The following is a 56,113-nucleotide window of genomic DNA, read 5'->3' on the forward strand; positions in this document are numbered from 1 at the left end:
GCCCGTGCCAACCCGATCCTCGGCGCGGTGGTCGAGGCGGAAATCGTGCTGCGCGCCGATGCGGAGACCGACCGCGCGGAACTGAAGAGGGCGATCCTCGCCCATTGCCGCCCGCGCCTGGCCGCCCACAAGGTGCCGGCCAGCGTGAAGTTCGTGGACGCACTGCCGATCACCTCCGGCGGCAAGCTGGTGCGGAGGGGCGCATGAGCGAGGATTTCAAGAGCGGACGCCTCGTCGTCGTCAGCGGCGCGAGCCGCGGACTCGGCCTCGCCATGGCCGCGACGCTGGCCGCCGAGGGGTTTCGCGTGGTCGCCCTGGCCCGCCGCCCGAGCGAGGCGCTGGAGGCCGCGCAGGAGGCCGCCGGCCCCGGCCGGATCGCCTTCGTGGCCGCCGATCTCGGCGCGATCGACGGGCTCCAGCCGCTCTGCCAGAGGATCCGGGCGGAGCACGGGCCGGTCTACGGCCTCGTCAACAACGCCGCGCTCGGCACACCCGGCCTGCTCACGACCATGCCCGCGAGCAAAATCGCCGAACTCGTCCACCTCAACACGCTCGCGCCGATGGTGCTGACCAAGTACCTCGCCCGCGGCATGATGACGGCCGGCGCCGGCCGGATCGTCAACGTCAGCTCGATCATCGCCTTCACCGGCTACAACGCGCTCTCCGTCTACGCCGCCACCAAGGCCTCGATGATCGGCTTCACCAAGTCGCTCGCCCGCGAGGTCGGACGGCTCGGCGTCACGGTCAACGCGGTCGCGCCGGGCTTCATCGAGACGGCGCTGACGGAAGACATGGACGCGGCCGAGCGGGGGCGCGTGGCCAACCGCAGCGCGCTCAAGCGGCTGGCCGAGCCGCAGGATGTCGCCGACGCCGTCGCCTACCTGATGTCGGACAAGGCCCGCAACGTCACCGGCACGGTGCTGACCATCGACGCCGGCAGCACCGCCTGAGTGTCTCTCACAAAACTCCCGCTGCGCTGTCGTCTCCAGAGCGAGAACGGCAGGTGATCGGGAGTTTTGTGAGGCACTTTAGGGCCGTCGGCGGAAGGCCGGAGAGGGCATTCGAGCGAGGGCGGGCGATTGCCGATCCGGCAAGTGCCGATCCGGCACGCACCGCCCGGCACCGTTCTCGCACCTCTCACGATCGCGTCCCGAATGGGGACGGCACGGGGTCCGCCCGCCGCCTCGATGCTCGTCGCCGGCGGTGAGAGGGCGGGGCAGGCCGAAGGGGGCTTCGATGAGCGGGTTGCAGGCTGACGTGGAGGACGGTCCGCCCGTCGCGGTCGTGGAGACCGGGGCGGGCCGGCCGAAGGTCCGCTGCCGAGTCATCGAGGAGGACGACCTCGGCACCGTGGTGCGGCTGCTGCGGATCGGCTTCCCGGACCGCTCGGAGGCCTATTGGCGGACGGGCCTGGAGCGCCACCGCACCCAGCCGCTCCCCGACGACGTGCCGCGCTACGGCTACGTGCTGGATCGGGACGGCACAATCGTCGGCGTGCTGCTCGCCCTCTACCGCGTCGTGACGGACGAGGCCGGCACGCATCTGCGCTGCAACCTGTCGAGCTGGTACGTGCTGCCGGAATTCCGCGCGCTCGGCACCCTGCTCGACGGCTTCGCCATGCGCGACCGGCGGGTGACCTACACCAACGTCTCGCCCGCCCCGCAGACCTGGAAGATGCATCGGGCGCGGGGCTTCAAGCCGGTCTGCTCGGGCCAGATGCTCGTGCTGCCGATGCTGGGCTCCCCCGGTTGGGGCCGCCGGGTGCGCACGGCCGATGCCGGGAGCCTGCGCCTGCTGCCCGAGCCGGAGGCGCGGCTGGTGGCCGACCACGTCGCCTACGGCTGCATCGGGCTCGTCTGCTCGGACGGCGGGAAGGCCGGCGCGCTGGTCTTCCAGCGCCGCGGGCTGAAGCTCAGGGCCGGCTCGGAACGCTGGCCGCGCCTGCCCTGCCTCCAGCTCGTCTACCGCTCGACCGACCTCGACCTGCCCGCCTTCCTCGGCGCGATCGGCCGGCATCTGCTCATGCGCCAAGCCATGCCGTGGTTCGTCCTCGACGCGGTGGGCCGGCTGCCGGGCCTTGCCGGACACTACTTCGAGGGCCGCGCCCCGAAATACGCCCGCGGCCCCAACCCGCCGCCGACCGGGGACCTCGCCTATACCGAGGTCGTGCTGTTCGGCACCTGATCCCGGTCGCCGGACGAGGTGCCGCCCGCCCGCGGGAGGGTGCGGCATAACAACAGCTCGGGCCGTACCCGCGGAAAATCCGGTGCGGCGCGGCTCCGGAGCCTGAAAGGCGCCATAAACCAAGATTTCACGGAGTGTTGGACCGCGCGGGATCGGCGCGGTTCCAGATCCGCTCCTGTCCCGTTCAACGAAGGCTGAGGGATCACCTCAAGGAACCCGCCGGAATGCTCAGCCTCCTCGTGGCCGCGGCCGTCGTGATCTGGTTCGTGCTGCTCTACCCGCTGGCGCGCCACAACCTCGCGACGGAGACGGGACCGCTGAACGCGCCCATCACCGTCCCCATCGTCCTGGTCGCGGCCTTCGCGCTGATGCCGCTCGTCTTCAACGTGCCGCGCGAGGACGGCAACGCCGTGCTGGAGGAGGGGCTGACCGCCTCCAACATCGTCACCCTCGTCATGACGGGGCTGATGGGTCTCTATCTCGCCATGCGGATCGCGGTGGACCGGCGCATCCTGCTGGTGCCCTTCTCGATGCCCTACCTGCCGTTCACGCTGATGATCGGCGTGAACATCGCCAGCACCGCCTGGTCGATCGTGCCGATGTACACGGCCTACCGCTCGGTCGAACTGACCATCTTCTACCTCGCGGTGATCCTGATCTTCGACCGGGAGGACATCGAGCGGCGGCTGGCCGGGCTGTTCGCGCTGTTCACGATCGCCTGGCTCGTGGCGGTCGCGCCGATCATGCTGGGGAATTTCGCGAGCGGGATCGTGTTCTCGGCGGCCAAGCACAACATCGTGCCCCATCTCTGCGCCACCTACGCCTTCCTCGTGATCTTCGACGACCGCATCCGGCATCGTCGCGCGCATCTGCTCCTCGCCCTCGTCGGCTTCGTCATCGCGGGCTCGGCCTCCAGCACCGGCTCGCTCGTCGCGGTGGCGCCCGCCCTGATGGTGGCGAGCCGGAGCCGCCGGGTGCGCATCCTCGGCTACGTCGCCTTCGCCCTCGTCTACGCGCTGTTCGTGGTGCTGATGCTGGGCCTGTCGGCCTTCCCGGCCCTGCTCGATCTCCTCTCGGTCGTCCTGCAGAAGCCGGCGGAGGAACTGGCCGGCGCCACCGGGCGAGGCACCTTCTGGCCGATCTTCATCGAGGGAACCAAGGACCACATGGTCGGCTCGGGCTTCTCCGCGGCGGACCGGTTCATCCAGCTCCTCGTGCCGCCGGCCTTCTACACCGACACCCTGGGCAAGGACGGCATGGCCATCCAGAGCTCGCACAACATGCTGCTGAGCGCCTGGGCGGGCACGGGCCTGATCGGGCTCGGCTTCGGCGCGCTCGTGCTGGCGAGCGCCGTGCAATGGGGGCTGAAGCTCGACGGGGCCGGGCGCCGCTTCGTCGCGACCTGCGTGTTCTTCATCATCCTCAACGGGATGACGACGCCGGGCATCTTCCAGGACTGGAATCTCCACGTCCTGTCCTTCGTGGCGATGCTGGCCTATGCCCGCATCGGCGCGCTGCGAGCGGAGGCGCCGGGCCGCGAACGGGCGGGCGCGGGCGCCGCGCGGCCGGTCGAACCCGCGTTGCGCGCACGCCCGTCCCCGGCTTGGCGCGCGTCTTGAAGCGTGTCGCCCGAACCACCCTTCGGCCCGCCGCCGATGTCCCGAAACGGGAAGGATCACGCTCCGGACGCGCCGTTCCGGGACGGCCCGTCCCTCCCGGATCGATCGCGGCGGACCGGCAGCGCCCGCCCTAACCCTTTGTCGAGAGACCTGCGATGTCGATGGTCGAGCGGATGCCTTCGAGGATCTTCGTCGGCACCGGACCGAGCAAGTCCGAGGTGACGCCCGAGCCGTGGTTCCTCGATCCGCGGGAGGTGCTGCGGGTGTTGCGCCCGCGCTGGCCGCTCGTGCTCGCCCCGGCCATCCTGCTGGTGGCGGCGGCCGCAGCCTGGCTCGTCCTCGTGCCTCCGCGCTACGCCGCCGTGACGCAGATCCTGATCGACCCGCGCGGCATCCAGGTCGTCAAGGACGGCGTGACGCCCTCCGATCAGGCGAGCGACGCGAGCCTGCTGCTCGTCGACAGCCAGATCCGCGTGCTGATCTCCGATGATGTCCTGCGGAAGGTCGTGGACCGGTTCGGCCTCGACCACGATCCCGAATTCGTGCAGCCCGGCTCCCTCCTCGACACGCTGAAGGGCCGTCTCTCCTCCCTGCTCGGCGCCTCCGGCGGCGGCGCGTCGGACGACAAGCTCACGGCCCTGCGCGTGCTGCGCGAGCGCGCCGGCGCCCGCCGCCTGGAGCGCAGCTTCGTGGTCGAACTCTCCGTCACCAGCGAGAGCCGCCAGAAGGCCGCCGACCTCTCCCAGGCCATCGCCGAGACCTACCTCGCCACCGTCTCCGAGGCCCAGGCGCAGATCACCCGGAAGGCCGGCGTGGCCCTCTCGGGTCGGCTGGGCGAATTGCAGGACAACCTGCGTCAGGCGGAGGACAAGGCGCAGCAGTTCCGCGCCGCCAACAACCTCGTCGGCACCCGCGGCCAGCTCGTCAGCGAGCAGGCGCTGACACAGCTCAACCAGCAGCTCGGCGCCGCGCGGGCCCGGGCCGGCGAACTGCGCGGACGCCTCGCCCAGATCGAGGCGCTGGCGAACGGCCGGGTCGATCTCAACGCGGTGACCGAGGTGGTGCAGTCGGCGACGATCGCGCAGCTCCGCTCGCAGCTCGCGCAGGTGGAAGCCGCCCGGGCCGACACGGTGGCCAATCTCGGCCCCCGCCACCCGACCCTGCGCACCAGCGAGCTTCAGGTGCAGAGCCTGCGCAGCCAGATCGAGGCCGAGATCCGGCGGATCGCGGCCGCCGCCCGCAACGACTACAAGTCGGCGCAGGCCAACGAGGCCTCGCTCGCCGCCACCCTGGAGAGCCGCAAGAAGGAGGCGCTCTCCGTCGACAAGAGCTTCGTGCGCCTGCGCGAGCTGGAGCGTCAGGTCGAGGCGAGCCGCGCCGTCTACGAATCCTTCCTGGTGCGCGCCCGCGAGCTTCAGGAGCAGCAGCGCCTCGACACCTCGTCCTCGCGCATCATCTCGCCCGCCTCGCTGCCGGCGCGCCGCCTCGGACCGCCGATTCCGGTGATCTTCGGCGCCGCCCTCGCGGCCGGGCTCGGCCTCGGCGTGATGCTCGCCCTGCTCGCGGTGCCGGCCGCCGGCCGGATCGGCTCGGCCCGTCGGCTCCAGCAGGCCGCGGGCCTGCCGGTGATCGCCGCCCTGCCCGAGCGGGCCAGAGGCAAGGGGGCTGCGGCCGTCGGCGGCGCGCTGCGCGCCGGGAGCGAGGCCGCGCACGACACCGCCTACGACGTGGCCGTGGCCCGCCTCGGCAGCCGCCTCCAGCGCGATTTCGGCTCCACCCGGCCGACCATCGTGCTCATCACCTCGGCCGACGACCGGGCCGGCAAGGCGGAGCTGGCGCGCAGCCTCGCCGCCTCGGCCACCCTGGACGGCCAGCGGGTGCTCCTCGTCGATGCCGACCCCGAAGCCCTTCTCTCGGGAGATCTGCGGGCGAAGGCCAAGCGCGGCGTCGCCGACGTGCTGCGAAGCCAGAGCGGCTTTGCCGACGCGCTGGTGGAAGGGGCCGGCGGCTACAAGGTGCTTCCCTTCGACGGCGCGGCCCTGCGCCTCGGCACCGCAGCCTATGCGGGCGCGATCCTGACGGCCGCCACCGCCTTCGACACGGTCTTCGTCGATATCGGCGTCATCGGCGCCGACATCGCCGCCGAGCGGCTCGCGCAGGACCACCGCTTCCCCGCGCTGCTGCTGACGGCGAGCGCGAGCCGCAGCAGCCTCGCGCAGGTGAAGCGCGCGCTCGACGCCATCGGGCGCGAGTCGCGGGTCCATCTCGTCATGACCGACGCCAAGGCCGAGGCGTGAGGTTCCGGCTCGCGCGGGCCGGGGCCGCGATCCTCGTCGGCCTGCTCGCCCTCGTCCCGACCCCGGATGTGCGTGCGGAACCATCCGTGCTGCTGCGGGTCGCCCCCACCGGGGCGATCGCGGGCGGCAAGGACCGCTTCGCGGACCTGCCGCAGGCGCTGGCCCGCGTCGCGGCCCTGCGGCGGCAGGGCGAGACCCGGCCCGTCGTGGTGGAACTGGAGCCCGGCACCCACCGGGTCGCGGCCGCCGTGCGGATCGGTCCCGAACATGCGGGTGCCGGTGCGGCGCTGACCCTGCGCGGGGCGCCGGACGGGACGAGCCGGCTCGTCGGCAGCGTGCCGCTCCCGCAGGTGACGCTGCCCGCGCCGCTGCGGGCGCGCCTGCCCGAGGCGGCCCGCGCGTCGGTGCGCGCCTACCGCCTGCCCGAGAGCCTGCGCCGGGAGCCCGCCTTCCGCGAACCGCGCCGCCTGCGCGACGCGGCCCCCCGGATCACCGAGATCTTCGATCGCCGCGGCGCCCTGCGGCCGGCGCAGTGGCCGAATTCCGGCTACGCCGCGACCGGCAAGGCCGAGCCGGGCCCTCGCCCGCTCTTCACGCTCAAGGACGGGTCCGCCCGCCTGCCGGACCCCAAGGTCGAGACGGAGCTGTGGGCGGAGGGCTTCTGGCGCTGGGACTGGCTCGAGGAGACGATTCCGCTCGCGGGCGTCGAGGCGCGCGGCCGCCGGTTCGAACTGGCGACGATGCCCTACGAGGGCATCCTGGCGGGCGCCCGGGTCCGGCTGGTCCACCTGCTCGGCGAGCTGGACGAGCCGGGCGAGTGGTGGCGCGACCGGGAGAGCGGGCTGCTGCTGGCCTGGCCCGCGGCCGACGCGCCCGAGCTGGAGGCCGGGCTCGCCGAGACGCTGATCCTCGCCGAGGACGCGCGGAACCTGCGCATCGAGCGGCTGCGGTTCGAGCGCGCCCGCGGCGACCTGATCGTCGTGCGCGGCGGGGCGGATGTCGAGATTCGGAGCAGCGAACTGGCCTGGGCGGCCGGGCGCGCCGCCGTGTTCGAGGGCGTGACCGGGGGCGGCGTCTCGGCCAGCACGATCCACGATATCGGCGCGGCCGGAATCCGCCTCGTCGGCGGCGACCGCGCCACGCTCCGGCGCGGCGATCTCTTCGTGCGCGATTGCCGCTTCACCCGCTTCGCCCGGCTGACCCGCACCCAGAACGCGGCGGTCGATCTCGACGGCGTCGGCGCGGAGGTCAGCGGCAACCTGTTCACCGATGCGATCGGCTACGCGGTGTATCTGCGCGGCAACGACCACGTCTTCCGCCGCAACGAGGTCGCGCGCCTCATCCACGGACTGAGCGATACCGGCGCGATCTATGCCGGGCGCGACTTCACCGCCCGGGGCTCGGTGATCGAGGACAACTACATCCACGACATCCGCCCGGCGCCGGGCATGGAGGTGAAGGGCGTCTATCTCGACGACATGGCGAGCGGCTTCACCATCCGGCGCAACCTGTTCGTCGGCGTGCAGCGCCCGGTCTTCATCGGTGGCGGCAACGACAACAGCGTCACCCGCAACGTCTTCGTCTCGTCGAGCCCGGCCATCCTCCTCGATTCCCGCGGCCTGACCTGGATGAAGCCGTCCCTCACCGAGGCGGATTCGGAGTTCCGTGCCGCCTTCGCCGCCGTCCCGCTCGATTCGGAGCCCTGGCGGATGCGCTATCCCCGGCTCGCCGAGGCGCTCTCCGACGAACCGGGGGTCGCGCGCAACAACCAGATCCTGGACAACCTCGTGATCGACGGCGAGACCCTCGAACTCTACGAGAAGGCCGATCCGGGCCGGCAGATCCTGCTGTTCAACACCCGTCTCGAAGGCCCGGCGCCCGAACCCGGCGACCTCGGCGCGCTCGTTCGCTTCGCCGCCGACCGAGGCGTGCCGCTCGGGCTCGACCCCGCCGCCCTGCGCCGCGACGGGCTGCCGGCCTCGCCCTTCACGCCCGCGCCGCGCTGAGGCAGCCCGTCCTCGCACGCGGAGCACTCGGCGAAGCCCCGCTCGCGGGGGCCGCTTTTTTTGCGAATTCGTTCGTTTCGACTGAAACTTCCCGGCGCCCAGCCTCCGTAGAGGCTCGCGACGCCCCCGGTGGGGCGCTTCGCAAGGGAGCCAACATGTCCAAGACGCTTCTGTCCAAGACGCCTCTGTCCAAGACGCTTGTTCGTTTCGCCGTCGGCCTCGGTCTCGCCGCCGCCGCGGGGCCCGCGCTCGCCAAGAACCCGATGGTGGGCGGCGCGCCGATGTATGCGAGCAAGACCATCGTCGAGAACGCGGTCAACTCGAAGGATCACACCACGCTGGTCGCCGCCGTGAAGGCTGCCGGCCTCGTGGACACCCTGTCGGGTCCCGGCCCCTTCACGGTGTTCGCGCCGACCGACGCCGCCTTCCGCAGGCTGCCGCCGGGCACCGTCGAGACCCTGGTGCAGCCGCAGAACAAGGCCCAGCTCACCGGCATCCTGACCTATCACGTGGTTCCGGGCGTCTACACGGCCAAGCAGCTCATGGCGGCGGTGCGGCAGGGCGGCGGCGAGGCCACGCTGAAGACCGTCCAGGGCGAGCCGCTCACGGTCACGACCAAGGGCAAGGCCGTCATGGTGACGGACACCAAGGGCAACACGGCCAAGGTGACGGTCGCCAACGTGATGCAGTCCAACGGCGTGATCCACGTCGTCAACGGCGTGCTGTTGCCGTAAGGCGCGGCGGGGCGGCCGGCGAGGCCGCCCCACGACGGGACAAGCCTTCTCCGGTGCCTTCTCGCCTCCTTCCGCTCCGCGGGAGGAGGCTTGTCCTGTCCGGAAGACCAACTCATCTCGTCTCCGGTCCATCGCCTCGGCCTTCGCCCCTCTCCGTCATCGCGAGCGTCAGCGAAGCGATCCAGAGCGCGACCTGTCCGGACAGGGCCGCGCCCTGGATTGCTTCGGCTCCGCCTCGCAAGGACGACGGACGAGATCGAAGCGATCAGGCGGAAACCGTCTCAGTCCCGGATCAGGCGGCCCGAATAGATCGCCGGCCCGGTCGGCTTGCCCTCGGGGGCGCCCCCCGGCGGCTCGACCGTGACCGCGAAGGTCGTGCTCACGGTCCCCGGGCGCAGGTCCGCCGGGATCGGCAGGCGCGCCGTCTCGGCGGAGACGAGGCCGAGGGATTGCGGGGCCGATCCGGCGTTGATGTACCAGAGTTCGAGGCTTCGATCGGGCGGGGTCTCCGCCGCGAGGCTGCGCACCTGGACGACGCCGGCCGTCAGGTCGACGCGGACGATGAGTGCGGGCAGGGCGCCGCCGCGATCCACGACGGCCAGGTATTGCGGCGGCGCGTCGGGGGAAGGCGGGCGGGCGACGGCGATCCAGAGGGCGAGCCCGGCCGCCAGCGCGGTCGCCGCGCCCGTGGCCATCCGCCAGCGGCCGATGCGCCGTTCGAGGCGGATGATCCTGTCGCTGCCGTCGTCCGCTCCGGCGGATGCCGGCGGCTCCGCGACCGAGCCGGAATCGCTCGCGGCAGCGATGGCGGCGTCGATCCCGGCCCAGAGGTCGGGCCGCGGGGTCACGGCCGGCATGGCCGCGGCGAGCGGCACGAGGCGCGCCTCCCAGGCCGCCACCGCCCGGCGCAGGTCGGCCTCCCGCTCCAGGGCGCGGGCGAAGGCCGCGCGCTCGTCCGGCGGCAGGGTGCCGAGAACGTACTCGCCCGCGGCTCCGTCGGGATCGTCGTGCCAGAAGGGCGGTGTGCCGGACTCGCTCATGGCGCCTCCAGGCAGGTGCGCAGGCTGAGCAGCCCCCGGCGCAGCCAGGTCTTGATCGTGTTGACGGGGCGATCGTAGCGCGCGGCGAGATCCTCGCGCGACCAGCCCTCGCAATAGGCGAGAACGAGGCAATGGCGCTGGGGCGGGTCGATCCGGTCGAGACAATGGTCGAGGGCATCGCGCCGGGCGAGATCCGCCTCGCCGTCCTTGGTGTCGGCCAGGCGCTCCAGCCAGCCGTCCTCGGTCTGCGTCAGGCGGGAGGCTCTGTCCTGGCGCAGGCGGTCGATCGCCCGGTGCCGCGCCACGGCGATCAGCCACGGGAGCGGCGCGCCGGTCCGCGGATCGTAGCTGCCGGCCCGCTGCCAGATCCGCACGAACACCTCCTGCAGCGCGTCTTCCGCCGCCGCTCGATCCTGCAGGATACGAAGAATGATCCCGAAAAGTTTCGGAGCGGTCGCCTCGTAGAGGGCGCGGAGCGCGGCCCGCTCGCCGCCGGCGACAGTCTCGATCAGCCGCGCAAGATCCTCTTCGCGCTGCGCGCTCCCCAAAGCACCGTCCCCCCGGTTCACGCGACCCTGTTCATGCGAACGGGCCTTTGCCGAACTCGTACCACGCTTCGATCAATCAAACCTGAACGATACGGGGCTCGCTCTCCTCGGCGCGCGGCGAGCGTCAGCTTCGGCCCTCGAGGAACGGGCGCAGCGCGTCGATATAAGCCTCGACCGCCGCCTCCGGCGTGTAGCGCGGCATCACCCGCTCGGCAGCCGCGCGCAGATCGCGGCGCTGCCCGGCATCGTCGAGGAGTGCCAGGGTCGCCTCGACCCAGGCCGCCACGTCCATCGGCCGCACCGCGCCGCAGCCGTGGGGAGCCAGCAGGCCGGTGGCGACGCCCGAATGGGGCGAAGCGAGCACCGGCGTCCCGCTCTGGAGCGCCTCCTGCACCACGATGCCCCAGACATCGCCGCGGCTCGGGAACAGGAACAGCCGGGCCGAGGCGTAGGTCTCGGCCAGGGCCTCCTGCCCCAGGAAGCCGTCGAAGCGGGCGGCGAGGCCGGCTTGCGCGAAGCGCGCCTCCATCTCGCCCCGCAGCGGCCCGTCGCCCGCGACCCGCACGGAGAGGGGCCGTCCGCGGGCGAGGCAGCCGAGCACTACCTCGGTGAAGAAGCGGGCGCCCTTCACCTCCTCGTTCAGCATGCCGCAGAACAGCAGGTCGTAGGGCCGCTCTGAATCCGGCGGGGGCGTCAAAGGGGGCGTCCAGGCCGGGAAGAGGGGGCTCAGGAAGAAGCGCTCGGGCGCGAGCCCGTAGCGCACGAGCAGGTCGCGGCTGCCTTCGCTCGGGCCGAGGCCGGCCGCCGCGCCGCCCACGATCACCCGGCGCAGGAGCCGGTGGGGCACCGAGCGCTGCCCCGGATCGGTCTCGACGATCCCGTCGGTGCGGATCAGGGTGGGGATGCGCCGCAGCCGCGCGGCGCCCGCCGCCATCAGCATGGTCGGCGAGAAGTCGTTGAGGACGAGCGCGGCCGGAGCGAGCGCGGCGAGGCGCGGCACCACCGCCGGATTGAGGTAGAGGTTGCGGATCGAGGAGCGGTGCCAGCGCAGGCCCGGCAGCACCGCGTGCCGGTAGCCGAGCGGCGGGGCCAGCACCCATTGCCGGGCGCTCTCGCGGGGCGTGCAGGAGAGGACGTGCAGGCGCCGGCCGAAGCCCTCGGCCAATCGCGCGCCGAGGCGCTCGTAGAGGACGTGGGTATAGGGCGCCAGCGCGCCCGTCACGACGACGACCGGACGCCTTCCGCCGCCGTCGAACTCCTGCCCTGGGAGCGTCTCGCCACCCTGCATCGCCTGCCGCCTCCCGCCATGCGCGGGCGAGGCCGGCGCTCCCGTACCAAGCTGCGCGAGACAGGCGCATCGCTCCTGTCCCGCGCGTCCGGCGGAGGACCGCCGCCCCGCAGCCGCGGGGGCCATCGACGATGCATCCTCATCATCGTCGATGCGTGTCTGGTATCGGAGCGGATATCAGGGATGCGTATCCAAGCCGTTGCGCCGCATCCCCCGCCCCAGGCGGGCGCGGCCGATCAGGGCGTCGAGATCCGTGATCGGCCAGGACGGCTCGAGCACGTGGCGGGGCAGAAGGGGAAAGTCCGCCGGGCCCCGGGCATGGTCGCGCCGGGTGGTGAAGAAGGTCCGGTAGCCGGCCTCCAGGGCGAGTGCCGGATCCCGGTCGGGCTGGAAATCCGGGCCGGCCGCCCCCCAGGGGCAGGCGAAGTGGCGGATCTCCCGGCCGGTGAGCGCGGAGAGGTCGCGCCGCGAGCGGGCGAGCTCGTCCGCGACCCGCTCGCGGGGGAGGCGGCTCAGCCGCGGATGCGTGGCGGTGTGGGAGCCGACATCGAGGCCGTCGGCGCACCAGGCCGCGATCTCGGCGCGGGTCATGTAGAGCCGCTCCTGCGGCGGGACCTGGCCTTCGAGGCCCGGAGGATAGTTCGGCGGCGCGTCGATCCAGTCGCTGATCAGGAAGACGATGCCCGGCACGCCCAGCGCCTTGAGCACCGGCCGCGCGACCTCGAAGGTGTTGGTGTAGCCATCGTCGAAAGTGACGAGGAAGGCGCGCTCGCCCGCCGGCCAGCCCGCGGCGAGACGGTCGGTGGCGGTGTCCACGTCGATGAAATCGCCATAACGGCCGAGATGGCGCAGTTGAGCGGCGAGCTGATCTTGTTCGTTCCGCGCCACTTGGTGGTAGCACAAGGTGTAGAGACCGGGCTCGGCGTTGGCGACGGACCTGAGCAAGGCGGCGCTCCGCAACGCAAGCTTGCGCAGTTGGGGCGTGTCGCGCAATGCCGTCTTGACCCAGTGGTACATCATCACCTCACCGACCGCTCACCGTGTATCCGATCGCGCGCGGCGATGAAATCTGGATTATCCAGGCTCCTCGAACGTGCTCCCCTTTCGTGTAAGCTTGGACGATGATTTCGGGCCCCGGCCATACCCTGGCCTACCCCTTGCGGTCGAAGGAGGGGCGGGGCAACGACTGTCCCGCGCCGGGACAGCCGGCAGGGACGAGGGTGTTCAGGGTGGTTCATCTCACGGTCGCCGACCTCACGGACGATCCCGATTGGGACGCGTCGGTCTGGCGGCAGACGGGAGCCAACATCTACGCTTCGCGGCGTTGGGGCGACTACAAGAGCCGCGTCGGCTGGGACGTGAGGCGCATCGCCATCCGTGCCCGCGACGGGCAGGCCCTCGCCTATGCGCAGTACCAGCGCCGCCGCCGCGGCCTCGGGCACTTCGTCCTGGCGCAGGGCTGCCCGGTCCTGACGCGGCTCGGGGCCGGGCGGGCGGAGGCGGTGTTCGGCGCCTTCCTCAGGCATCTCGATCTCGGCCGCTTCGACCTGCTCGGCGTGAACTACCAGCAGTTCCAGACCAAGCCCGCGGTGCTGGCCCTGCTCGGCCACGGCTTCGCCCCGGTCGTCACCGTGCGCACGCATACGCTGGAACTCGACCTCACCCGCGAGGCCGCGCAGATCCGCGCGAGCATGGAGGGGCGCTGGCGCGAAGTGCTGCGCGACGCCGAGCGCAACCCGGATCTCGAGGCCGCCTTCCTCACCGAGCCGGCCGCGCGGCTGGCCGCCTTCGACACCTTCAGCCGCTTCTACGGCGAGCTGAAGCGGCGCAACGGCTTCGACAACAGCCTCGAGCCGGAGGCCTTCCGCGATCTGGCCGCCTCCGACCCGAACCTGCTCTTCCTGGAGATGCGGGAGAAGGGTGCGCCGATCCTCGTGCGGATCATCCACCGGACGGCCGAGCGCTGGACGGATTTCTACGTCGCCTCGAACGGGCGCGCCCGGGCCACCGGGGCCGGCCGCCTCGCCCTCTGGCGCCTGATCGAGCGGGCCAAGGCGGAGGGGTGCCGCATCCTCGACCTCGGCGGCATCGATCCGGGCGGCAATCCCGGCGTCTACGAATTCAAGCGGGGCGTCAGCCGCGACGTCGTCCCGGCCGACCCGCTCTGGCTGTTCAGCCGGACCCGTCTGATGCGAGACGCCGCGACAGCCTTCCTGGCCTCGCGCTGATTCAGGATGCCCCGATGACCGTCCTGTCCTCTGCCTCGCTTCTGCCCGGACGCCTGCTCCAGCTCGTCCGCCGGCCGCCGGCGGCGCTGGTCTCCCTCGCCGACCAGGGCGTGGTCAGCGGCTTCGGCTTCGTCAGCGGCATCGTGGCCGCCCGCCTGCTCGGCATCGTCGAGTTCGGGCATTTCGCGATGATCATCATCGTGCTCACCTTTGCCCAGTCGCTGCACAACGCGCTCATCACCGCCCCGATGATGACGCTGGTGGGCGCGCGCAGCGGCGTCTCGAAGGCCTACGGCGCCACCATCCTGGCCGGCGCCTTCCTGCTCTCGGCGCCGGGCGCGGCCTTCGTGATGGCGGCCCTCCTGATCGGCGGGATGGGGCCCGAGACCCTGCTGGCCGCCTGCGCCCTGATGCTGGCGCAGAACCTCCAGTTCACCCTGCGCCGCCTGCTCTTCGCCGCGGGCAAGGGCGTGCAGGCCCTGTTCATGGATTTTGCCCGCGCGGCGAGCTTCCCCCTCGTCGCCGTGCTGATCTGGCTGGAGCACGACGTGATCGGCGGCAACGGCTACGTCTGGCTGCTCGCCGCGACCTCGTTCGTCACCAGCCTGCCCTTCGTCATCGCGGTCGGCCGGCCGATCCTGAGGCGGCCCCGCAGCCTGCGGCTCGGCGCGGTCACCCGGCGCCACATCCCGCTCGGGCGCTGGCTCCTGCCGATCGTGTTCGTCACCTTCGTGCAGGAGCAGCTGATCTGGCTCGTGGCGGGCTCGGTGCTGGGCCTCGAAGCGCTCGGCGGCCTGCGGGCGGCGCAATATCTCGTCGGGCTCGTGCTGCTGCTGCTCGCGGCCACCGAGAACGTCCTGCCCGTCGCCGCCTCGCGCGCCTACGCGGAGGGCGGCGAGCCGGCGTTGCGCCACTACATGCTGCGGACCGGGGTGAAGCTCGGCATTCCCGTCGTGTCGATCCTGGTCGTGCTCGCCGGTCCCGGCGAATTGTGGCTGGGGCTGATCTTCGGGCCGGAATACGCGGCCTACGCCAACTGCCTGCGGGTGCTCGCGGTGGGCGTCGTGGTGGTGATGGTGCGCGATCTCGCCTCCAACTACTTCCGGGCCAAGCGGAACACCCGGGTGATCTTCGAATCCCTCTTCGTGAGCATGCTCGTCTCGCTCGCCGTCGTGATCCCGCTGATGCGCAACGGAGGCGTCAGCGGCGCGGCGGCGGCGGTGATCGCCGGGCACACCGCCTCCCTGATCTACCTCCTGGTGGCGGGGTGGCGGCAGTCGCGCCCGGCCCGGTCCCGGACGGCCCCGGCGCCGACCTGACGCGCGACGCGCCCGCCGGGCTCAGGCACCGACGGGGTAGGGACCCTCGTAGACGAAGCGCCGGCCTTCGGGCGGCCGGCCCGTCAGCCGCTCCAGCCCCCGGACCATGTCGCGGCTGCCGGCCTGCCAGCGGTCGCGGATGGAGGAGGGCGAGAAGTCGAAGCTCTTGGCCGCGAGCTGGTCGGCGCCGGCCTGGTGGACGAGGTGCAGGAGCGTGACGCTCGGACCCGCGGGGTCGATCCGCTCCCGCAGGGCGTAGGTGCGGGCGAGCCCGGTGATCGCGCGCCGGGCCGCGCTGGCGAAGATGAGGTCGTTGGCCCGCTCCAGCACCGCGTCCAGGGAGCCGGGCGGATCGGCCTGCAGGCTGAACAGGTCGAGGGCGATGCAGAGCAGGTCGCGCGCGGGCTCGGTCTCGAACAGCGGGTCGAGGGGCAGGTTGTTGGTGTAGCCGATATCGCAGAGCAGCCGGCCGTCCACCTCGACCGGCGGGAAGGCGGGAAGGATCGCGGCGCTCGCCAGGATGTGCTCGGGCCGGATCGTGCCGCGGTGGTTGTCGAAATAGACCTCCTCGCCCGTCGCCACGTCCACGCAGGCGACCGTGAGGCGCGTCTCGCCCCGGTTCAGCCGCTCGAAATCGACGAGCCGGCCGATCGTCCCGAGCAGGGGCGCGTGATCGAACAGGGCGACGTCGTTGGGCACCCAGGGCAGGGCCGACCACAGCCCCGGCAGCCGGTGCCGGAAGATGCTGGGCCGTCCCCAGGCGAGCGCCAGCAGGGCATGCATGGCATTGTAGACCTGGCGCGGCTTCAGGAGATCGGTCCCGGGCAGGCCGGTCTGCTGGGTCGCCTCCTCCCAGAAGGCGCGCAGCCGGGGCACCCGGTCCTCCGGCGCGTTGCCGGCGATGATGGCGCCCATGATGGCGCCCATCGAGGCACCGACCACCCAGCCGGGCCGGATGCCGCGGTCCTGGAGGATCTCGAAGGCCCCCGCATGGTAGGCGCCGAGCGCGTTGCCGCCGCCGAGCACCAGGGCGATGTCGCGGGTGGGTGAAGCTGTGTCCATCGGTGGGGTCGGTCTTTCCTCGGTGAGCGGGATCGCGGGGGAAACACGGCCGGCCTCAGGCCGCGGCGGCGCCATCAGGCAGGCGCAGGCCGGGCTCGATCTCCGCCGAGCCCGAGGCGGCATCGATCCCGTTCCAGATCTCGCGCATCGGCAGGTCCCGTCCTGGCTTCCGGCCGTCCCAGGGTCCGGGGCGCCGGCACAAGTCCGGTAGACGCGTTCGGCCGATCCCGCGCCCCCTCCGCGCCCCCCTCCGCACCCCTTGGCGGCTCCGGGGCAAACCCGAGAGCGGCGCGAAGGGTTCGGCCCGATTCCTCAGCGGAAATTCCGTGCCCGCACCGGCAGCGTCCCCCCGCGGGGATCGGGCCTGACGCTCTGGCCGGTCTCGTCGCCGCGCCCGGTGCGCAGGACGAGGCCATCCTCCTCCTCGCCGATCCGCCGCAGCAGGCCGGAGCGGTCGAACAGCTCTTGCGCCACGAGGTGGATCACCGCGCCCACCCGCTGCACCCGTCCGCGGCAGGCCATCAGCCGGGCGCCGAGCACGACCCGGCGCTGGCGCTCGAACAGCTCGGGCCGGACGATCAGGTTGGCGATGCCGGTCTCGTCCTCCAGGGTCATGAACATCGTGCCCTTGGCCGAGCCCGGCCGCTGGCGCATCAGCACGATCCCGGCCACCACGATCCCCGCCCCGTTGCCGGCCCGCTCCAGCGCCGCGCAGGGCCGCGCGCCCAGAGCCGCCAGCGTCCCGCGCAGGAAGGCGAGGGGATGAGCGCGCAGGCTGAGCCCCTTGGCGCAGTAATCGGCCACCACCTCGCCGCCCGCGCTCATCGGCGGCAGGGTCACGGCCGGCTCGGCCGCCATCGGCGCGGACGGCTCCGACAGGGCGGCGAAGAGGGGCAGGGGATCGGGCCGCAGGGCCTTGACCGCCCAGGCGGCCTCGCGTCGGTTGAGGCCGAGCGAGCGGAAGGCGTCGGCCCGCACGAGGCAGGTGAGGCTTGCCGCCGGGAGGCCGGCCCGGTCCGCCAGTTCGGGCAGGGAGGCGAAGGGGCGCCCGCCGCGCGCCGCCGCGAGACGCCGCCCGTCCCGCTCGGGCAGGCCGTTGGCGAGACGCAGGCCCAGGCGCACGGCGAACAGCGTCCGGCCGGCGCCGAGCGCTTCGAGGGTGCAGTCCCAATCGGAAAAATTCACGTCGAGCGGGCGGATCTCGACGCCGTGGGCGCGGGCGTCGCGCACGATCTGCGCGGGCGCGTAGAAGCCCATCGGCTGCGCGTTCAGCAGCGCGGCGCAGAACACATCCGGATGGTGGCACTTCATCCACGACGAGGCGTAGGCCAGGAGCGCGAAGGAGGCGGCGTGGCTCTCGGGAAAGCCGTAGGAGCCGAAGCCTTCGAGCTGCTTGAAGGTGCGCTCGGCGAAGTCGCGAGCGTAGCCGTTGGCGACCATGCCCTCGACGAGGCGGCTCTGGAAGCGGTGGACGCCGCCGGTGAACTTGAAGGTTGCCATGGAGCGGCGCAGCTCGTCGGCCTCGGTCGCCGAGAAGCCGGCGCCGACCATCGCCACCTGCATCGCCTGCTCCTGGAACAGCGGCACGCCCAGCGTCTTCTCCAGCACCTTCTTCAGCTCGGGCGTCGGGTAGGTCACCTCTTCGAGACCTTCGCGGCGGCGCAGATAGGGGTGGACCATGTCGCCCTGGATCGGACCGGGGCGCACGATCGCCACCTCGATGACGAGGTCGTAGAACTTGTCCGGCTTCATCCGCGGCAGCATCGCCATCTGCGCGCGGCTCTCGATCTGGAACACGCCCAGCGTGTCGGCGCGCCGGATCATCGCGTAGGTCGGCCCGTCATCCTGCGGGATCGAGGCGAGGTCGTGCGGGTCGTTCTTGACCTCGGCCAACAGGTCGAAGGCGCGGCGCAGGCAGCCCAGCATGCCGAGCCCCAGCACGTCGACCTTCATGAACTTGAGGGCGTCGATGTCGTCCTTGTCCCACTCGATGACCTGACGGTCGGCCATCGCGGCCGGCTCGACCGGGACCAGCTCGTCGAGCCGGTCCAGCGTCAGCACGAAGCCGCCGGGATGCTGCGAGAGGTGGCGCGGCGTGCCGATCAGCTCGCGGGCGATCTCCAGCGTCAGGCGCAGGCGCCGGTCGTCGGGATTGAGGTTGAGTTCGCGCAATTCGCGCTCGCCGACGCCCTCGCTGCTCCAGGACCAGGTCATGCGGTTGAGGGCGCCGGTCACGTCCTCGGGCAGGCCCATCACCTTGCCGACCTCGCGCAGGGCGCCCCGCGAGCGGAAGCGGCTGACGATGGCGGTGAGCGCCGAGCGGTGGCGGCCGTAGGTCGAGAAGATCCACTGGATCACCTCCTCGCGGCGCTCGTGCTCGAAATCGACGTCGATGTCGGGCGGCTCGCGGCGCGCCTCCGAGACGAAGCGCTCGAACAGCAGGTTCTGCTGCGTCGGATCGATCGAGGTGATGCCGAGACAGAAGCAGACCGCGGAATTGGCCGCCGAGCCGCGCCCCTGGCACAGGATCTTTTGGCGATTGGCGAAGGCGACGATGGATTCGACCGTGAGGAAGTAGGGGGCGTAGGCCAGCCGCCCGATCAGGTCGAGTTCGTGGCGCAACTGCCGCGTCACATCCTCCGGCACGCCGGCCGGATAGCGCCGTTTCGCGCCGGCCCAGGTCAGGACGTCCAGGCGCTCCTGCGGTGAGAGCCCGTCCTCGCGGGTCTCCGTCGGATAGGTGTAGGCGAGGTCGTCCAGCGAGAAGCGGCAGGCCGCCGCGATCTCGCCCGCCCGCGCCAGCGCCTCGGGAAAGCGCGCGAACAGGCGCGCGGTCTCCTCAGGGGGTTTGAGGAAACGGTCGGCGTGGCGCTCCCGGGCAAAGCCCGCCCGGTCGATGGTGAGCCCGAGCCGGATGCAGGTCACCACGTCCTGCAGGCGGCGGCGCCCCGCGACATGGTAGAGGATGTCGCCCGTGGCGACGGTGGGCACCCGCGCGGCGCGGGCGGCGGCGGCCAAGGCGTCGAGCCGGTCGGCGTCATCGGGCCGGAAGCGGCGGGTCAGGGCGCAGGATGCGCGGGCGCCGAATCTTCTTTTGAATTGCAGGAGGTTTTCGGCCAGCGACGGCCCGGCCGTATCGGGGAGCAGAACCGCAAAAAGCCCCTCCTGCCCCTCCTCGAGATCGCGCCAAGTCAGGCGGCAGCGGCCCTTGCCGCCCCTGGTCTTGCCGAGGCTGAGCAGGCGGCAGAGCCGGCCGTAGGCGGCCCGGTCGGTCGGGTAGACGAGCACCGGCAAAAAATCATCGAGGTCGAGCCGGCAGCCGACGACGAGGCGCACGCCCGTGACCTTGGCCGCCTGATGCGCGCGCACCATCCCCGCGAGCGAGCCGTGATCGGTGACCCCGAGCGCCGGGATGCCGAGCAGGCTTGCTGCGGAAAAAAGCTCCTCCGGGCTCGAGGCGCCGCGCAGGAAGGAGAAGTGGGTCGTGACCTGAAGCTCCGGCGTGCTCACGCCTCGCCGAGCCCGTGCAGCCACCAGCGGCCGTTGGCCTGCATCGGTCCGTCGCGGAACAGCCAGAAGCGCTCGCCCGCCTCCGTCTCGACCCGGTAATAGTCGCGCGTCAGGTCGGCCTCCGCATCCGCGACCCACCACTCGCCGAGGATGCGCTCCGGTCCGTCGGCCCGGGCGATCCGATGGTGGGTGTTGCGCCAGACGAAGAAGAGCGGCGGGGCGTCGGGGATCTCGGCCATCGCCGTGACCGGCTCGGGGGGTGCCAGGAGGCGGGCCGGGCGCGGCAGGTCGGCGGGCCAGATCGCGCCGAGGGGAGCGGCGAGCGCCGGCACGCGGCGCACCGCCCGCTCGGGCAGGTCGCTCTCCACGGGTGCCAGCCGGTAGACGCGGGCGGCGCCGAGGCGCACCAGCAGGGTATCGACCAGGGCGGCGAGGTCGGGCGCCTGCGGGCCGGCGGCGAGATGCGTGTCCTGCCGCTCGGCTAGGGGTTCGACGCGGGAAGCCGACAAGACCGCCTCCTCGATGCCAAATCCGGGATCGACGAGCGGAAGGCGCTCGCCGAGCAGCCGGGCGAGGTGGGCGGCGTCGCGGCTCGGCCCCGCCGTGCCGATCCGGATCGCCTGATCGAGACGGTCCACGCGGGCGAAGACGAGATCGAGGCGTCGTGCCCCGAGCCCGCGCCGCTCCAGTTCCGGCACGAGCCGGGCGCAGAGGTCGGCCACGATCCGCTCCAGGCTCTCGCGGGCGCCGACCGGCTCGGCGAAGCGCAGGGCCACGCGCGGCGTCTCGGGGGCGGCGATCGCCGTCAGCGGCTCCGGCTCTCGGCCCAGCGCCCGGTCGAGGCGGAACAGCAACTCGGCGCCGAAGCGCAGCCTGAGCGACGCCCGCGGCTTGTCGAGGAGGTGGCCCACGCGGGTGATGCCGACATCCTGCAACGCCCGCACCGCCTCGAAATCGAGCCGCAGGGCCGCCACCGGCAGCCCCGTGATCGCTTGCCCCGCCCCGCCCCGGGGCACGATCCCGCCCTCGCCGAAGCGGGCCACACCCCAGGCGCAGCCCGGCGCGTCGGCGAGCGCCAGCCGCGCCAGGATCCCCGACCGCTCCAGGCGCGCGGACAGATCGGCGAGGAGGGGCGCCTCGCCGCCGTGGAGATGGGCGGCGCCGGTGATGTCGATCATCAGGCCGTCGGGCGGGTCGAGGGCGACGATCGGCGCGTAGCGCTGGCACCACAGGCCGAGCCGCGCCAGGGCCGCCGCGTCGGCGGCCGCGTCGGCAGGCACGAGGTGAAGCCCGGGAACCAGCGCCCCGGCATGGGCCGCGCTCATGCCCGGATGCAGGCCGAGGCGGCGGGCGGCGGCGTCCACGCCGGCGAGCCCGCGCCGGGCACCGTCCTGCGCCACGGTGGCGAGGGGCTCATCCGGCGGCGCGGCGCTGGACCCGCTCCGGCGCAGCCGGTCGGTCGGCCAGGACGGCAGGTACAGCGAGACGACCCTGCGCATCGCAAGCCTCCACGATCCAAGCCCCCGGCGCCCCACCGCGGCAGCGCTGCAAGTCGAGCCGCCAGCGCGGCCGGCCCATTCGACGGTTCGTTCCCTCCGAGGGCGCGGGCGCCACCCGCCATCGGGTTCGCGCGGCGGAGGGCTCCGGCTCGGCCGCCTCGCCCGCGCAGAGGCGGTGCACCACCAGCGCGGTGACGCCCGAGCCCTCCGCCGCGAGTTGGAGCCGGCGCGAGGGCGTGAGCGCCATGCGGGTGAGTTCGCCGACGACGCCGGCGAGCCCGCGATGGCGCAGGCCCTCCTCCATGGCCGGCAGCACCTCCGCGTCGCGCCAAGTCTCGCAATAGACCACCCGGTCGGGATGGAGCCCGACCCGGGCCAGCGCGGGCGCGAACAGGTCGCGGCTGTGCAGGCACCACAGCACCGGCCCGTCGAGCCGGGCGAGGATGCCGCCGGCAAACAGCACCGCGGCGGCGGCGTAGCGCCCGCGCGGGCCGCCCTCGTGGATCTGATGGAGCGCCCCGAGCGCCAGCCCGCCCCCGGGCAGGGCCGCATCGAGCCCCGAAACGCCGAAGGGCAGGGCGCGGGGATCGGGCGCCGCGCGGCCGCCCCCGGCGCGGTCCGTCAGCCGGCGAAGCTCGGCCAGCGTCGGCGCGTGAGAGGAGCGGGGAGGGGGCATGGGCGCGGGTTCAAAGGGGTTCAGGGGAGCGTCATTCAGAACAAACAGAGAACACACCTGAGCCGTAACCCGTCAACCGCTCCTTCGTTGCGATCCCTGTTGAAAATGCGGATTTTATTCCGGGCCTTCGCTTGACCGGCGCGTCGATGGGAATTGCTGGTTGAGCCCTGCACGGAGGGCGGGTGCGGGCCGTCTATCCCCGTCGAAAGCGCATGCGCTCAGGACGGCAATGCAACAAAACTGCCCGCTGTTGCCGTTGAACGACAGACGTTCGGCCCCACCGTTCTATCGTATCTTCCGCCGGGGACTGTGCCGGGGGATGTCGCTCGGGAGCTCCCGTCCGCGTCGTCCTCGCGGGTTCGGAGGGACCGGGGCCATAGGCGGCGGGTCATGAGTGACGGGTCATGAGCGACACACGACCCACGGGCCGCAAGCCCGTCATCCTCGTCGTCGAGGACGAGCCCGACGAGCGCTTCCTCGCGGCCGAGCTGCTGGAGGAGAAGGGCTTCGAGGTGATCGAGGCCGAGACCGCCGAGCGCGCCCTCGACATCCTGCATGAGCGGGGCGACGGGATCGACGTGGTGTTTTCCGACGTGCGCACGCCGGGCACGATCGGCGGCTTCGAGCTCGCCCGGATCATCGGCGTGACCTGGCCGCGCATCCGCCTGCTGCTGACCTCGGGCGATGCGGGCGATCAGCCGAGCGACCTGCGCGTCACCGCGACCTTCATGCCCAAGCCCTGGCGGGCGCCGGAAATCCTGACGTGGCTCGAAGAGGCCGCGGGGCTCAGGGAGCCGCCGGAGGGATAGACCGGTTGGATCGGAGAGAAGTTAGACCGTGTCCGGTTGATCGCTTCATACGATTTCCGGTTGATCGTTTGGGTCTCTTCCCTCGTCCTTGCGAGGCGAAGCCGTGGCAATCCAGGGCTCCGCACTGTCCGGACAGGTCGCGCGCTGGGTCGCTTCGGCTCCGCCTCGCGACGACGAAGTGGGGTGAAGGCCGAGGCGAGGAACTGGAAACCGTATCGGACGCGCATCCCCTCTCCCCGCCGGATGCCGGGGAGAGGGGACGAACGGCCTCAGGCCGCGGCGACGGTCGCCTTCACGATCCGGTCGGGCTCGCGCACGGGCTCGCCGCGCTTGATCGTGTCGACCACTTCCATGCCCTCGATCACCTTGCCCCACACCGTGTACTGGCGGTCGAGGAAGCGGGCATCGGAAAAGCAGATGAAGAACTGCGAGTTGGCCGAGTGCGGGAAATTGGTGCGCGCCATGGAGCAGGTGCCGCGCACGTGCGGCTCGGCGTTGAACTCGGCGTTGAGGTCCGGAAGGTCCGAACCGCCCGAGCCGGTGCCAGTCGGGTCGCCGGTCTGGGCCATGAAGCCGTCGATGACCCGGTGGAACGGCACGCCGTCGTAGAAGCCCTGGTTGGCCAGGGTCTTGATGCGCTCGACGTGGTTGGGCGCGAGGTCGGGACGCAGCGCGATGACGACGCGGCCCTTGGTGGTCTCCAGGACGATGGTCTCGTTGGTCTCTGCCATGGCTTAAATTCCCTGTCCTCTGGGTCCGTCGTAGATGAAGCGCAGCGCCAGGGGGCGCCCCGCGATGGCTCCGCCGAGGCCCGGCGTGAGCCGGACCGGGGTGCAGCGGGCGATCGCGTCGAGCGTCGCCCGCACCAGGATCTCCCGCACCCGCTCGTCGCCGGGCGCCTGGGCGAAGGTGATCCGCGGCGTGCCGATCACCGAGCCGTCCCGGCGCAGCGAGAGGCGCGCCGTGATCTCCGCCCGCTCGAACCGGCCGAGGCCCTCGGGCACCCGCCAGCAGGCGGCGAGCGCCGGGTAGAGCGCCCGCAGGGTGTCGGCCGGCGCCGCCGTCCCGCCCGCGGGCAGCGGCACCCGCTGCGTGCCCCGCAAGGTCTGGGGGAGGGTGCGCCAGGGTTCAATGCCCTCGAACGCATCCGCCCCGCCCGGCCAGAGCAGGGCGGGAAGCGCCGCGAGGGCGAGGGCCCCGCGGCGAAAGGGGGAGCGCCCGGCTATCGGCCCTCTCCCGAACGCGTCATTGGCCGAGCGACATCTTCACGATCTTGTCGGGGTTCTGCACCGCGCCGTTGTCGCTCCTGGAGCCCTTCTTGATCTTGTCGACCACGTCCATGCCCGAGGTGACCACGCCGACGACGGTGTAGTTGTTGTTCAGGAACTCCGCGTCGCCGATGCAGATGAAGAACTGCGAATTGGCCGAGTTCGGGCTGCCCGAGCGGGCCATGCCGACGGTGCCGCGCTTGAACGGGGCGGAGGAGAACTCGGCGGGGATGTTGGGCAGGCTGGAGCCGCCGGTGCCGTTGCCCTTCGGATCGCCGGTCTGGACCATGAAGCCGTCGATGACGCGGTGGAACTTCAGGCCGTCGTAGAAGCCCTGGGAGACCAGCGTCTTGATCTGCTTGACGTGCTTGGGCGCGATCTCCGGGCGCAGCTCGATGGTGACGCGCCCGTCCTTGGTCTCGAGAACGACGGTGTTCTCGCCCGCCCGCGCGGGCGCGGAGAGCGAGAGGGCGGCCGAGAAGACGGCACCGAGAGCGAGGCCAAGGACGGCGTGGCGGCGATTCATGCGGGGTTAGGCTCCAGCGTTGGGATCGGAGGGTTTGGCGAAGCGGGCGGCGAGCCGCGCGGCGACGACCGGGGGCACGAAGGGCGAGACGTCGCCGCCCATGGCCGCGATCTGGCGGACCAGGGTGGCGGTGATCGGCCGCACGCCCGTGGAGGCGGGCAGGAACACGGTCTGGACCTCGGGGGCCATCGCGCCGTTCATGCCGGCCAGCTGCATCTCGTAGTCGAGATCGGTGCCGTCGCGCAGGCCCCGGATGAACAGGCGCGCCCCGCAGCGCCGGGCGGCGGAGACGGCGAGGTCGTCGAAGGGGATGACCTCCAGGCTCGCGCCCTCGGCAGCCGCGAGCGGCCCGCAGGTCTCGCGCAGCAGGTCGACGCGCTCGTCGGCGGTGAACAGGGGGGCCTTGCCCGGATGCACGCCGATGGCCAGCACCAGCCGTGGCACGAGCCGGCAGGCCTGCCGCACCACGTCGAGATGGCCGTTGGTGACCGGATCGAAGGAGCCGGCGTAGAGCGCTGTACGGGTCGTCACGGGAACGGCCCTAGAGCATTTTCCCCGCAAACGGAACCGCCGACGGCTCCTGCCAACGGAAACGGGCGCCCCGGAGGGCGCCCGCTCGAACGAGAGGGGGTCGGGATCGCTGAAGGCTCCGGTGGAACCGGAGCGCTCCGCCAGCCTCCCGGATCAGTACGTTCCGAACCCGAAATTCACGCCGACGCGGGCGAGGGCGCCCTCGGTGCGGGATTCGAGGTTGTAGCCGACGCCGGGGCCGCCCGTGCTGCGGATCAGCACCGTGCGGCTGCCGAGGTCGTAGCGCAGGTACTCGGCCTTGACCGTCATCTGCAGGGACCCGGTGAGGTTCACGAAGGAATTGGCCGGGATCGCGTACTCGATGCCGCCGCCATAGGCGTAGCCGGTCTCGAGGCCGGAGCGGATCCCGGCATAGGTGATCGGCGTCCCCGTCCGGAAGGTCGCGGCCAGCGTGGTGGTGCCGTAGGCGAAGCCGCCGGTGCCGTAGACCAGGACGCGGTCGAAGGCGTAGCCGATACGGCCGCGCACGGTGCCGAGGAAGTCGAGGTTGGCGGCGTAGACGTTGGTGAGGACGTTCGGGTTGAGGGCAGGCTGGGAGATTCTCTCGGTGCGGCTGCGGGCCAGATCGATGTACTGCGCGTCGGTCTCGAAGCCGAAGACGAAGCCGGTGCCCGGCGTGAGCTGGAAGTTGTAGCCGGCCTGACCGCCGAAGCTGAACCCGTCCTGCGGCAGGGCCACGTCCGCGCGGCGCAGGCCGCTGGACACGTTGGCCTGGAGCGCACCGATCCCAGTCGTCCGCAGCGTGTCGTTCTCGGTGTAGGCGTAGCCGCCGTTGGGACCGAAATAGAGGCCCGTCCAGGTGAAGACGGGGACCGGCGCGAAGACCGGCGCCTCGGCGCGGCGCGGCAGGTCGGCGGCCAGAGCCGTCCCGGTGAGAAGGATGCCCGCAAGGCCGGAGAGGATCAGGGAGTTGCGCAAGGCTCGAACCGGAGGTGTGAGGAAAGTCGCACTTTCTCTACCAACGGCCAGGCGCCGGAACTATGATATAACAGCAACAGTTCAATTACGACCCGACACTCAAATCATGACTCAAATTCAATACTGTAATTCTAAAATAATCCCCGATCACGGTAATTTGAGCAGTGATCCGAGCCGCGGAGAGGTCCGATCACGGCCCCCTCCGCGGCTCCCGATCAGACCGCTTCCTCGCCGCCCTCTTCCTCGCCCTCGATGTGCTCGACCGAGACCACCTTCTCGGCCTTGTCGGTGTTGAACACCGTCACGCCCTGCGAGGCGCGGCCGACGATGCGGATGTCGTCCACCGGCACGCGGATGAGCTGGCCGGCATTGGTGACCAGCATGATCTGGTCGGACGCCTCCACGGGGAAGGAGGCGACGAGGTTGCCGTTGCGGGCGTTGACCCGCATCGCCGTGATGCCTTTGCCGCCCCGGCCCGAGGTCCGGTACTCGTAGGACGAAGAGCGCTTGCCGAAGCCCCGCTCGGACAGGGTCAGCACGAACTGCTCGGCCGCTCCCATCTCGTTGTAGCGCTCCAGCGAGATCGCCGTGGCCTCCGAAGCCTCCTCGGCCTCGGCCGGCTCGGCCTCCGCCTCGCCCGCGTCGCCGATCACGGCCCGGCGCATCTTGAGGTATCCGGCCCGCTCCTCGGGGCTGGCGTCGAAGGCGTTGAGGATCGCCATCGAGATGACTTTGTCGTCCTTGGCGAGGTTGATCCCGCGCACGCCGGTCGAGTCGCGGCCCTTGAAGACGCGCACGTCCTCCACGGGGAAGCGGATGCACTGGCCGAGCGCGGTGGTGAGCAGCACGTTCTGCTCCGGCCGGCAGATCTCGACATGGACGATGTGGTCGCCCGGATCGAGCTTCATCGCGATCTTGCCGTTGCGGTTCACGGTCGTGAAGTCCGACAGCTTGTTGCGCCGCACGTTGCCGGAGGCGGTGGCGAACATCACGTCGAGCGTATCCCAGGAGGTCTCGTCCTCGGGCAGCGGCATGATGGTCGAGATGCGCTCGCCCTCGTTCTGCAGGTGCAGGATGTTGACGAGGGCCTTGCCCCGGGCGTTCGGGGCGGCGATGGGCAGGCGCCAGACCTTCTCCTTGTAGGCCTGACCCTGGTCGGAGAAGAACAGCACCGGGGTGTGGGTCGAGGCCACGAACAGCCGCGTGACGAAATCCTCGTCGCGGGTCGCCATGCCGGAGCGGCCCTTGCCGCCGCGCTTCTGCGCCCGGTAGGTCGAGAGCGGGACGCGCTTGACGTAGCCGGCATGGGACACGGTCACGACCATGTCCTCGCGGGCGATCAGATCCTCGTCCTCGACGCTGAAGTCGGAATCGATGATTTCGGTCCGGCGCGGCGTCGCGAATTGCTCGCGGACCTCGGCGAGTTCGGTCTTCACGATCGCCTGGACGCGCAGGCGCGAGCGCAGGATGTCGAGGTAGTCGGCGATCTCGTCGGCGAGCTTCTTCAGTTCGTCGCCGACCTCGTCGCGGCCCAGAGCCGTGAGGCGCTGCAGGCGCAGGTCGAGGATCGCGCGCGCCTGGATCTCCGAGAGCCGGTAGGTGCCGTCCTCGGCCACGCGGTAGCGCGGATCGTCCACCAGCGCGATCAGCGGGGCGATGTCGTGGGCCGGCCAGTCGCGGGCCATCAGCGCCTCGCGGGCGGTGTTCGGGTCCGGCGAGGTGCGGATCAGGCGGATCACCTCGTCGATGTTGGCGACCGCGATGGCCAGACCGCACAGGACGTGGGCGCGCTCGCGCGCCTTGTTCAGCAGGAACTTGGTGCGCCGGGAGACGACCTCCTCGCGGAAGTCGTTGAAGGCCTGCAGGAGGTCCTTCAGGTTCATCAGCTCGGGGCGGCCGCCGTTCAGCGCCACCATATTGCAGCCGAACGAGGTCTGCAGCGGCGTGTAGCGGTAGAGCTGGTTCAGCACGACCTCGGCCATGGCGTCGCGCTTGATCTCGACGACGATGCGCATGCCGTCGCGGTCGGATTCGTCGCGCAGGTCCGAGATACCCTCGACGCGCTTCTCCTTGACGAGTTCGGCAATCTTCTCGACCAGCGTCGCCTTGTTCACCTGATACGGGATCTCGGTGAAGATCAGCGCCTCGCGCTCCTTGCGCAGCTCCTCCACGTGGGACTTCGCCCGCATGATGATGGAGCCGCGGCCCGTGGTGTAGGCCTGACGCGTGCCGGCCCGGCCGAGGATCAGGCCGCCGGTCGGGAAGTCGGGTCCGGGCACGATCTCGTTGAGCGCCTCGATGGTCAGGCTCGGATCGTCGATGAGGGCGATGCAGGCGTCGATCAGCTCGCCGAGATTGTGCGGCGGGATGTTGGTGGCCATGCCCACCGCAATGCCACCCGCGCCGTTGACCAGCAGGTTCGGGAAGCGGGCCGGCAGGACGGTCGGCTCCTCGTGCTCCCCGTCGTAGTTGGCCTGGAAATCGACGGTGTTCTTGTCGATGTCCGAGAGGAGCGCGCTGGCGGGCTTGGCCAGGCGCGACTCGGTGTAGCGCATGGCCGCGGCCGGATCGCCGTCGACCGAGCCGAAATTGCCCTGCCCGTCGATGAGCATCAGGCGCATCGAGAAGTCCTGGGCCATGCGGACCAAGGCGTCGTAGATCGATTGGTCGCCGTGCGGATGGTACTTACCGATCACGTCGCCGACGATGCGGGCCGACTTGACGTAGCGCCGCTCGGGCAGGTGCCCGCTCTCGTGGGCCGCGAACAGGATGCGCCGGTGCACCGGCTTGAGGCCGTCGCGCGCATCGGGCAGCGCGCGGCTCACGATCACGCTCATGGCGTAATCGAGGTAGGAGCGGCGCATCTCGTCGGTGATGGAGACGGGCTTGATGTCGGTCGCGGGCGGAGGCGTGCCGGCGCCGGGTTGGTCCTTGTCGTCTGCCAACGTCGTTCTCTCGATCTACTGCTCGTTCCGACCGGAATCGGAAACATCGCGGACCCGGTCCCGCGGCCGATCCCGCCCGCGCCCTCATCCTGAGGTGCCCGCGGAAGGCGGGCCTCGAAGGACCCTCCCGTTCGCGGGCGATCCCTGGACGATCCGTCGGGGCTTCCGCTCGCGCTTCGGCACCTCGGGATGAGGGTAGGGGCAGGATGGACCGTGGCCGACCAAAGGCCGTCGTCTCAGTTACTTAAATATGAATTCCGAAGGGCTTGCACAACATCCGCGCGCCTGCCGGCGGTGCGTTTCGCCGCGTCAGGAAGGCCGCGCCAGCAGCGCCTCGGCCGCGGCCAGATCCTCCGGCGCGTTGAGGTTGAGGAAGGGATCGACGGGCTCGACCGGCCAGCTCGCGACCGCCGCCCCGTGCCGCTCGATGAAGCCGCCCACGCGCCGTTCGCCCGAAGCGAGCCAGCCGCGCAGATCCGCGCGCAGGGAGATCGGCCAGAGCGCGCTGGTGAAGTGGCGCCGCTCGCCCGAGGCCGCCAGCGCGATCGGCCGATCCTCGCCTTGCGCGGCGGCGGCGAGTCGGGCCACGAAGTCGTCGGGCAGGAACGGCGCGTCTCCGGGAACGCTGGCGACGTGGGTGACGCCGGGCAGCGCGGCGGCGGCCTCCAGTCCGGCGAGGATGCCGGCCAGCGGCCCGGGATGATCGGGCATCGTGTCGGGCAGGACGGCCCCGGAAAACACGTCGCGGAAGCGGGCGGGGTCGCCGTTGGCACTCAGCGCGAGGCCGCCCGGGCATTGCGGGGCCAGGCGCTCGGCGACCCGCTCCAGCAGGGTGCGTCCGGCCAGAACCTTCAGCGGCTTGTCGCCCCCGCCCATCCGCCGCGACAGGCCGCCGGCCAGAATCAGGCCCAACGTGCCCGAGCCGGAGACCGGGGCCGTGGTCACTCGATGACGATCCGGGGCGCCGCGCGGCCCGCGGGCGCGCCGGTGAGGTTGGCCCAGAGCTTGCCCGCGATCTCCCGGTAGACCTTGGCCTGCGGTCCGTCCGGATCGGTCGCGACCACGGGGCGGCCGGCATCCGAGGTCTCGCGGATCGCCATGGTGAGCGGGATCTCGCCGAGGAAGGGCACCTCCAGGCGCTCGGCCTCGTGGCGGGCGCCGCCATGGCCGAAGATCGCCGAGGCCGCCCCGCAATTCGGGCAGATGAAGGTCGCCATGTTCTCGATCACGCCGAGGATCGGCACCGAGACCTTGCGGAACATGGTCACGCCGCGCCGCGCATCGATCAGGGCCAGATCCTGCGGCGTCGAGACGATGACGGCGCCCGAGAGCGGCGTGGCCTGGGCCATGGTGAGCTGCGCGTCGCCGGTGCCGGGGGGCATGTCCACGATGAGCACGTCGAGTTCGCCCCAGGCCACGTCCCGCAGCATCTGGGTGATGGCCGACTGCACCATCGGCCCGCGCCAGATCATCGCCGATTCCGGCTCGATCAGCAGGCCGATCGACATCGCCTTCAGCCCGTAGGCCTGCAGCGGCTCCAGGGTCTTGCCCTCGAGCACCCGCGGCTTGCCGGAGAGCCCGAGGAGCTTCGGGACCGAGGGGCCGTAGATGTCGGCATCGAGCAGGCCGACCCTCAAGCCCTGCGCGCTCAGGCCCAGCGCGAGGTTGCAGGCGGTGGTCGACTTGCCGACGCCGCCCTTGCCGGAGGCCACCGCCACGATGTGGCGCACGCCCGGCAGCGCGTTGCCCTGGCGCGGCGGCGCGCCCGCGGGAGCGCCCGTCGCCGGGCGCGGGGCCGCGCCGGGCGACGGGGCGTTCGGCGCCCGCTCCGAGGTGAGGCTCGCCAGCACGCTCGACACGCCGGGGAGCGCCAGCACGCGGCCCTCCGCCTCCCGCCGCACCGGCTCGAAGCGCTCGGCCTCGCTCGGATCGACGAGGATCGAGAACATCACCCGGTTGCCCGCGTCGATCACCACCTGCGAGAGCCGGCCGGAGCCGGGCAGGGTGGTGCCGCCGCGATCCACCGTGACGGTGGAGAGCGCCTTCAGCACGTCGTCGCGGGTGATGGCCAAGGGAGATACTCCACGCGGGATCGCTCGGTGTTTTCCTGCATGTAACCGAGACGCCCGAGAACGCCAGACCCGACGGGAGCGCAAAATCTCCCGCAGGCTCCGCGGACGGTGCCGCCCGACGCCGGGGCCGGCAGCCTATCGCCCCGGTCGCCGTCCCGGCGGGATCGCGATCAGGTTGCACTCTTCCATCGGCCCGCGCACGACCGAGCCGTCGCCGCGCCGGTAGACGCCGCGGCGCACGTGCCGGCAGCCGACGGGGCCGCGCAGCCGCTTCACCCGCTCGATATGGACGCTGCGGTAGCGCCGGTTCGAGAAATCGTGGCCACCGATGCGCACGCCGGGGCCGAAGCGCACCTCCGCCGAGGCCGGCCCGAGCCCGGCCAGCAGCAGCACTGCGATCAGCGCAACCCTCATCCGCTCCATCCCTCAACCGCTCCCGCATCGCGGCCTGAACCAAGACCGGCCTCGCTCGTTGTCGAGGCAATCGCCGGGGCGCCGAATGCCGACAGGGCCTCGGCCGCCCGGCTCACACCATTGCCGACAATCGGAGAACGCAATCCATGCACCAGGGCAACCATCGCGACCACGAGGGCGCGAAGAAGCTCTTCGAGCTGGTCAAGGACGTCAAGGTCGCGATGCTGACCACCGCCGACCAGGACGGGACGCTCAACAGCCGGCCGATGTGGAACAACGAGATCGACGAAAACGGCGACGTGTGGTTCTTCACCAAGCTGCACAGCCCGAAGACCGCCGAGATCGGCCGCGACAATCAGGTCAACCTCTCCTACTCCGACCCGTCGAGCCAGACCTACGTCTCGATCGCCGGCAAGGCCGAGGTGATCCGCGATCAGAAGCTGATCGACGAGAAGTGGCAGGAGAGCCTCAAGACGTGGTTCCCCAACGGCAAGGACGATCCGGAGGTCGGCCTGATCCGCATCCATCCCGAGCAGGGCGAGTACTGGGACAGCCCATCCTCCACGATGGTCCACCTCTACGGCTACGTGAAGGCCTCGCTCACCGGCGAGAGCCCCAAGACCGAGACCAAGAAGGTCAACCTCGCCTGATTCTTTTGGGAAGGGCGTCTGGGAAGGGCGTCTCTCGCCGCCCTTCCGACGATTGCATCCGATCCCGACGGCTCCGTCATCGCGAGCGTCAGCGAAGCGATCCAGGGCGCGGCCTCTCCGAACAGGTCGCGCCCTGGATCGCCACGGCTTCGCCTCGCGATGACGGGGTCGGAACCGAAGCGTTCGACCACATTTCGGCCCACGGCCCACACGACGCAGCGCGCTCCCGTCACCGGCGGGGGCGCTTTTCTTGTGACGAACTCCTGCGTCTCCCGCCGTTGATCCCCGGGGCGATCCGCCCCAAGCTCGGGCGACACTCCCCGAACACGGACGGCCCATGATCGACCTCGCGAAGCGGGTCTACGACCACAACTTCCGCATCGACCCGATCGTGCGCTCGCTGCTCGATACGGATTTCTACAAGCTGCTGATGGCGCAGATGATCTTCCGCCGTCACCGCGACGTGCGGGTCAGCTTCGGGATCCAGAACCGCACGAAGAGCGTGCGGGTGGCCGACGAGATCGACCTCGGGGAGTTGCGGGCGCAGCTCGACCACGCCCGCACGATCGGCCTGAGCCGGGGCGAATCCACCTGGCTTCGCGGCAACACCTTCTACGGCCGCCGCCAGATCCTCTCCTCCGAGTTCATGGCGTGGTTCGAGGCGTTCCGGCTGCCGGACTACGAGCTGGAGGTCCGCGAGGGCCAAGTCGCGCTCACCTTCCACGGCCCCTGGGTCGAGACCACGATGTGGGAGGTGCCCGCACTCGCCATCCTCAACGAGCTGCGTTCCCGCGCGGTGCTGCGCGGCATGGGCAAGTTCGAGCTTCAGGTGCTCTACGCCCGCGCCATGACCCGGGTCTGGGAGAAGATCGAGCGGCTCAAGCGCCTGCCCGGCCTCTCCATCGCCGATTTCGGCACCCGCCGCCGCCACGGCTTCCTCTGGCAGGACTGGTGCGTGCAGGCGATGAGCGAGGGGTTGGGCGAGCGGGCCTTCCTCGGCACCTCGAACTGCCTGATCGCCATGCGCCGCGAGGTCGAGGCGGTGGGCACCAACGCGCACGAACTGCCGATGGTCTACGCCGCGCTGGCCGGCGACGACGATGAGGCGCTGGCCCAGGCGCCCTACGCCGTGCTCGCCGACTGGCAGCAGGACTATGCCGGCAACCTGCTGGTGGCGCTCCCCGACACCTACGGCACCACCGGTTTCCTCGCGAGCGCCCCCGACTGGCTCACTGCCTGGACCGGCATCCGGATCGATTCGAAGGAGCCGATCGCGGGCGGCGAGGAGGCGCTGGCTTTCTGGCAATCGCGCGGCTGCGACCCGCGGGACAAGCTGGCGATCTTCTCCGACGGGCTCGACATCGACGACATCGAGGCGATCCACGCCCATTTCCACGGCCGCATGCGCATCGGCTACGGCTGGGGCACCCGCCTCACCAACGATTTCCGCGGCCTCGTGCCGGAGGGGCGCCTCGACCCGATCTCGGTCGTCTGCAAGGTGACGGAGGCCGAGGGCCGCGCGACGGTGAAGATCTCCGACAATCCGAGCAAGGCACAGGGGCCGGCGGCGGAGGTGGAGCGCTACAAGCGGGTGTTCGGGGTCGAGGAGCAGGCGGCGATGGCGGTGGCGGTGTGAGCCGCTTGGCATCCGCCGACGGCCTGCGAATGATCGGGTTCGCTTCTGAAGAGCAAGCGCCAAGCCGGTCGGGTTCTTTCCAGTCCAATGTCGTGCATAATGGAGGCATGACCGAGTTGCTGGAAAGAGCCATCGCACGCGTCCGCGCCCTCCCGCCCGAGACGCAGGATGATATGGCTCGCGTCCTTCTCAGTCTCGCCGGCGTCGAGGAGCCGTTCGTTCCGCTCACACCGGAGGAAGAAGCCTCGTTCGCCAGTTCCCATGCTCAGGCCGCGCGTCGCGAATTTGCGACGGACGAGCAGGTGCGGGCGATCTGGGCGAAGCATGGCCTGTGAGACTGCACTACACTCCGGACGCCGCCGCCGAGCTTGACGCGATCCTGACATACATCGCGAGCCTGTCACCCCAAGGCGCTCGCCGCGTTCAGCGCCGCATCCAGGCGGTGATCGACCTGCTCTTGCTGCATCCCCTGAGCGGGCATGCGACCAGCCTTCGGCCCATGCGCCGGATCGTGGCGACACCTTATCCCTACCTGATCTTCTACGAGGCGACCGAGGATGAAGTGGTGATTCTCGGCATCCGGCACGCCGCCCGCGACCCGGCCTCCATGCCTGGCACCTCCTGAGACTCGCGAGAAGGATGGAAAGGCGGCGCCGGGCTCATCACCCGGCGCCGCCGTCACTTCGCGTCCGCCTCGGCGGCCTTCGCCGCGCGCTTCTCCGCCGCCTTCTTCCGCCAGGGCGCGTCGGCCTCCCAGTCGCCGGCCATGATGCAGCCGTAGGGCTCCACCGTGTCGACGACCTCGGCCAGATCGTACTTGGCGATCTGGGCGCGCACGCTGCCCGCGTCCTTGTAGGCGCCGGGCAGCTCCGACAGGTCCGGCTTGCCGCAGAAGAAGCGCACGTCGATGCCCTCGGGCAGGGCGGGCGCGTTCTCCCGCAGATAGGCCTTGCGGCTCATGTTGCGCCCCGCCCCGTGCGGGGCAAAGCCGAGCGAGGCCGCGTGGTCGCGGTGGCGGGCGATCAGGATCGGCTCGGCCATGTTGAGCGGGATCAGCGTGCGCCCGTCGTCGTCGGCCGAGAACCCCCGCCACGACGGGGTCGCCCCCTTGCCGTGGTAGTAGAGCCCGTCGTTGCGGCGGAAGACGAAGTTGTGCTCGTTCCAGAACCGGTCCGCGACCGCGTTGCCCACTTTCCGCGCCACGAGGTCGTGGAGCGCGAAGTGGCTCGCCTTGGTCCAGTCCCTGACTACCTGAAGCGCCTCCCAGTAGGCCCGGCCATCGTCGGACTCCGCCTTGATCCAGGCGTTGTGCGCCGGGATCCGCGGGGCGACGATAGACGTGTGCCGACGCGCCGCCGCCATGCCCTTCTTGTAGAGCTGGGCGCCGAGCCCGCGCGAGCCATGATGGGTGACGAGCGCCACCTGCCCCGTCGAGGCGAGGTGCCCGACATAGGCGAAGTGGTTGCCGTCGCCCTGGCTCGCGAAGTGGCCGACCGCGATGCCCGCGAATTCCGCGAGGAAGCGGTTGCCTGCCACCCCCGCCATCACCGCATCCGGCGGCGCGACCACGCCCTTGCGGCCGCCGGGGCCGAAATGCGTGACCGCCTGCACGGCGTCGAGCACACGCTTCGGGTCGTCGGCCCGGCGGAACACCGTGATCGCCACCGAGCAGCAGATGTCGGCCGAGTGGAAGCCCGGATGGATCGCGTCCGCGCAGGCCACCGCGCCGCCCACGGGGATCGTGCCTTCCGCGAAGCCCGAGGGGCAGGCATCCGGCATCACCGCGCCCTTCACGATGGTCGGCACCCGCATCAGCGCGTCCATGTGGCGGATGACAGCGGCCGCGTTCGCCCGCTCGGCCTCCGTCTCGGCGTCGAGGAAGACGCCGAATGCCAGCGCGTTAGTGCGCATCGGGATCGGGTTGGCCGAGGGCTCGATGGCGCGCAGATGCGCGAGGATGGCCGCGTCGTCCGCGCCCTCGCCGCGCATGCCGTTGGCGATGGCGACCGCCCGCTTGAACCACGCGCCGGGCTCGAAGCCCCAGGCGATGAGATCGCGTCCGTTGATCGCGGTCATGGTGCCGCTCCGTCTTCTTCAATTTTCGGAATGGGGCGGCCGGCTCGTCCGAGCCGTCCGCCCCGTTCGTCATCCGCCGCGCAAAAAGTCCGCGATCAGCGCGGGCGCCGCCGTGTCGAAGCCGACGACGTCGAGCATGCCCGCGTCGTTCGGGTCGGCGATGCTGAAGCCGTTGGAGACGAGCCCCACGACCACGAGCTTGGCCGGAATCCCGGTCTTCTCCCGGTATTCCCGCAGCGCCTGGACCGGGTGGACCGGGCCGGCCCAGGTCTCCGAGTCCGTGTAGACCACGAACGCGTCGGCCCGGACGCCCCGCTCCAGCGCCCACCGCATCGGCAGCGAGCAGTCCGTCCCGCCGAAGGGCAGGTCGGCCGTCGCCGCCACCGCCTGATCGAGCCGCATCGACGGCCCGATCGGCAGGGCGGTGAGCGCCGCCCCCTGGCTCCAGGACTGGCCGGGCTCGGCGGTGAAGCCGAGAACCTGCCAGTGCTCCTCCGTCGCCGCGGTGACGAGCGCCATCGCGGCGGCCGCTTCCCGGGGCGTCAGCGAAGAGCCCGCGACCGCGCCGCAAGCCATCGAGCCCGAGACGTCCAGCGCCAGCACGAGACGCCGGCCCGTGGGCGCGACGTTCCCGAACGTGGTGTAGAACGCCGCGTTCAGCGCCTCGACGATCGCCGCCACCGGCTCCCAGGAGAGCCGGCCGCGCTGGCCGCGGCCCGACGCGTAGGTCCGGAGCGCGACGAGCAGCGCCATCGGGTGCAGGCGCGCCTTCAACAGGCGCTCCCGGTCCGACAGCACGGAGGTCACGTGCGCGGTCGCCGCGGTGAAGGGCGCGAGCGCCCCCGAAGCGGTGAGCCGGCCGAGCTGGCGCACGAGGGCACCGACCGGCATGCGCTCGATCAGGGCCTCGTTCACCGCGCGGCTCGTCATCAGCCCGGTCGGCAGCGCCTCCCAGGGCAGACCATGCGTGCGCACCTGCGCCGCCGCGTAAGCGCCGTCGACGCCCTCCGCCTGCACCGAGGCGAAGGCGTGGACGAGGGCCGGGGTCTCGTCGCTCAGCGTGCCGCGGCAGATCCAGTCGAACAGCGCCTTCCGGGCCGGCTCGTCCGTCTCCGGATGGGCCAGCCGCAGGAGGTCGCGGTGCGACCAGCCCTGACGGGCGCGAACCTTCACCGTCTGGTAGGCGAGCGCGTCCACCGGACGCGCCCGGTACCAGTCGCCGACCGCGCGCCGCAGCGCCCGGCCCCAGCCGCGCAGCGCCTCGACGGCGCCCGCGAACTGGAACAGGTGCGTGCCGGTGCGGCAGACCCGGGGCAGGGCGGCGAGCGCCAGCCGGCGGGTGCCTTCCGCCTCCGCGGAGGCCGCGAGGGCGAGCGCGAAGATCGCCGGATCCTGCTTCGGCGCCCGACCCGCCTCGCTCATCGCGACGATGGTCGCGACCGCCCGCGGGCCGTCCTCGGCGATGCAGCGCATCACCGCAACCGCGTTCTCCCGCGAGAGCGCCCGCTCGCCCGCGTAGTAGGAGCCGCCCTCCGAGCCGAGCACAAGGAAGCGGTCGAGCCGCGCCCAGTCGCCGACCGCGAAGACGTGGCCGCCGGCCGCGTTCGGCACGGTGCGGGGAAGGGGCTCCGACTGCGGGGTGCGCCGGAGCGAGAACAGCTTTCCATAGTTCAACATCACTCGCTCCTCTCTCCGCGGGGCTCTTTTGGGATTGTCCCCGAGGCTCGTTGCGGTCGCGTGGTCGTGAATCGTGCAAGGGGTTCCAGCGCCTCGCGACGCTCAGGATTCGAACCTCAGGACCAGATCACCCTTGCAATCCGGCCCACGCGGCCGAATTCGTTTGTTCCGTCAGCGGCCGTGCGGGCATGGAAGGGAGACAGGCGGTCCGCTCGCGCGGCGTGCGTCGCCCGTCCGCCACCCGGGCATCGGACCTCGCGGCCCGTGGGATTCGAACCCGGCCTCTCGGCCGACGATCACCTGTCTCCATCGGCCCGCACGGCCGATTCTCGTGTTCGTTCGTGCCCGCAGGTCGGACGGGTGTCCGGCTTTGCGGGCCGCGCGGTCGTGGGGTGAGGAACGGGGCGCTCTAACCGACTGAGCTACGGGCCTCTCGACCCGGCGGGCTTCGAACCCGCGACCACCTCATTATGAATGATAACCGTTCCTCTTCGGCCCGCGCGTTTTGAATGTTTTCCTACAACTCAGCCGCGAGAGATCCTGCGGTCATGGATGTCGGGGACGGGTTTGCTGAGCTACGGGCGCAAGGCCCGGCGAAGATCGAATCCGCGACCTCCGCGGCGTGGGCCGCGGCGCTCTACCGGTAACCGTCCCCGTTCGGCCCGCAGGGGCCGCCGGGATGAGGCAGGGGGAATGGGGGCCGAGCCGGAGCGGCGGCCGCGCGGGCATGGGGGTGCGGACGGGAATGTCCTTGCGGACAACCGAGCCCTCCGCCCGAAGGCGTCAGGCGTTCGACTCCCTGAGATAACCGTCCGCTATCGGCCCGCGCGGCCGAATGGCTTCCGTGCGATCGGATTCGACCGCATCGACCATGGCCGCTCCGACCCTGGACGGGCGAAAGCGGCGACGCTTAGGACGTCGTGTTTCATGCCTTGCTCCGTCGAGGCGGGGCCAATGGGAAGCGCGGACGTGTGACGAGCGATCGGGGCTTCACGGTGCAGGTGATAACCGATCGCGACCGGCCCGCGCCGGTGGTGGTGTTCGAGCCGAGAGCCGGACATGGGTGCGAAGGAGCGAAGCTTTCCCAATGCTGGGTAAGTGATAACGCTCGCTTCTCCGGCCCGGCTGAGCCGATGGGCCCGTGCTTACGGTTGTGCCCCCGATGCGTCAAGCCGAAACTTGAAAATTCTTTCAGTTTCGCCCATCTCGCCTCCATGCTGATCCACCCCATCACCCCTGCCCAGATCCGCGCCGGCCGCGGCCTTCTCAAATGGACGCAAGGGGTTCTGGCCAGCCGCGCCAGCATCTCCGCCGTGACCCTGAACATGATCGAGAGCGATCAGGTGGCGCCGCGCACCAAGACCCTCGACGCGATCCGCACGGTGCTCGAAGGCGAGGGCATCCGCTTCATCGGCGACGCGGCGGAAGGCTTCGGCGTGATGATGCGCCCGCGGGCCGACGCGTCGGCGAACCCTTCGGCGGACCCCAGTGGATCGAAACCGCTTCGGGACAAGACGTCGAGTTCCATGCGGGCGGCCGGGTGAGCGCCCGCATCGATCTCAACGCCGATCTCGGCGAGGGCTTCGGCCCCTGGCGCATGGGCGACGACGCCGCGCTTCTCGACATCGTCACCTCGGCCAACGTCGCCTGCGGCTTCCACGCGGGCGATCCCGACATCATGGTCGAGACGGTGCTCGCGGCGCGGGCGCGGGGGGTGGCCGTCGGCGCGCATCCGGGGTTTTGCGACCTGCGCGGCTTCGGCCGGAACCGGATTCGGGAGAGTCCGCAAAAAATCGAGCGCGACATCGCCTACCAGATCGGCGCGCTTCAGGCCTGCGCCGCCCTGGCCGGTGGCCGCGTCACCCACGTCAAGGCGCACGGGGCGCTCGCCAACCTCACCAACGAGGACGAGGCCCTGGCCGCAGCCCTGGCCCGGGCCGTGGCCGGCGTCGATCCAAGCCTCGCCCTGGTGGTGATGCCGGGGCTGGCCGCCGAGCGCGCCGGCGCGCGGGCCGGTCTCACCCTGGTGCGGGAGATCTACGCCGACCGCGCCTACGCGGAAGACGGCACCCTCGCCCCCCGCGGCTCGCCGGGCGCGGTGATCCACGATGCGGGGGAGGCCGCCTCCCGCGTCGCCCGCATGGTCGGGGAGGGCGCGGTCGTCACGCGCGGCGGACGCTGTCTTCCGGTCGCGATCGACACCGTCTGCGTACACGGCGACAACCCCGAGGCTCTCGCGATGGCACGGGCGGTGCGCGCCGGGCTCGAGCAGGCGGGCTTTAGCCTGCGCCCCTTCGCCCAATCCTACGCGGCGTCATGAGGGGTATGCCCCGTTACGGCGACGTTTCTTGGATCGAATCCGGCCTGCTCACGGTTTCTTGAGTTCAGGTGCCTCCGGGCGCAGGCCCGCGACGGTTCTCGCCCGGAACGGGCTCCGGCCGTCGCGCCGAGCCCGCGCGGCCCTTGAGCGAGACCGAGGCCCGCAAAGCTGCGTGGGGCCTCGGATGACGCGTGGCGTAAGAGGGAAGCCCGGCCTGCCATGAAGCGTATCTCCCCCTCCGAAGGCTTCATCGTGCCGCCGCGCCCCACCCGGGTCGCCGCCGCCGAGACGCCCAAGGGCCCTCTGGCCTCCTCGCTCGTCGTGTTCGCGATCATCGTCGCGGGCCTGTTCCTGGCGCGCGAGGTGCTGATCCCGATCGCGATTGCGGTGCTCCTGTCCTTCGTGCTGGGGCCGCTCGTGAACTTCCTGCGCCGGCTTCGGCTGGGGCGGGCGGTGGCGGTGCTCGTCTCGGTGCTGTTTGCCGCCGGCCTCATCGCCGCGCTGTCCACCGTCATCGGGGTGCAGGTCGCCGAACTCGCTGGGGACGTGCCGCGCTACCAGCGCACGGTGGAGCGCAAGATCGAGGGGCTGCGGAACGGCAGCCTCGGCCAGACCATGGACTACATCGCCAACATCAACCGCGCGATCCATCAGGGCGGGGAGGAGAACAAGGAGAGCGCCGAGCGGGCCAAGGAGCGGGCCGCACGCGAGCAGGCGGCTCGCGACAGCGCCCGGAAGGCCGAGCCGGAGCCGCCCAAGCCGGTCGTGGTGCAGGTGGAGGAGCGCCGCCCGAGCCCGCTCGAACTCGCCACCACCGTGCTCTCGCCGGTGGCGCAGCCGCTGGCCACCGCCGGCATCGTCATCGTCGTCCTGCTGTTCATCCTGATGCAGCGGGAGGATCTGCGCGACCGCCTGATCCGGCTCGCCGGCTCGAGCGACCTCCACCGCACCACCGTGGCGATGGACGACGCGGCCCGGCGGCTCTCGCGCTACTTCCTGGGGCAACTCGCCCTCAACACCGCCTTCGGCATCGTCATCGGCATCGGGCTCTGGATCATCGGCGTCCCGAGCCCGGTGCTGTGGGGCATCTTCGCCCTGGTCATGCGCTTCGTGCCCTATATCGGCGCCGTGCTCTCGGCCGTGCTGCCCATCGCGCTCGCCGCCGCCGTCGATCCGGGCTGGAGCATGATGCTGGCGACCTTCCTGCTCTTCGCCCTCGTCGAGCCCATCGTCGGACATGTCATCGAGCCGCTGGTCTACGGCCACTCCACCGGCCTCTCGCCCTTCTCGGTGCTGGTCTCGGCCCTGTTCTGGACCTGGCTGTGGGGACCGGTGGGACTGTTGCTCTCGACGCCGCTGACCGTCTGCCTCGTCGTGCTCGGGCGCCACGTCGACCGGCTCGAATTCCTCGACGTGCTGTTCAGCAACCGCCCGGCCCTGACCCCGGTCGAGAACTTCTACCAGCGCATGCTCGCCGACGATCCCGAAGAGGCGCAGGAGCATGCCGACCTGATCCTGCGGGAATGCTCGCTCTCGGCCTATTACGACGACGTGGTGCTTCGCGGCCTCGAACTCGCCGCCCGCGACGCCGCCCGCGGCGTGCTGACGCCGAGCCAGAAGGACGAGATCCGCGCCTCGATCACCGCCCTGGTCGAGGATCTGGAGACGCGCGAGGATTCGGTGCCCGACCCGGCCTCGAAGGCCTCCCGCCTGCTCCCCGGCGGCCCCGCGGAGGCGGAGGGCGCGTGCAAGAACGAGCCAATCCCCGATCCCGACCCGGACGACCTGTCGGAGGCGTGGCGCCGGGACGGCGCGATCCTGCTGGTCTCGGGCCGCGGCTTCCTCGACGAGGCGGCGACCGCCATCGCCGAGCAGCTGCTGCGCAAGCGCGGCTTCGGCACCCGGCAGGTGCCCTTCGCCGACCTCGCCCGGGTGAAGATCGGCGCGTGGGACCCCGGCCCGGCCCAGACCGTCTGCGTGATCTCGCTGGCGCTGACCGGCGAGCCGACCCACCTGCGCCGCCTCGTCTCGCGCATCCGCCAGAAGATCGACAGCGTGCCGATCGTCGCCGGCCTGTGGCGCCTCGACGAGCCGACCGTCTCCGACGAGACGGTGCGTGCCAAGCTCGGGGCCGACGACCACGTCACCTCGCTGCGCGACCTGATCGAGACGATCCTCGCCATCGCCCGCCACGGCGCCCCGCAGGGCCCCCAGCGCCAGGAGGCGGCGACGCCCCCGCGCCAAGCCCTACCGGAACCGGCCTGACGCTGAACGGCGGCGAAGGATTTCCGGGCGAGGGTTGACGGCGCCCCTCGCGGCGGCTTCGTCTTGGGCGGTCAACGGAAGGCTGCCCCCGATGAGCGTCGTCGATCTCGCCCGGTTCATGGAAGACCTCGCCACGCAGTCGGGAGCGGCGATCCTGCCCTTCTTCCGGGCGCATTTCGGCCTCGACGACAAATCCCACGGGACGGGACGGGCCTTCGACCCCGTGACCGAGGCCGACCGCGCCGCGGAGGCCGTGATGCGGCGGATGATCAAGGACCGGCTGCCGAACCACGGCATTCTCGGCGAGGAATTCGGGGCCGAGCGGGCGGATGCCGAATGCGTCTGGGTGCTCGACCCGATCGACGGCACCCGCGCCTTCATCAGCGGCCTGCCGACCTGGGGCACCCTGATCGGCCTCACGCATCACGGCGCGGCGGTGCGCGGCCTGATGCACCAGCCCTATCTCGGCGAGCGCTTCCTCGGCGACGGCAAGACCGCCAGCGTGCGCAGCCCGAAGGGCGAGCGGCCCCTGCACGGCCGCCGCTGCGACGCGCTCTCGAACGCGATCCTCGCCACCACCGATCCGCGCCTGTTCGCGGAGGGCGAGGAGGCCGAACGCTTCCGGGCGATCGAGGCAGAGGTGAAGATGTCCCGCTACGGCGCCGATTGCTACGCCTACTGCATGCTGGCGGCGGGCCAGATCGACCTCGTGGTCGAGGCGGGATTGAAGCCCTACGACATCGTGGCGCTGATCCCGATCGTCGAGGGCGCGGGCGGCGTGGTCACCGCCTGGGACGGCGGCCCGGCGACGCAGGGCGGCCGCATCGTCGCGGCGGGCGATCCCCGCCTGCACGAGTCGGCGCTGAAGCGGCTCAATCCGTAGAGCTTGCCGTAGGGCGCGGGCCGCCGCGCCGTCCCTCCGCCGTCTCAGCCGACGGCGGCACGGCGCGGCGCCTCTTCCACGGGTGCCTGAGCCCCGTGTCCTGGGATGAAGGCGTCGAAGGCCGCCCAGAAATCGGTGCGGATCGCGTCGCTCTCCGTCAGGATCTCGTGGCGGGCGCCCGGCAGGACGATGAGGTGACCCGTCTTGAGGCGTGCGGCGAAGCGCTCGACCGCCGGCGTGCTGCAGACGGGGTCGGCGCCGGCCGCGACGATCAAGCAGGGCGTGCGGATGCGCCGGATCGTGGCCGGCTTCGCGAGCCGGCGCATGGCGCGGAAGGCCGAGGCGAGCCAGGCGATGGTCGGATCGCCCACCGCCCCAGCGCCCACCTCGCGGGCGGCGGCCGCGTTGCGGGCGTAGCGCACCGGATCGGTCGAGAGGCGGTTGCCCGAGAACGGCTTCGTCGCGATCGAGGTCGGCTTGCCGAAGGGGATGTAGCAGCGCCCGAGCCCGAGCCGGTCGAGGGTGCGCGAGAGCAGCGAGGCGCCCGCGGGCCAGCGCACCATGCGGATCGCCAGCATCGGCGCCACGGTGACGAGGCGCCGGAACGGCAGCCAGCCCTCCGCCGCACCGGTCAGCGCCACCGCGCCGCCCATGGAATGGGCGAGGGCGAAATGCGGCTCGGGCATCTGCGGCACGAGCACCGTCTCGGCGATGGCCTCGAGATCGAGGCGGTAGTCGTCGAAGCGGCGGACATGGCCCTTGTGGGCGTCGCGCACCTGCCGGCCGGAATCGCCCTGGCCGCGCCAATCGAAGGCGACCACGCTGAAGCCGCGGGCGCGCAGCTCGGCGATGGTCTCGTAGTACTTCTCGATGAACTCGGCCCGGCCCTGAAGCAGGCAGACCGTGCCCTTCACGCCGCGCGCCGTCGGTCGCCAGACGGCGGCCCGCAACAGGACGCCGTCGGAGGTCCGGACCGGCACGATCTGGGCACCGGGCGGGACCGGATTTCCCGGAGTGGGGCGCAGGGTCAGCACGGCCGGATCAGCCCTCGAAATTTTTTCTCGAAGAAGCGCATAAATCCCCGCAAGCAGGCCCTTGCACGGTTTTGGAGCCCCACCAATATCCCGAATGCGCCGGCCGAGACGGCGGCGCGACGGTCCGGCCCCCGGGCGGACCCGAATACAATCGGCATGTTGCTTCTTCTGGAGGATATGTGATGCGTCAGTTCGATCTGGCTCCCCTTTACCGCTCCACCGTCGGTTTCGACCGCCTTTTTGCGGCCCTCGACGGTCTCGTGAGCGCGGAAGCCGCCCCGACCTACCCGCCCTACAACATCGAGCGCACGGGTGAGAACGTCTACCGCGTCACCGTCGCGGTGGCCGGCTTCACCGAGGCCGACCTGTCGATCGAGGTGAAGGAGAACGCCCTCACCATCAAGGGCGAGCGCAAGCCCGCCGCCGACGGCAGGCCCGCCGACGTGCTCTACCAGGGCATCGCCGCCCGCGCCTTCGAACGCCGCTTCCAGCTCGCCGACCACGTCCAGGTGACCGGCGCCGTGCTGGAGAACGGCCTCCTCCACGTCGATCTCGTCCGCGAGGTCCCGGAGGCGAAGAAGCCGCGCCGCATCGAGATCGCCACCCGCGCCTCGAGCCAGCCGGTGATCGAGGGCTCGGTCCAGCAGGCCGCCTAACGCTTCGGCCGCGAGGCTGCCCCCATAGGATCGCGCCCCGGCCCGCAAGGCCGGGGCGTTTTCGTGCGCGCGCGTCAGAAGTCGCCGAAGCGGTCGCCGCGGCCGGGCTCGTAGCAGGTGAAGCCGACGAAGCAGCCCGGCCCCTCGCGGGTCGGCACGAAGGCGCGCTTGCCGATCTCGGTCGCTTCGCAGAACGAGCGGTCGCGCACGAAGCGGTCGAAGGTCGGCCCGCCGGTGCCGAGCACCGCCGCGCCCTGCCGCTGCACCACCGCCCGGGCCTGCCCGCAGGTGAGATCGGTCGTCGAGAGGCGCTGCGCCGCCGCCGGACCGAGGCAGGCGATGAGGCAGGCGAGCGAGGCGAGGGGGCGTCGCATGGGAGGGGTCCGCCGCGAGAAAGGATTCCTCCTCAACGGCGCGGCTCACGGATGTATCCCGTCGAGATCCGGTAGCAGCACCACGCTCTCCTGCTCGTTCGGGTCGGTGCGGGCGATGATGGCGGTGCAGGGCTCGGTCCGACTCGGATTGTAGGGCAGGTGCGGCACGCCGGCCGGGATGTAGAGATACTCGCCCGGCCGCAATTCGGCGTGGTGCTCCAGCCGCTCGCCCCACCACATGCGGGAGAGGCCGGCGAGCGCGTAGATCGCGGTCTCGTGGCCCTCGTGCTTGTGGGCCTTGGCGCGGGCGCCGGGCGGGAGCGTCACCATCTGCAGGTGGATGCCCCGCGCACCGGCCGATTCCGCGGAGATGCCGGGGGCGTAGGACAGCCCCTGCTTGCCCGTGAAGGCCTCGCCGGGACGCACGATCCGGCAGACGGCCGCCTCGTCCGGCCCGGACATCGGGCTACAGGTCCCCGAAGGCGAGCTGGCCCTGCGGCGCCGGCTTCTTGGCCACCCGCGCGGCCTCCTTGCGGACGGGCGCCCGCGGGCGCGGCTTGGGATCGGCCCGCATGCGCGCCTTCGCCTTGTCCCGGGCGATCGCCTCGGGGGCGTGGGGATCGTCGTCGAGCCACTTGCCGCGCTTGATCACCTCGTTGACCCGGCCCTGGTTCACCCCGACCTTGAAGGCGATCTCCTGCTGGGTCATGCCCGTGGAGGCATGCAGCTCCAGGATCGAGCGGGCGAGTTCGGGCGTCATCCGCTGGCCGGTCAGGCGCCGGGCCGGGCGCACGGTGCGGGTCCGGCGGTCGCGCTCGCGCAGGCGCTCCAGCAGGGCCAGCGCCATGTGCATCCCGTGCTCGCGCAGAGAATCCTCGAATTCCTTCAGCGTCGCCATGGACGGCTCCTCGTCCGGGGGGCGGGCTTCACGTCGAGAAACGCATCGCCCATGCCCCAGGTTGCGGGACAGGAGACGCGCGCGCGCAAGGCGGAGCAAGCGGAGGCGCGGCCTCATCCACCGCAAAAGGCGCGATCCGCCCGCGGGTGGCACGGGGCCGCGGCGGCGGCGCGTGTTGGCAGGTCCCGAGCGGGTCGGGTAAACCGCGCTCCATCCTACCCGCGCGGGAAACAGCCAGCCATGATCAGCCCCGTCCTTCCCGTCTTCCGCGCCGAGGCGGCACCGGGCGCACCCGGCCTCGTCGAGGCGCTGGAGAGCGGCTCGGTCCTCGTCTTCCGCGACCTCGACTTCCCCTTCGACGCCTTCGAGCAGCGCTTCGTCGAGCGCCCCTTCGCCGACGGCAAGGCCAAGAACGTCGCGATCCGCAACGAGACGGCCGAGCTGCGCGGCGGGGCCGGCAGCGCGGAGGAGCAGGCCCGCCTGCGCGCCCTGCTGATGCGCTACCGCCGCTTTGCCGAAAGCCTGATCGACACCTACCTGCCGGCCTATACCGGCAAGGTCTCGCTGGCGGGCACCTCGTACCGGCCCTTCGATGTCGACAAGCGCAAGCTGAGCTGGCGGCGCGACGACACGCGCATGCATGTCGATGCCTTCCCCTCGAACCCGATCGGCGAGCGGCGCATCCTGCGCATCTTCCGCAACATCAACGCCGAGGGGCAGCCGCGGCTGTGGCGGGTCGGCGAGGATTTCGGCTCGATGGCGGAGAAGTTCCTGCCCAAGCTGCCCGGCTATTCCGGCCTCTCGGCGAGCGTGCTGGCCGCGCTCAAGATCACCAAGGCCAAGCGCTCGGAATACGACCACCTGATGCTGCACCTCCACGACGCGCTCAAGCGCGACATGGATTATCAGGCCAGCGCGCCGCAGGCGGACGTGCGCTTCCAGCCCGGCGAGACCTGGGTGACCTTCTCCGACCTCGTGATGCACGGGGCCATGGGCGGGCGCTACATGCTGGAACAGACCGCCTATATCGCGGTCGCCGACCAGGCCGACCCGGAGAAGAGCCCGCAGCGGATCCTGGCGAAGAAGCTCGGCCGGCCGCTGCGGCACTGAGGCGGCCCCCGTTCGAGCGCCTCGGTCCGTCATCGCGCGCGTGAGCGAGGCGATCCCGCTCGCCTCATCGCGCAGGGGAGCCGGGGCGATCCGGCGCACCGCCCGCTGCAGGGCGGTCGCGCCCCTGGACCGCCGCGCCGACGCCCCCGATGACGGGGGAGGACGCGGCCCCCGGACCGACCGCCGCCTCCGGCCCTTGCGTGAACTCCCGCCACAGCAGGATCAGCGCGGCCATCACCGCGGGGCCGACGAACAGGCCGAGCAGACCGAAGGTCTCGACGCCGCCGAGAATGCCGAGCAGCACCCAGAGGAAGGGCAGCCGCGTGGTGCCGCCGATCAGCGCCGGGCGCACGAAATGGTCGGCCACGAAGGTGACGACGAAGCCCGCCGCCAGCACGATCACCGCGGGCACGACCGCCCCGCCGGCCAGGAGCAGCGCCGCGGCGAGGCCGAAGGCGAGGGGTGCGCCGAAGGGGATCGTCGCAGCCACCGCCGTCAGCGCCCCGAACAGCACCGGATGCGGCACGCCGGTCAGCGCGTAGACGATCCCGAGCAGGACGCCTTCGCCGAGGCCGACGAGCACGAGCCCGTCCACGGTGCCGTGCACCGAGGCCGCCATCTGGCGGGCCACCCGCTCGCCGCGGGGGCCGAACAGGCGGTGGCTCGCCCGCAGACCCTGCGCGATCACCGCCTCGCCCTCGCGGAACAGGAAGAACAGGGCGAGCAGGCAGAAGCCGAACAGAACCACCCGGTGCACCAGCCCCGCGCCGAGGCTGCGGGTCAGGTCGCGGTTGGAGGCGGTGTTGAGCCGCTCGCTCAGTTCGTGCGCGAGCCCGGCATGGGCCAGATGCGCGTTCCACCACGCGGCGACGGCCTCCGCCCCGTAGGGCAGGTGCGCGACGAAGGTGGGCACCGGGATACCGTTGCGCTCGGCCTCGCGGGCATAGGCGAGCAGGTCGTGCGCCTCGCGGGCCGCCTCGACGGCGAGCGCCACGACGGGCAGGAGCAGCACCAGCGCGACGAGACCGGTGAAGACGGCCGGCCAGAGCAGGTTGTGCCGTCCCGGCGGGAGCCGCCGCTTCGCCCGGGCGAAGAGGGGCCACAGCGCGACGGCGAGCACCACGGCCCAGACCAGCGCCCGCAGGAATCCGGCGAGGATATAGAGGCCGAGCCCGAGCAGGCCGGCGACCAGCAGGACGCGGAAGATCGCCTGGAAGCGGGCGTTGTCCGGTGCGGCGTGCCGGATCGGCTCGGCGTCCGTTCGCTCCATGCCAGCCATCGACAGCCTCGCTCCGTCCGCATCCGTCCGCCGCGCAGGCCAATGGCGCGCGCCGGGCGATGTTCCCGTGCCTCAGGCCGCGGCCCGGTCGCGCCCCTCCGCCTTGGCGCGGTAGAGCGACCGGTCGGCGCGCTCGATGGCCGCGGCGAAATCGGCCTCGCCCGGCTCGACCGTGGCGATGCCGAGGCTGATCGTCCAGGCCGGGAGGTCGGGCACCCGCTGGGTCGCATGGCGGATCTCGTCGGCGAGCCAACACGCTTCGGCGGGACTGCGATCCGGCACGATCATCACGAATTCGTCGCCGCCGAGCCGTGCGAGGAAGGCATCCGGCTCCGGCACGATGCCGCGGATGCAGCCGGCCAGCGCCCTCAGCACCTGGTCGCCGAGTGCGTGGCCGTGCCGATCGTTGAGATCCTTGAAGTGGTCGATATCGAGCACGATCACCGCCGTGCCCGGCCGCAGCCGCGGCGCCTCGAGGGCGCGCAGGCCGGCGCGGTTCCAGGCTCCGGTGAGCGGATCGCGCAGGGCCGCGTCGCGCAGGGCCGCCTGCGCCCGCTCGCCCGGCATGGCGATGAGGCCGAGATTGAGCACCGCGAGCAGCACTTGGTCGGCCAGCAGCGGGACCAGCGCGGCCATGTTGACGCTGCTGCCCCCGACGGCCTCGGCCGCGATCGCGACGAGGAAGCTCGGCACGTAGACGAGGAGCGCCGCCCCGGCGATGCGCCGGCCGCGCGAGGGCTGCGGCGCGCGGCCGAGGGTGAGGCTGAGGCCGACGACCAGCATCGTGACGATGCTGCCGACGGTGCCTCCGATCCGGCTGGCCGGGCTGTCCACCCCGAAGGCGAGGGCGGGCAGCCCGTAGCCGAGGCAGGAGAACAGGACCGGCAGCAGGAGCCAGGGGCGGAACGGGGGCAGGCCGTCGAAGCGGCGCACGCCTGTCAACACCGCGAGCGTACTTGCCGAAAGCGCGCCGTAGAGCAGGCCGATCACCAGGGACGGGCCGGTGACGGAGGCGAAAGCGAGAAGCGCCAGCGCGTAGATCAGCGAGCTGGCGGCCCAGTGCAGGAGGTGGCTCTCGTCGCGCCGCCCGACCCAGAGGAACACGAACACGCCCAGGAAGGCGAGGCTCGCCAGGACGCTGCACAAGCCGAGGGTCGGGATGTCCGGCAGGTTGAGCATGGGTCTTGAGGCGAAAGCGGCGCCGAATCGGCTCGGCGGCAGCGTATCGTCGAAACCGTTAAGATCCGGATCCGCCGACCCGAGCCCGGCCCAGCCCATGCCTGAGCGGCGGGAACGAACTACGAACAGAGACTTGACCGGCTGGGCGTCCCGCCGCATTGTTCATGGAACGTTCCGAACCGATTCGCCACGGCGCTCCACGGCGTTGCTGCGGCGAGGCAAGGCAGGAGGCTCCCGTGATCGAGATCGGCTTCGACGACGACCTGCTCGACCGTCCGGTCGCGTCCGCGCCGCGGCAGAGCCCGGACCGTGACTGGCGCCTGCTCGACGAGGGGCTGGAGCATCCCGCCAGCGGCTACTTCATTCCCCGCGACGAGATCGCCGGCCGCCGCGGCGACGGTCTCTGGACCTGGCCGATGCAGCTCGCAGAGAAGGCGTGGTGCGCTCCCGCGGGCTTCCGGCAGGTCTTCCTGGCCGCACTCGACCGCTACGGCATCGCGCCCGACGACGGCCTCGCCCGCTCCTTCGCCCTCGGCTTCGGCATCCAGGATGCCGGCCAGCGGCACAACGACCGCTTCGTGGCGCTCGGCGAGCTGGTGCGGCCGCGCATGCCGGAGCGCAAGCGCGCGGTTCCGGGCGAGAGCCGCCGCACGGGCCGCGAGCGGCCGCGGCAGGGCGGGGACACGCGCGCTGCGGCGCTCGATCTCACCCGCTCGGCGGGCTGAGCCGGCGCGCGGAAGGCCGGTCGCGGGCGGGGTGCGGCGCCCGAGGTTGCCCGCGCTCCATCGCTTCGTGTAAGGGGTCGCGATCTTTTCAGACGCGCCATCGGGAACCGGCGGCGATGCGGGGCCGCGGACCGGTTCGGGCGCCATGGGGGCGTGCCGCGCGAGGGGTCGGCGACGCCGGACACGAAACCGAGAAAGCGGCCAGCCCTTATGTCGAACGAGACCGCCACCTTCGACCGCGTCGCGGACATCATCGCCGAGACGGCGGACATCCCGCGCGACAAGATCACCCCCGAGAGCCACGCCATCGACGATCTCGGCATCGATTCGCTCGCCTTCCTCGACATCGCCTTCGCGGTCGACAAGGCCTTCGGGATCAAGCTGCCGCTCGAGCGCTGGACCCAGGAAGTCAACGAGGGCAAGGTCCCGGCCGAGCAGTACTTCGTGCTCAAGAACCTCTGCGCGCGCATCGACGGTCTGGTGGCCGAGAAGGCCGCCAAGGCTTGATCGCCGGCTCCTGAAGCAGGCTCGAGGACGCTCACCGCGATGCGGCTCGAATATTTCGAGATGATCGATTCCGTGGTGCGGCTCGACCGCGCCGCCGGCCGCATCGAGGCGCGGGCGCTCGTGCCCGAGGCGAGCCCGGTCTTCGAGGGCCATTTTCCCGGTCACCCGCTGGTGCCCGGCGTGCTGCTCACCGAGACCATGGCGCAGGCCTCCGGCTACCTCGTTCTCGCCCATCTCGATTTTGCGCAGATGCCCTTCCTCATGGCCGTGGACAAGGCGCGCTTCCGCTCCTTCGTCGGTCCCGGTGCCGCCCTCGACATCACGGCGAGCCTGGAGCACGACGGGTCGGGCTACGCGGTGACGAAGGCCGCGATCCGCCACGAGGGCAAGGCGCTCTGCGACGCGGAGCTCCGCTTCCGCACCATGCCGTTCCCCGCCTCCATGGAGACGCTGATCCGCGAGCGCGCCCGCAAGATCGGCCTGTCCGACGGAGCGCAGCCGTGAGCCGGAGGGAGCGCACGGTCGTCGTCACGGGGCTCGGCCTCGTCTCCTGCGCCGGAGAGGGGATCGCGGCGCATCTGGCCGCCTTCGCCGCGGCCGAGCCGCCGCGCACGGATGCCGAGAGCTTCGCGCCCTACCCGGTGCATCCGGTCGCCCCGCTCGCCCTCGACACGCAGATCCCGAAGAAGTCCGACCAGCGGCAGATGGAGGCCTGGCAGCGGCTCGGCGTCTACGCCGCCGGGCTCGCGCTCGATTCGGCCGGGGTCAAGGACGATGCGGGCTTCAAGTCCGCGCTCCAGCTCATCGTGGCCGCGGGCGGCGGGGAGCGCGACTACGCCGTCGACGGGGCCATCCTCACCGGCTTGCGCGGGACCAACGATCCGGGCGCCTACCTCAACGAGCGGCTCCTCAACGACCTGCGGCCGACCCTGTTCCTGGCCCAGCTCTCGAACCTGCTCGCGGGCAATATCAGCATCGTCCACGGCGTGACGGGGGCCTCCCGCACCTTCATGGGCGAGGAATCGAGCGGCGTCGATGCCCTGCGCATCGGGCACGCCCGCATCGCCTCCGGTCAGGTCGAGACCATGATGGTCGGCGGCTCCTACAGCGCCGAGCGGCCCGACGTGATGGTCGTGCACGAGATGGGCGGCTACCTGCTCAAGCCCGATTACCGGCCCGTCTTCGAGCGCGGCGACGGCGGCGGCTTCGTCCTGGGGAGTGCCGCGGCCTTCCTCGTGCTGGAATCGGCCGAGCACGCCGCCGCGCGCGGCGCCCGGGCGCTCGCCCGGCTGATGCCCGTGGCCAACGACCGGGTCGCCCGCGCCCCCGGCAGCGTCTCGGCGAGCCTCGCCCGCCTGATCGGCGAGGCCGGGATCGAGCGGCCGGACGTGGTGCTCTCCGGCGCCACGGGCCTGTCCGACCTCGCCGCCGAGGAAGTCGCCGGCATCCGCGCGGCCCTGCTCGAGACGGGCATCCGCGCCACCGGCGACCTCATCGGCCATCCCCTGGAAGTGGCGGCCCCCTTCGGTGCCGCACTCGCGGCAGCGTTCTGCGCTGCGGGCTCGGCCCGCGAAGTCGCGGTCACCTCGGTCGGCCATCGCCGCGGCGAGGGCGTGATCCGGGTCGTGGCGGCCTAGAGCATCGTCCCGAAAGGTGGCCGCCGGCTTTCGGAAAAAGACGATGCGAAACAAGAGACTAGACCATCGTGCCGGATACGATATCCGGCACGATGGTCTAGTCTCGGCGGCCTGGTTCCGGCGCCCGGACGCCGCCGGGCGTCCGGCGACGATGGATGCGTGACCGGCGAAGGGATGATTGAAGGCGTTCGATGTCCGCACCCCGTTCCACGTCCACCCACGATGCCCAAGGGCGCCCGCTCGTCGCGGTGACGGGCGTCGGCATCGTGACCTCGCTGGGCCGCGGCGCGGCCGAGAACTGGGATGCCCTGACCGCCGGCCGCTCCGGCATCCGCAGCATCGCCCGCTTCCCCACAGAGGGCCTGCGTACCCGCATCGCCGGCACGGTGGATTTCCTCGACACCGATCCGCTGGTGGCGCCGCTCCTGTCCGAGCGCTTCGCCACGGTGACCGCCGAGGAGGCGGTCGCGCAGTCGGGCATCGGCGCACGCTTTCCTGGCGGCCTGTTCGTGGCGGTGCCCCCTGTCGAGATGGAATGGCCGCAGCGCCAAGCGCTGGCCGAGGCGGCGGGCGAGCCGGACGAGGTGACCTATGGGGGGCTCCAGCGCGCTGCTGCGAGCCGACGCTTCGACGCGTGGCACGACCTGTTCATCTTCGGCACCGTGGCCGACCGCATCGCCGACCGCTTCGGCACGAAGGGCTCGCCGATCTCGCTCTCGACCGCCTGCTCCTCGGGAGCGACGGCGATCCAGCTCGGCGTCGAGGCGATCCGCCGGGGCGAGATGGAGGCCGCGCTCTGCATCGGCACGGACGGCTCGGTGAACCCGGAATCGCTGATCCGCTTCTCGCTGCTCTCCGCGCTCTCGACGCAGAACGACCCGCCCGAGGGCGCCTCGAAGCCGTTCTCGAAGAACCGCGACGGCTTCGTCATGGGCGAGGGCGCCGCCGCGCTGGTCCTGGAAAGCGCCGAATCCGCCCGGGCGCGCGGGGCGACGATCCTCGGCTACGTGCTCGGCTGCGGCGAGAAGGGCGACGGCTTCCACCGCACCCGCTCCAGCCCGGACGGCGCGCCGGTCATCGCGGCGATGCGCGCGGCGCTCTACGATGCCGGCCTCGCGCCGGACGCGATCGACCACGTCAACGCCCACGGCACCTCGACGCCGGAGAACGACAAGATGGAGGCGCTCGGCTGCTCGGCGGTGTTCGGCGAGCGGGTGAGCCGGCTGCCGATCTCCTCCAACAAGTCGATGATCGGCCACACCCTGACCGCGGCCGGCGCCATCGAGGCGGTGGTCTCGCTCCTCACCATCCGGCACGGGCGCATCCCGCCCACCATCAACTACGCGGTGCCCGACCCGGCCCTGCTCCTCGACGTGGTGGGCACCGCGCGGGACGTGCCGGTGTCGCGGGTCCTGTCGAATTCCTTCGGCTTCGGCGGGCAGAACACCTGCCTCGTCCTGGGAGACGAGCCGGCATGAGCGGTGCATTGAGCGGCGAGAGAAAAGCCGTCCTCGTCGTCGGCGGCGCCTCGGGCCTCGGCGCGGCCACCGTGCGGGCGCTCGCCGCGGCGGGTTACGACGTGACCTTCACCTACCGCTCCTCGCCCGAGCGCGCCGAGGCGCTGGCCGCCGAGTTGGCGCGGGCGTATGGGGAGGGCCGGTTCCAGGCCCGCAGCCTCGACCTGTCGGACCGCGCCGCGGTGGAGGCCTTCTGCGAGACGGCGGAGGGCGAGGGCTTTTACGGCTACGTCCACAATGCCGGACAATCGGCGGACGCGCTTGCGGCCATGCTCGACCAGGACCGGGCCGAGGCGGCGATGCAGGTCAATTTCTGGTCGCTGACCCGGATCACCAAGGCGCTGGTGCGCGGCATGATCCGCGCGCGGGCGGGGCGCATCGTCGCCATCGGCTCGGTGGCCGCGCTCCGGGCCAATGCCGGCAACGCGGCCTACGCGGCGACCAAGGGCGCGCTCATCGCCTATTGCCGCACGCTCGCGATCGAGTCGGCCAAGCGCGGCGTGACCGTCAACGTAATCGCGCCGGGCTTCATCGACACGGAGATGATGGCTCCCTACGCCAGCCACCGCGCCGGCATCGAGCGCCAGATCCCGCTCGGGCGCTTCGCGGCGCCGGAGGAGGTCGCGGCTTTGGCCGCCTTCCTGATGGGGGAGGGCGGCGCCTACGTCACCGGGGCGGTGCTGCCGGTCGATGGCGGGCTGACCGCGATGATGGGCATCCACCGCAGCTGAGCCGCGCCGTGCGAGCGACCCGCCTCCTCACATCGGCCGCCGCGCTGGCCCTGCTTCTGGCGACGGGGGCCGGAGCGGCGGAGAGCTACCGGGTCGAAGGTCTGGCGCGCGACGACACCCTCACCATCCGGGAGGCGCCGGATGCCGCGGCGCCGGCCCTGGGGCAGGTCCCGGTCGGGCGCCGGGTGCTCGGCTTCGGCTGCACCAGCGACACGCCGAGCGGGCTGACATGGTGCCGGGTGCGGTTCGAGCGAACGCTCGGCTGGGCGCGGCGGCGCTACCTGACGCCGGACTGACCGGGCGCTGCAGCACCATCCCGAAAGGCGGCCTCCGGCTTTCGGGATGAAGCAGAGACAAGGGCATCGAGCATCGTCCGGGATCGATGCTCAGGATGCGCGCAGGGTCTCCGCCAGGAACTTGACCACGCGCCGCAGCTCGACCGGCTTCTGCAGGCGCTCCACGTCGGAGAATTCCTGCGGGATCACGCCCTCGTCGTAGCCGGTGACGAAGACGAAGGGCACGTTCCGCTGGCGGAGCAGATGGGCCAGGATGAAGGACGGCCCGGAGCCCAGGTTGATGTCGATCAGGGCGGCGGTCGGTCCCGCATCCGCCAGCGCCGCGCGGGCCGCCTCCTCGTTCGGGCAGGGGCCGACGACCTGGGCGCCCGCGCCCTGGAGCGCCCGCGCCGTGTCGGTGGCGAGGTAGTAATCGTCCTCCACCACGAGGACGCGGTGGCCGCTCAGGTCTGCCTTGCCGGTCATGTCGAGCGATCCTCCGTACACCGTCGCACGCTGGGGAGCATCCGTGTCCAGGATGCTGGGGCCGGAACGCAGTGGGAATTCCAGGCGGCAGCGGGCGCCGCCCGGGCCGATTTCGAGGCGGGCGCGACCGGCCAGCTCGTAGGGCAGCCGCCCCTCGATCAACTCGCGGCCGAAGCCGCGCCGGCCGGGGAGGACCGGATCGGCCCGGGACCGGTCGGCTTCCGGCGCGCCGTCCTCGGCCCAGTCGAAGCCGAGCCAGGTTTCCCCACCCTCGGGGAAGGTCGTCCAGTTCACCCGCACGCACCCCTCCGGCGCCGAGAGGGCGCCGTATTTGAGGGCGTTGGTCGCGAGTTCGTGGACGGCCAGCGTCAGGATCTCGGCCGCCTTGGGCGACAGCTCGATCTCCGGGCCGGACAGCGCGTACTGCTCCGCGCGCAGGGCCTGCGCGCCCACCTCGTCGTGAACGATGGCCGCCACGGGCACGCCCGCTCCGGCCGCACGGGTGAGCAGGGCCTGGACCCGTGCCAGCGTCAGCACCCGGCCTTCCAGCAGCGCCGCGTATTCGGGAACCGTCTTGGCATGGTCGCCGGTGCGGGCGACGATCGCGCGCATCATCGCCATGATGTTGCGCACCCGGTGCTGCAA

The 56,113-nt window shown here is 71.5% G+C and carries 53 protein-coding genes (2 of these 53 cut by a window edge); 27 read left to right on the forward strand and 26 right to left on the reverse strand.

Annotated elements, in window-relative coordinates; all coding sequences use genetic code 11:
• The 7 genes from ACPCJR_RS09635 to ACPCJR_RS09665 form a co-directional block, all read left to right on the forward strand.
• Window positions 1-207, forward strand: the end of a protein-coding gene (locus ACPCJR_RS09635) for a class I adenylate-forming enzyme family protein (protein ID WP_391511946.1). 1,155 nt of this gene lie to the left of the window's left edge; only the last 207 of its 1,362 coding nucleotides appear in the window; the start codon falls outside the window, past its left edge; it ends in the stop codon at window positions 205-207.
• Window positions 204-950 carry an SDR family NAD(P)-dependent oxidoreductase gene (locus ACPCJR_RS09640; RefSeq protein WP_391511947.1) on the forward strand — a complete coding sequence of 249 codons (747 nt, stop codon included), beginning with the start codon at window positions 204-206 and terminating at the stop codon, window positions 948-950. The genes ACPCJR_RS09635 and ACPCJR_RS09640 overlap by 4 nt, the downstream gene beginning before the upstream one ends.
• A 286-nt stretch (window positions 951-1,236) precedes the next feature.
• Complete coding sequence (locus tag ACPCJR_RS09645) at window positions 1,237-2,184, forward strand: hypothetical protein (protein ID WP_391511948.1); 948 nt, start codon at window positions 1,237-1,239, stop codon at window positions 2,182-2,184.
• Between the two features lie 224 nt (window positions 2,185-2,408).
• Window positions 2,409-3,803, forward strand: coding sequence for an O-antigen ligase family protein (locus tag ACPCJR_RS09650; protein WP_391511949.1), 1,395 nt, complete (start codon window positions 2,409-2,411; stop codon window positions 3,801-3,803).
• A 173-nt stretch (window positions 3,804-3,976) separates the two neighbouring features.
• The gene (locus tag ACPCJR_RS09655) at window positions 3,977-6,100 is read left to right on the forward strand and encodes a GumC family protein (protein ID WP_391511950.1); all 2,124 of its coding nucleotides are present in this window, start codon (window positions 3,977-3,979) and stop codon (window positions 6,098-6,100) included.
• Window positions 6,097-8,106 carry a right-handed parallel beta-helix repeat-containing protein gene (locus tag ACPCJR_RS09660; protein ID WP_391511951.1) on the forward strand — a complete coding sequence of 670 codons (2,010 nt, stop codon included), beginning with the start codon at window positions 6,097-6,099 and terminating at the stop codon, window positions 8,104-8,106. Before ACPCJR_RS09655 ends, ACPCJR_RS09660 begins: the two co-directional genes overlap by 4 nt.
• A 155-nt stretch (window positions 8,107-8,261) precedes the next feature.
• Entirely contained in the window at window positions 8,262-8,840 is a 579-nt protein-coding gene (locus tag ACPCJR_RS09665) for a fasciclin domain-containing protein (RefSeq protein ID WP_391511952.1), read from the forward strand.
• Between the two features lie 281 nt (window positions 8,841-9,121).
• On the opposite strand, the gene ACPCJR_RS09670 is transcribed toward ACPCJR_RS09665, so the two are convergent.
• The 4 genes from ACPCJR_RS09670 to ACPCJR_RS09685 all read right to left on the reverse strand — a co-directional run bounded on the left by ACPCJR_RS09670 (window position 9,122) and on the right by ACPCJR_RS09685 (window position 12,661).
• Window positions 9,122-9,880: an anti-sigma factor gene (locus ACPCJR_RS09670; RefSeq protein WP_391511953.1), complete on the reverse strand. Its 759-nt coding sequence runs from the start codon at window positions 9,878-9,880 to the stop codon at window positions 9,122-9,124.
• Window positions 9,877-10,449, reverse strand: a complete 573-nt coding sequence (locus ACPCJR_RS09675; RefSeq protein ID WP_391511954.1) for a sigma-70 family RNA polymerase sigma factor — start codon at window positions 10,447-10,449, stop codon at window positions 9,877-9,879. Before ACPCJR_RS09675 ends, ACPCJR_RS09670 begins: the two co-directional genes overlap by 4 nt.
• A gap of 103 nt (window positions 10,450-10,552) precedes the next feature.
• Window positions 10,553-11,716, reverse strand: a complete 1,164-nt coding sequence (locus ACPCJR_RS09680) for a glycosyltransferase family 4 protein (RefSeq protein ID WP_391511955.1) — start codon at window positions 11,714-11,716, stop codon at window positions 10,553-10,555.
• Between the two features lie 177 nt (window positions 11,717-11,893).
• On the reverse strand, window positions 11,894-12,661 hold the full coding sequence (locus ACPCJR_RS09685) for a polysaccharide deacetylase family protein (protein WP_391511956.1): 768 nt from the start codon (window positions 12,659-12,661) through the stop codon (window positions 11,894-11,896).
• 284 nt (window positions 12,662-12,945) lie between these two features.
• On the opposite strand from ACPCJR_RS09685, the gene ACPCJR_RS09690 reads away from it, so the two are divergent.
• Window positions 12,946-13,944, forward strand: coding sequence for a lipid II:glycine glycyltransferase FemX (locus ACPCJR_RS09690; protein ID WP_391511957.1), 999 nt, complete (start codon window positions 12,946-12,948; stop codon window positions 13,942-13,944).
• Between the two features lie 14 nt (window positions 13,945-13,958).
• Window positions 13,959-15,263, forward strand: a complete 1,305-nt coding sequence (locus ACPCJR_RS09695; protein WP_391511958.1) for a lipopolysaccharide biosynthesis protein — start codon at window positions 13,959-13,961, stop codon at window positions 15,261-15,263.
• Between the two features lie 21 nt (window positions 15,264-15,284).
• On the opposite strand, the gene ACPCJR_RS09700 is transcribed toward ACPCJR_RS09695, so the two are convergent.
• The 4 genes from ACPCJR_RS09700 to ACPCJR_RS09715 all read right to left on the reverse strand — a co-directional run bounded on the left by ACPCJR_RS09700 (window position 15,285) and on the right by ACPCJR_RS09715 (window position 22,010).
• Window positions 15,285-16,325 (reverse strand): patatin-like phospholipase family protein, encoded by a 1,041-nt coding sequence (locus ACPCJR_RS09700; protein WP_391511959.1) that lies wholly within the window; start codon window positions 16,323-16,325, stop codon window positions 15,285-15,287.
• A 312-nt stretch (window positions 16,326-16,637) separates the two neighbouring features.
• Window positions 16,638-19,835, reverse strand: coding sequence for an error-prone DNA polymerase (locus tag ACPCJR_RS09705; RefSeq protein ID WP_391511960.1), 3,198 nt, complete (start codon window positions 19,833-19,835; stop codon window positions 16,638-16,640).
• Complete coding sequence (locus tag ACPCJR_RS09710; RefSeq protein WP_391511961.1) at window positions 19,832-21,334, reverse strand: DUF6504 family protein; 1,503 nt, start codon at window positions 21,332-21,334, stop codon at window positions 19,832-19,834. Before ACPCJR_RS09710 ends, ACPCJR_RS09705 begins: the two co-directional genes overlap by 4 nt.
• The gene (locus ACPCJR_RS09715) at window positions 21,249-22,010 is read right to left on the reverse strand and encodes an ImuA family protein (RefSeq protein ID WP_391511962.1); all 762 of its coding nucleotides are present in this window, start codon (window positions 22,008-22,010) and stop codon (window positions 21,249-21,251) included. Before ACPCJR_RS09715 ends, ACPCJR_RS09710 begins: the two co-directional genes overlap by 86 nt.
• 404 nt (window positions 22,011-22,414) lie before the next feature.
• Here ACPCJR_RS09715 and ACPCJR_RS09720 point away from each other — a divergent pair, with 404 nt between their 5' ends.
• A complete protein-coding gene (locus ACPCJR_RS09720; RefSeq protein ID WP_391511963.1) occupies window positions 22,415-22,819 on the forward strand; it encodes a response regulator in 405 nt (134 codons plus the stop codon).
• A 269-nt stretch (window positions 22,820-23,088) separates the two neighbouring features.
• Here the strand turns inward: ACPCJR_RS09720 and ACPCJR_RS09725 are convergent, their stop codons facing one another.
• The 9 genes from ACPCJR_RS09725 to ACPCJR_RS09765 all read right to left on the reverse strand — a co-directional run bounded on the left by ACPCJR_RS09725 (window position 23,089) and on the right by ACPCJR_RS09765 (window position 31,553).
• Window positions 23,089-23,550, reverse strand: coding sequence for a peptidylprolyl isomerase (locus ACPCJR_RS09725; protein WP_110351151.1), 462 nt, complete (start codon window positions 23,548-23,550; stop codon window positions 23,089-23,091).
• 3 nt (window positions 23,551-23,553) lie between these two features.
• Window positions 23,554-23,988: a hypothetical protein gene (locus tag ACPCJR_RS09730; RefSeq protein WP_391512102.1), complete on the reverse strand. Its 435-nt coding sequence runs from the start codon at window positions 23,986-23,988 to the stop codon at window positions 23,554-23,556.
• A gap of 76 nt (window positions 23,989-24,064) precedes the next feature.
• Entirely contained in the window at window positions 24,065-24,613 is a 549-nt protein-coding gene (locus ACPCJR_RS09735) for a peptidylprolyl isomerase (RefSeq protein ID WP_391511964.1), read from the reverse strand.
• Between the two features lie 6 nt (window positions 24,614-24,619).
• A complete protein-coding gene (coaD, locus tag ACPCJR_RS09740; protein WP_391511965.1) occupies window positions 24,620-25,144 on the reverse strand; it encodes a pantetheine-phosphate adenylyltransferase in 525 nt (174 codons plus the stop codon).
• 153 nt (window positions 25,145-25,297) lie between these two features.
• On the reverse strand, window positions 25,298-26,122 hold the full coding sequence (locus ACPCJR_RS09745; protein WP_391511967.1) for an outer membrane protein: 825 nt from the start codon (window positions 26,120-26,122) through the stop codon (window positions 25,298-25,300).
• Between the two features lie 215 nt (window positions 26,123-26,337).
• Complete coding sequence (gene gyrA / locus ACPCJR_RS09750; RefSeq protein WP_391511968.1) at window positions 26,338-29,067, reverse strand: DNA gyrase subunit A; 2,730 nt, start codon at window positions 29,065-29,067, stop codon at window positions 26,338-26,340.
• Between the two features lie 309 nt (window positions 29,068-29,376).
• Window positions 29,377-30,012 carry a molybdenum cofactor guanylyltransferase MobA gene (gene mobA / locus ACPCJR_RS09755; RefSeq protein WP_391511969.1) on the reverse strand — a complete coding sequence of 212 codons (636 nt, stop codon included), beginning with the start codon at window positions 30,010-30,012 and terminating at the stop codon, window positions 29,377-29,379.
• Window positions 30,009-31,139 (reverse strand): P-loop NTPase, encoded by a 1,131-nt coding sequence (locus ACPCJR_RS09760; RefSeq protein WP_391511970.1) that lies wholly within the window; start codon window positions 31,137-31,139, stop codon window positions 30,009-30,011. Before ACPCJR_RS09760 ends, mobA begins: the two co-directional genes overlap by 4 nt.
• 135 nt (window positions 31,140-31,274) lie before the next feature.
• On the reverse strand, window positions 31,275-31,553 hold the full coding sequence (locus tag ACPCJR_RS09765; RefSeq protein ID WP_391511971.1) for a hypothetical protein: 279 nt from the start codon (window positions 31,551-31,553) through the stop codon (window positions 31,275-31,277).
• A 146-nt stretch (window positions 31,554-31,699) separates the two neighbouring features.
• On the opposite strand from ACPCJR_RS09765, the gene ACPCJR_RS09770 reads away from it, so the two are divergent.
• The 4 genes from ACPCJR_RS09770 (at window position 31,700) to ACPCJR_RS09785 (ending at window position 34,464) form a co-directional block, all read left to right on the forward strand.
• Entirely contained in the window at window positions 31,700-32,203 is a 504-nt protein-coding gene (locus ACPCJR_RS09770; RefSeq protein WP_110351145.1) for a pyridoxamine 5'-phosphate oxidase family protein, read from the forward strand.
• Between the two features lie 337 nt (window positions 32,204-32,540).
• The gene (locus tag ACPCJR_RS09775; protein WP_391511972.1) at window positions 32,541-33,839 is read left to right on the forward strand and encodes a nicotinate phosphoribosyltransferase; all 1,299 of its coding nucleotides are present in this window, start codon (window positions 32,541-32,543) and stop codon (window positions 33,837-33,839) included.
• A gap of 107 nt (window positions 33,840-33,946) precedes the next feature.
• Window positions 33,947-34,174: a hypothetical protein gene (locus ACPCJR_RS09780; RefSeq protein ID WP_391511973.1), complete on the forward strand. Its 228-nt coding sequence runs from the start codon at window positions 33,947-33,949 to the stop codon at window positions 34,172-34,174.
• A complete protein-coding gene (locus ACPCJR_RS09785; RefSeq protein WP_391511975.1) occupies window positions 34,171-34,464 on the forward strand; it encodes a type II toxin-antitoxin system RelE/ParE family toxin in 294 nt (97 codons plus the stop codon). The genes ACPCJR_RS09780 and ACPCJR_RS09785 overlap by 4 nt, the downstream gene beginning before the upstream one ends.
• Window positions 34,465-34,517: 53 nt before the next feature.
• On the opposite strand, the gene ACPCJR_RS09790 is transcribed toward ACPCJR_RS09785, so the two are convergent.
• Together ACPCJR_RS09790 and ACPCJR_RS09795 are read right to left on the reverse strand one after the other, a co-directional pair.
• A complete protein-coding gene (locus tag ACPCJR_RS09790; RefSeq protein WP_391511976.1) occupies window positions 34,518-35,915 on the reverse strand; it encodes an RtcB family protein in 1,398 nt (465 codons plus the stop codon).
• A gap of 69 nt (window positions 35,916-35,984) precedes the next feature.
• Window positions 35,985-37,592, reverse strand: a complete 1,608-nt coding sequence (locus ACPCJR_RS09795; protein WP_391511977.1) for a TROVE domain-containing protein — start codon at window positions 37,590-37,592, stop codon at window positions 35,985-35,987.
• A gap of 971 nt (window positions 37,593-38,563) precedes the next feature.
• On the opposite strand from ACPCJR_RS09795, the gene ACPCJR_RS09800 reads away from it, so the two are divergent.
• The 4 genes from ACPCJR_RS09800 to hisN all read left to right on the forward strand — a co-directional run bounded on the left by ACPCJR_RS09800 (window position 38,564) and on the right by hisN (window position 43,060).
• A complete protein-coding gene (locus tag ACPCJR_RS09800; RefSeq protein WP_391511978.1) occupies window positions 38,564-39,136 on the forward strand; it encodes a helix-turn-helix domain-containing protein in 573 nt (190 codons plus the stop codon).
• Entirely contained in the window at window positions 39,133-39,912 is a 780-nt protein-coding gene (locus ACPCJR_RS09805; protein ID WP_391511979.1) for a LamB/YcsF family protein, read from the forward strand. Before ACPCJR_RS09800 ends, ACPCJR_RS09805 begins: the two co-directional genes overlap by 4 nt.
• Before the next feature lie 219 nt (window positions 39,913-40,131).
• Window positions 40,132-42,177, forward strand: coding sequence for an AI-2E family transporter (locus tag ACPCJR_RS09810; protein ID WP_391511980.1), 2,046 nt, complete (start codon window positions 40,132-40,134; stop codon window positions 42,175-42,177).
• 91 nt (window positions 42,178-42,268) lie between these two features.
• Complete coding sequence (gene hisN, locus ACPCJR_RS09815) at window positions 42,269-43,060, forward strand: histidinol-phosphatase (protein ID WP_391511981.1); 792 nt, start codon at window positions 42,269-42,271, stop codon at window positions 43,058-43,060.
• 44 nt (window positions 43,061-43,104) lie between these two features.
• On the opposite strand, the gene ACPCJR_RS09820 is transcribed toward hisN, so the two are convergent.
• Window positions 43,105-44,094, reverse strand: a complete 990-nt coding sequence (locus ACPCJR_RS09820; protein ID WP_391511982.1) for an alpha/beta fold hydrolase — start codon at window positions 44,092-44,094, stop codon at window positions 43,105-43,107.
• 182 nt (window positions 44,095-44,276) lie between these two features.
• Here ACPCJR_RS09820 and ACPCJR_RS09825 point away from each other — a divergent pair, with 182 nt between their 5' ends.
• Window positions 44,277-44,750 carry an Hsp20 family protein gene (locus ACPCJR_RS09825; RefSeq protein WP_391511983.1) on the forward strand — a complete coding sequence of 158 codons (474 nt, stop codon included), beginning with the start codon at window positions 44,277-44,279 and terminating at the stop codon, window positions 44,748-44,750.
• Window positions 44,751-44,824: 74 nt separating this feature from the next.
• On the opposite strand, the gene ACPCJR_RS09830 is transcribed toward ACPCJR_RS09825, so the two are convergent.
• The 3 genes from ACPCJR_RS09830 to ACPCJR_RS09840 are packed head-to-tail and all read right to left on the reverse strand — an operon-like array spanning window position 44,825 to window position 46,022.
• A complete protein-coding gene (locus ACPCJR_RS09830) occupies window positions 44,825-45,124 on the reverse strand; it encodes a hypothetical protein (protein WP_391511984.1) in 300 nt (99 codons plus the stop codon).
• A gap of 45 nt (window positions 45,125-45,169) precedes the next feature.
• Window positions 45,170-45,586 (reverse strand): cupin domain-containing protein, encoded by a 417-nt coding sequence (locus tag ACPCJR_RS09835; protein ID WP_391511985.1) that lies wholly within the window; start codon window positions 45,584-45,586, stop codon window positions 45,170-45,172.
• Between the two features lie 4 nt (window positions 45,587-45,590).
• Window positions 45,591-46,022, reverse strand: a complete 432-nt coding sequence (locus ACPCJR_RS09840) for an RNA polymerase subunit sigma-70 (RefSeq protein ID WP_391511986.1) — start codon at window positions 46,020-46,022, stop codon at window positions 45,591-45,593.
• 240 nt (window positions 46,023-46,262) lie between these two features.
• Between ACPCJR_RS09840 and ACPCJR_RS09845 the strand changes: the two genes are divergently transcribed.
• Window positions 46,263-47,132, forward strand: coding sequence for a Kdo hydroxylase family protein (locus tag ACPCJR_RS09845; protein WP_391511987.1), 870 nt, complete (start codon window positions 46,263-46,265; stop codon window positions 47,130-47,132).
• 64 nt (window positions 47,133-47,196) lie between these two features.
• Here the strand turns inward: ACPCJR_RS09845 and ACPCJR_RS09850 are convergent, their stop codons facing one another.
• Together ACPCJR_RS09850 and ACPCJR_RS09855 are read right to left on the reverse strand one after the other, a co-directional pair.
• Window positions 47,197-48,411: an AI-2E family transporter gene (locus tag ACPCJR_RS09850; protein WP_391511988.1), complete on the reverse strand. Its 1,215-nt coding sequence runs from the start codon at window positions 48,409-48,411 to the stop codon at window positions 47,197-47,199.
• 72 nt (window positions 48,412-48,483) lie between these two features.
• On the reverse strand, window positions 48,484-49,590 hold the full coding sequence (locus ACPCJR_RS09855) for a GGDEF domain-containing protein (protein ID WP_391511989.1): 1,107 nt from the start codon (window positions 49,588-49,590) through the stop codon (window positions 48,484-48,486).
• A gap of 236 nt (window positions 49,591-49,826) precedes the next feature.
• Between ACPCJR_RS09855 and ACPCJR_RS09860 the strand changes: the two genes are divergently transcribed.
• The 7 genes from ACPCJR_RS09860 to ACPCJR_RS09890 all read left to right on the forward strand — a co-directional run bounded on the left by ACPCJR_RS09860 (window position 49,827) and on the right by ACPCJR_RS09890 (window position 55,003).
• The gene (locus tag ACPCJR_RS09860) at window positions 49,827-50,315 is read left to right on the forward strand and encodes a hypothetical protein (RefSeq protein ID WP_391511990.1); all 489 of its coding nucleotides are present in this window, start codon (window positions 49,827-49,829) and stop codon (window positions 50,313-50,315) included.
• A 210-nt stretch (window positions 50,316-50,525) separates the two neighbouring features.
• Entirely contained in the window at window positions 50,526-50,822 is a 297-nt protein-coding gene (locus tag ACPCJR_RS09865; RefSeq protein WP_110351127.1) for an acyl carrier protein, read from the forward strand.
• A 39-nt stretch (window positions 50,823-50,861) separates the two neighbouring features.
• Window positions 50,862-51,326 (forward strand): 3-hydroxyacyl-ACP dehydratase FabZ family protein, encoded by a 465-nt coding sequence (locus ACPCJR_RS09870; RefSeq protein ID WP_391511991.1) that lies wholly within the window; start codon window positions 50,862-50,864, stop codon window positions 51,324-51,326.
• Window positions 51,323-52,459: a beta-ketoacyl-ACP synthase gene (locus ACPCJR_RS09875; protein ID WP_391511992.1), complete on the forward strand. Its 1,137-nt coding sequence runs from the start codon at window positions 51,323-51,325 to the stop codon at window positions 52,457-52,459. Before ACPCJR_RS09870 ends, ACPCJR_RS09875 begins: the two co-directional genes overlap by 4 nt.
• 191 nt (window positions 52,460-52,650) lie before the next feature.
• Window positions 52,651-53,937, forward strand: a complete 1,287-nt coding sequence (locus tag ACPCJR_RS09880) for a beta-ketoacyl-ACP synthase (protein ID WP_391511993.1) — start codon at window positions 52,651-52,653, stop codon at window positions 53,935-53,937.
• Window positions 53,934-54,707, forward strand: a complete 774-nt coding sequence (locus ACPCJR_RS09885) for an SDR family NAD(P)-dependent oxidoreductase (RefSeq protein ID WP_391511994.1) — start codon at window positions 53,934-53,936, stop codon at window positions 54,705-54,707. Before ACPCJR_RS09880 ends, ACPCJR_RS09885 begins: the two co-directional genes overlap by 4 nt.
• Window positions 54,708-54,715: 8 nt before the next feature.
• On the forward strand, window positions 54,716-55,003 hold the full coding sequence (locus tag ACPCJR_RS09890) for an SH3 domain-containing protein (RefSeq protein WP_391511995.1): 288 nt from the start codon (window positions 54,716-54,718) through the stop codon (window positions 55,001-55,003).
• Between the two features lie 90 nt (window positions 55,004-55,093).
• On the opposite strand, the gene ACPCJR_RS09895 is transcribed toward ACPCJR_RS09890, so the two are convergent.
• On the reverse strand, window positions 55,094-56,113 hold the end of the coding sequence (locus ACPCJR_RS09895) for a PAS domain-containing protein (protein WP_391511996.1). It continues 2,631 nt past the right edge of the window; only the last 1,020 of its 3,651 coding nucleotides appear in the window; the start codon falls outside the window, past its right edge; it ends in the stop codon at window positions 55,094-55,096.

Origin of the sequence: Methylobacterium sp. NPDC097929 (assembly GCF_049543375.1) — a bacterium.
Taxonomy (GTDB): domain Bacteria; phylum Pseudomonadota; class Alphaproteobacteria; order Rhizobiales; family Beijerinckiaceae; genus Methylobacterium.

Bases quoted from the DNA above. Each gene is read 5' to 3' on its own strand.
- ACPCJR_RS09695 (WP_391511958.1), top strand. From the start codon at position 13,959: ATGACCGTCCTGTCCTCTGCCTCGCTTCTGCCCGGACGCCTGCTCCAG.
- ACPCJR_RS09865 (WP_110351127.1), top strand. From the start codon at position 50,526: ATGTCGAACGAGACCGCCACCTTCGACCGCGTCGCGGACATCATCGCC.
- ACPCJR_RS09655 (WP_391511950.1), top strand. From the start codon at position 3,977: ATGCCTTCGAGGATCTTCGTCGGCACCGGACCGAGCAAGTCCGAGGTG.
- ACPCJR_RS09835 (WP_391511985.1), bottom strand. From the start codon at position 45,586: ATGTCCGGGCCGGACGAGGCGGCCGTCTGCCGGATCGTGCGTCCCGGC.
- ACPCJR_RS09670 (WP_391511953.1), bottom strand. From the start codon at position 9,880: ATGAGCGAGTCCGGCACACCGCCCTTCTGGCACGACGATCCCGACGGA.
- hisN (WP_391511981.1), top strand. From the start codon at position 42,269: ATGAGCGTCGTCGATCTCGCCCGGTTCATGGAAGACCTCGCCACGCAG.
- ACPCJR_RS09825 (WP_391511983.1), top strand. From the start codon at position 44,277: ATGCGTCAGTTCGATCTGGCTCCCCTTTACCGCTCCACCGTCGGTTTC.
- ACPCJR_RS09650 (WP_391511949.1), top strand. From the start codon at position 2,409: ATGCTCAGCCTCCTCGTGGCCGCGGCCGTCGTGATCTGGTTCGTGCTG.
- ACPCJR_RS09640 (WP_391511947.1), top strand. From the start codon at position 204: ATGAGCGAGGATTTCAAGAGCGGACGCCTCGTCGTCGTCAGCGGCGCG.
- ACPCJR_RS09840 (WP_391511986.1), bottom strand. From the start codon at position 46,022: ATGGCGACGCTGAAGGAATTCGAGGATTCTCTGCGCGAGCACGGGATG.
- ACPCJR_RS09700 (WP_391511959.1), bottom strand. From the start codon at position 16,325: ATGGACACAGCTTCACCCACCCGCGACATCGCCCTGGTGCTCGGCGGC.
- ACPCJR_RS09770 (WP_110351145.1), top strand. From the start codon at position 31,700: ATGCACCAGGGCAACCATCGCGACCACGAGGGCGCGAAGAAGCTCTTC.
- ACPCJR_RS09885 (WP_391511994.1), top strand. From the start codon at position 53,934: ATGAGCGGTGCATTGAGCGGCGAGAGAAAAGCCGTCCTCGTCGTCGGC.
- ACPCJR_RS09845 (WP_391511987.1), top strand. From the start codon at position 46,263: ATGATCAGCCCCGTCCTTCCCGTCTTCCGCGCCGAGGCGGCACCGGGC.
- ACPCJR_RS09765 (WP_391511971.1), bottom strand. From the start codon at position 31,553: ATGAGGGTTGCGCTGATCGCAGTGCTGCTGCTGGCCGGGCTCGGGCCG.
- ACPCJR_RS09710 (WP_391511961.1), bottom strand. From the start codon at position 21,334: ATGCGCAGGGTCGTCTCGCTGTACCTGCCGTCCTGGCCGACCGACCGG.
- ACPCJR_RS09780 (WP_391511973.1), top strand. From the start codon at position 33,947: ATGACCGAGTTGCTGGAAAGAGCCATCGCACGCGTCCGCGCCCTCCCG.
- ACPCJR_RS09830 (WP_391511984.1), bottom strand. From the start codon at position 45,124: ATGCGACGCCCCCTCGCCTCGCTCGCCTGCCTCATCGCCTGCCTCGGT.
- ACPCJR_RS09850 (WP_391511988.1), bottom strand. From the start codon at position 48,411: ATGGCTGGCATGGAGCGAACGGACGCCGAGCCGATCCGGCACGCCGCA.
- ACPCJR_RS09795 (WP_391511977.1), bottom strand. From the start codon at position 37,592: ATGTTGAACTATGGAAAGCTGTTCTCGCTCCGGCGCACCCCGCAGTCG.
- ACPCJR_RS09725 (WP_110351151.1), bottom strand. From the start codon at position 23,550: ATGGCAGAGACCAACGAGACCATCGTCCTGGAGACCACCAAGGGCCGC.
- ACPCJR_RS09645 (WP_391511948.1), top strand. From the start codon at position 1,237: ATGAGCGGGTTGCAGGCTGACGTGGAGGACGGTCCGCCCGTCGCGGTC.
- ACPCJR_RS09810 (WP_391511980.1), top strand. From the start codon at position 40,132: ATGAAGCGTATCTCCCCCTCCGAAGGCTTCATCGTGCCGCCGCGCCCC.
- ACPCJR_RS09665 (WP_391511952.1), top strand. From the start codon at position 8,262: ATGTCCAAGACGCTTCTGTCCAAGACGCCTCTGTCCAAGACGCTTGTT.
- ACPCJR_RS09680 (WP_391511955.1), bottom strand. From the start codon at position 11,716: ATGCAGGGTGGCGAGACGCTCCCAGGGCAGGAGTTCGACGGCGGCGGA.
- ACPCJR_RS09880 (WP_391511993.1), top strand. From the start codon at position 52,651: ATGTCCGCACCCCGTTCCACGTCCACCCACGATGCCCAAGGGCGCCCG.
- ACPCJR_RS09855 (WP_391511989.1), bottom strand. From the start codon at position 49,590: ATGCTCAACCTGCCGGACATCCCGACCCTCGGCTTGTGCAGCGTCCTG.
- ACPCJR_RS09735 (WP_391511964.1), bottom strand. From the start codon at position 24,613: ATGAATCGCCGCCACGCCGTCCTTGGCCTCGCTCTCGGTGCCGTCTTC.
- ACPCJR_RS09775 (WP_391511972.1), top strand. From the start codon at position 32,541: ATGATCGACCTCGCGAAGCGGGTCTACGACCACAACTTCCGCATCGAC.
- ACPCJR_RS09715 (WP_391511962.1), bottom strand. From the start codon at position 22,010: ATGCCCCCTCCCCGCTCCTCTCACGCGCCGACGCTGGCCGAGCTTCGC.
- ACPCJR_RS09720 (WP_391511963.1), top strand. From the start codon at position 22,415: ATGAGCGACACACGACCCACGGGCCGCAAGCCCGTCATCCTCGTCGTC.
- ACPCJR_RS09790 (WP_391511976.1), bottom strand. From the start codon at position 35,915: ATGACCGCGATCAACGGACGCGATCTCATCGCCTGGGGCTTCGAGCCC.
- ACPCJR_RS09870 (WP_391511991.1), top strand. From the start codon at position 50,862: ATGCGGCTCGAATATTTCGAGATGATCGATTCCGTGGTGCGGCTCGAC.